This window comes from Phenylobacterium sp., from assembly GCF_035944335.1.
Classification (GTDB): Bacteria; Pseudomonadota; Alphaproteobacteria; order Caulobacterales; family Caulobacteraceae; genus Phenylobacterium.
In genome coordinates this window covers 1-53428 of sequence record NZ_DASZBG010000010.1, presented here as the reverse complement: position 1 = coordinate 53428, position 53428 = coordinate 1, and the positions used below count along the sequence as shown (strand labels likewise).

The 53428-nt window shown below is 70.1% G+C and carries 60 protein-coding genes (1 of these 60 cut by a window edge); 27 read left to right on the top strand and 33 right to left on the bottom strand.

What is annotated here, in order from left to right; all coding sequences use genetic code 11:
* The 11 genes from VGT80_RS01670 to VGT80_RS01620 all read right to left on the bottom strand — a co-directional run.
* Window positions 1-214, bottom strand: partial view of an A24 family peptidase gene (locus VGT80_RS01670; RefSeq protein ID WP_327452306.1) — the 5' portion only. Its footprint begins 281 nt before the window's first position; the window shows 214 of its 495 coding nt (coding positions 1-214); the start codon lies at window positions 212-214; the stop codon falls past the left edge of the window.
* 67 nt (window positions 215-281) lie between these two features.
* Window positions 282-446 (bottom strand): Flp family type IVb pilin, encoded by a 165-nt coding sequence (locus VGT80_RS01665; RefSeq protein ID WP_327452305.1) that lies wholly within the window; start codon window positions 444-446, stop codon window positions 282-284.
* A 70-nt stretch (window positions 447-516) separates the two neighbouring features.
* On the bottom strand, window positions 517-681 hold the full coding sequence (locus VGT80_RS01660; protein WP_327452304.1) for a Flp family type IVb pilin: 165 nt from the start codon (window positions 679-681) through the stop codon (window positions 517-519).
* A gap of 297 nt (window positions 682-978) precedes the next feature.
* The gene (locus tag VGT80_RS01655) at window positions 979-2262 is read right to left on the bottom strand and encodes a pilus assembly protein TadG-related protein (RefSeq protein WP_327452302.1); all 1284 of its coding nucleotides are present in this window, start codon (window positions 2260-2262) and stop codon (window positions 979-981) included.
* Between the two features lie 4 nt (window positions 2263-2266).
* The gene (locus tag VGT80_RS01650; RefSeq protein ID WP_327452300.1) at window positions 2267-2659 is read right to left on the bottom strand and encodes a TadE family protein; all 393 of its coding nucleotides are present in this window, start codon (window positions 2657-2659) and stop codon (window positions 2267-2269) included.
* Window positions 2659-3114: a TadE/TadG family type IV pilus assembly protein gene (locus VGT80_RS01645; RefSeq protein WP_327452298.1), complete on the bottom strand. Its 456-nt coding sequence runs from the start codon at window positions 3112-3114 to the stop codon at window positions 2659-2661. Before VGT80_RS01645 ends, VGT80_RS01650 begins: the two co-directional genes overlap by 1 nt.
* Before the next feature lie 184 nt (window positions 3115-3298).
* The gene (locus tag VGT80_RS01640; RefSeq protein WP_327452296.1) at window positions 3299-3502 is read right to left on the bottom strand and encodes a hypothetical protein; all 204 of its coding nucleotides are present in this window, start codon (window positions 3500-3502) and stop codon (window positions 3299-3301) included.
* A 121-nt stretch (window positions 3503-3623) separates the two neighbouring features.
* Complete coding sequence (locus VGT80_RS01635; RefSeq protein ID WP_327452294.1) at window positions 3624-4007, bottom strand: helix-turn-helix transcriptional regulator; 384 nt, start codon at window positions 4005-4007, stop codon at window positions 3624-3626.
* Between the two features lie 119 nt (window positions 4008-4126).
* Window positions 4127-4624, bottom strand: coding sequence for an NUDIX domain-containing protein (locus tag VGT80_RS01630; protein WP_327452292.1), 498 nt, complete (start codon window positions 4622-4624; stop codon window positions 4127-4129).
* A 17-nt stretch (window positions 4625-4641) separates the two neighbouring features.
* On the bottom strand, window positions 4642-5175 hold the full coding sequence (locus VGT80_RS01625; protein ID WP_327452290.1) for a DUF882 domain-containing protein: 534 nt from the start codon (window positions 5173-5175) through the stop codon (window positions 4642-4644).
* 90 nt (window positions 5176-5265) lie between these two features.
* Window positions 5266-5616, bottom strand: coding sequence for a DUF3147 family protein (locus VGT80_RS01620; protein WP_327452288.1), 351 nt, complete (start codon window positions 5614-5616; stop codon window positions 5266-5268).
* Window positions 5617-5695: 79 nt separating this feature from the next.
* Between VGT80_RS01620 and VGT80_RS01615 the strand changes: the two genes are divergently transcribed.
* The 5 genes from VGT80_RS01615 (at window position 5696) to VGT80_RS01595 (ending at window position 9032) form a co-directional block, all read left to right on the top strand.
* Entirely contained in the window at window positions 5696-6082 is a 387-nt protein-coding gene (locus tag VGT80_RS01615) for a DUF2946 family protein (RefSeq protein WP_327452286.1), read from the top strand.
* 82 nt (window positions 6083-6164) lie between these two features.
* Complete coding sequence (locus tag VGT80_RS01610) at window positions 6165-7064, top strand: hypothetical protein (RefSeq protein ID WP_327452285.1); 900 nt, start codon at window positions 6165-6167, stop codon at window positions 7062-7064.
* Window positions 7065-7073: 9 nt separating this feature from the next.
* Window positions 7074-7436, top strand: coding sequence for a copper resistance protein CopC (locus VGT80_RS01605; protein ID WP_327452284.1), 363 nt, complete (start codon window positions 7074-7076; stop codon window positions 7434-7436).
* Window positions 7437-7461: 25 nt separating this feature from the next.
* On the top strand, window positions 7462-8805 hold the full coding sequence (locus VGT80_RS01600) for a hypothetical protein (protein WP_327452283.1): 1344 nt from the start codon (window positions 7462-7464) through the stop codon (window positions 8803-8805).
* 68 nt (window positions 8806-8873) lie between these two features.
* The gene (locus VGT80_RS01595) at window positions 8874-9032 is read left to right on the top strand and encodes a hypothetical protein (RefSeq protein WP_327452282.1); all 159 of its coding nucleotides are present in this window, start codon (window positions 8874-8876) and stop codon (window positions 9030-9032) included.
* 17 nt (window positions 9033-9049) lie between these two features.
* On the opposite strand, the gene VGT80_RS01590 is transcribed toward VGT80_RS01595, so the two are convergent.
* The 5 genes from VGT80_RS01590 to VGT80_RS01570 form a co-directional block, all read right to left on the bottom strand.
* The gene (locus VGT80_RS01590) at window positions 9050-10489 is read right to left on the bottom strand and encodes an MFS transporter (RefSeq protein WP_327452280.1); all 1440 of its coding nucleotides are present in this window, start codon (window positions 10487-10489) and stop codon (window positions 9050-9052) included.
* Between the two features lie 36 nt (window positions 10490-10525).
* Complete coding sequence (locus VGT80_RS01585; protein WP_327452278.1) at window positions 10526-11140, bottom strand: glutathione S-transferase family protein; 615 nt, start codon at window positions 11138-11140, stop codon at window positions 10526-10528.
* A gap of 373 nt (window positions 11141-11513) precedes the next feature.
* On the bottom strand, window positions 11514-12797 hold the full coding sequence (glcF, locus tag VGT80_RS01580) for a glycolate oxidase subunit GlcF (RefSeq protein ID WP_327452276.1): 1284 nt from the start codon (window positions 12795-12797) through the stop codon (window positions 11514-11516).
* Window positions 12797-13981: a glycolate oxidase subunit GlcE gene (gene glcE / locus VGT80_RS01575; RefSeq protein WP_327452275.1), complete on the bottom strand. Its 1185-nt coding sequence runs from the start codon at window positions 13979-13981 to the stop codon at window positions 12797-12799. The genes glcF and glcE overlap by 1 nt, the downstream gene beginning before the upstream one ends.
* Window positions 13981-15462, bottom strand: coding sequence for an FAD-linked oxidase C-terminal domain-containing protein (locus tag VGT80_RS01570; RefSeq protein ID WP_327452274.1), 1482 nt, complete (start codon window positions 15460-15462; stop codon window positions 13981-13983). Before VGT80_RS01570 ends, glcE begins: the two co-directional genes overlap by 1 nt.
* A gap of 96 nt (window positions 15463-15558) precedes the next feature.
* Between VGT80_RS01570 and VGT80_RS01565 the strand changes: the two genes are divergently transcribed.
* On the top strand, window positions 15559-16380 hold the full coding sequence (locus tag VGT80_RS01565) for an enoyl-CoA hydratase-related protein (RefSeq protein ID WP_327452273.1): 822 nt from the start codon (window positions 15559-15561) through the stop codon (window positions 16378-16380).
* A gap of 16 nt (window positions 16381-16396) precedes the next feature.
* Here the strand turns inward: VGT80_RS01565 and VGT80_RS01560 are convergent, their stop codons facing one another.
* From VGT80_RS01560 to VGT80_RS01535, 6 genes are all read right to left on the bottom strand, one after another.
* The gene (locus VGT80_RS01560; RefSeq protein WP_327452272.1) at window positions 16397-17095 is read right to left on the bottom strand and encodes a Fe-Mn family superoxide dismutase; all 699 of its coding nucleotides are present in this window, start codon (window positions 17093-17095) and stop codon (window positions 16397-16399) included.
* Window positions 17088-18143, bottom strand: coding sequence for a Cj0069 family protein (locus tag VGT80_RS01555; protein ID WP_327452271.1), 1056 nt, complete (start codon window positions 18141-18143; stop codon window positions 17088-17090). Before VGT80_RS01555 ends, VGT80_RS01560 begins: the two co-directional genes overlap by 8 nt.
* Window positions 18144-18286: 143 nt before the next feature.
* Window positions 18287-19132 (bottom strand): phytanoyl-CoA dioxygenase family protein, encoded by an 846-nt coding sequence (locus VGT80_RS01550; protein WP_327452270.1) that lies wholly within the window; start codon window positions 19130-19132, stop codon window positions 18287-18289.
* A gap of 101 nt (window positions 19133-19233) precedes the next feature.
* Window positions 19234-19467 carry a hypothetical protein gene (locus VGT80_RS01545; RefSeq protein WP_327452269.1) on the bottom strand — a complete coding sequence of 78 codons (234 nt, stop codon included), beginning with the start codon at window positions 19465-19467 and terminating at the stop codon, window positions 19234-19236.
* Window positions 19468-19518: 51 nt separating this feature from the next.
* Entirely contained in the window at window positions 19519-20298 is a 780-nt protein-coding gene (locus VGT80_RS01540) for an enoyl-CoA hydratase/isomerase family protein (RefSeq protein WP_327452268.1), read from the bottom strand.
* A 180-nt stretch (window positions 20299-20478) separates the two neighbouring features.
* A complete protein-coding gene (locus VGT80_RS01535) occupies window positions 20479-21633 on the bottom strand; it encodes an acyl-CoA dehydrogenase family protein (protein ID WP_327452267.1) in 1155 nt (384 codons plus the stop codon).
* Window positions 21634-21715: 82 nt separating this feature from the next.
* Between VGT80_RS01535 and VGT80_RS01530 the strand changes: the two genes are divergently transcribed.
* The 5 genes from VGT80_RS01530 to VGT80_RS01510 all read left to right on the top strand — a co-directional run bounded on the left by VGT80_RS01530 (window position 21716) and on the right by VGT80_RS01510 (window position 28985).
* A complete protein-coding gene (locus tag VGT80_RS01530; protein WP_327452266.1) occupies window positions 21716-23404 on the top strand; it encodes an AMP-binding protein in 1689 nt (562 codons plus the stop codon).
* Between the two features lie 87 nt (window positions 23405-23491).
* On the top strand, window positions 23492-25084 hold the full coding sequence (locus tag VGT80_RS01525) for a carboxyl transferase domain-containing protein (protein ID WP_327452265.1): 1593 nt from the start codon (window positions 23492-23494) through the stop codon (window positions 25082-25084).
* A gap of 4 nt (window positions 25085-25088) precedes the next feature.
* Entirely contained in the window at window positions 25089-26015 is a 927-nt protein-coding gene (locus tag VGT80_RS01520) for a DUF3667 domain-containing protein (protein WP_327452263.1), read from the top strand.
* 10 nt (window positions 26016-26025) lie between these two features.
* Window positions 26026-27093 (top strand): DUF3667 domain-containing protein, encoded by a 1068-nt coding sequence (locus VGT80_RS01515; protein ID WP_327452262.1) that lies wholly within the window; start codon window positions 26026-26028, stop codon window positions 27091-27093.
* Between the two features lie 5 nt (window positions 27094-27098).
* Complete coding sequence (locus VGT80_RS01510) at window positions 27099-28985, top strand: acetyl/propionyl/methylcrotonyl-CoA carboxylase subunit alpha (protein WP_327452261.1); 1887 nt, start codon at window positions 27099-27101, stop codon at window positions 28983-28985.
* Window positions 28986-29203: 218 nt separating this feature from the next.
* On the opposite strand, the gene VGT80_RS01505 is transcribed toward VGT80_RS01510, so the two are convergent.
* The 3 genes from VGT80_RS01505 to VGT80_RS01495 form a co-directional block, all read right to left on the bottom strand.
* Window positions 29204-30172, bottom strand: coding sequence for a hypothetical protein (locus VGT80_RS01505; protein ID WP_327452260.1), 969 nt, complete (start codon window positions 30170-30172; stop codon window positions 29204-29206).
* A 74-nt stretch (window positions 30173-30246) separates the two neighbouring features.
* A complete protein-coding gene (locus VGT80_RS01500) occupies window positions 30247-31464 on the bottom strand; it encodes a CoA transferase (protein WP_327452259.1) in 1218 nt (405 codons plus the stop codon).
* A gap of 29 nt (window positions 31465-31493) precedes the next feature.
* Window positions 31494-32429 (bottom strand): aldo/keto reductase, encoded by a 936-nt coding sequence (locus VGT80_RS01495; RefSeq protein WP_327452257.1) that lies wholly within the window; start codon window positions 32427-32429, stop codon window positions 31494-31496.
* A gap of 163 nt (window positions 32430-32592) precedes the next feature.
* Here VGT80_RS01495 and cpaB point away from each other — a divergent pair, with 163 nt between their 5' ends.
* The 6 genes from cpaB to VGT80_RS01465 are packed head-to-tail and all read left to right on the top strand — an operon-like array spanning window position 32593 to window position 39437.
* On the top strand, window positions 32593-33531 hold the full coding sequence (cpaB, locus tag VGT80_RS01490; RefSeq protein WP_327452256.1) for a Flp pilus assembly protein CpaB: 939 nt from the start codon (window positions 32593-32595) through the stop codon (window positions 33529-33531).
* Window positions 33532-33553: 22 nt separating this feature from the next.
* Window positions 33554-34882 carry a type II and III secretion system protein family protein gene (locus VGT80_RS01485; protein WP_327452255.1) on the top strand — a complete coding sequence of 443 codons (1329 nt, stop codon included), beginning with the start codon at window positions 33554-33556 and terminating at the stop codon, window positions 34880-34882.
* A gap of 3 nt (window positions 34883-34885) precedes the next feature.
* Complete coding sequence (locus VGT80_RS01480) at window positions 34886-36082, top strand: AAA family ATPase (protein ID WP_327452254.1); 1197 nt, start codon at window positions 34886-34888, stop codon at window positions 36080-36082.
* Window positions 36082-37521 carry a CpaF family protein gene (locus tag VGT80_RS01475; protein ID WP_327452253.1) on the top strand — a complete coding sequence of 480 codons (1440 nt, stop codon included), beginning with the start codon at window positions 36082-36084 and terminating at the stop codon, window positions 37519-37521. Before VGT80_RS01480 ends, VGT80_RS01475 begins: the two co-directional genes overlap by 1 nt.
* 2 nt (window positions 37522-37523) lie before the next feature.
* On the top strand, window positions 37524-38480 hold the full coding sequence (locus VGT80_RS01470; protein ID WP_327452251.1) for a type II secretion system F family protein: 957 nt from the start codon (window positions 37524-37526) through the stop codon (window positions 38478-38480).
* Window positions 38481-38486: 6 nt separating this feature from the next.
* Window positions 38487-39437 (top strand): type II secretion system F family protein, encoded by a 951-nt coding sequence (locus VGT80_RS01465; protein WP_327452250.1) that lies wholly within the window; start codon window positions 38487-38489, stop codon window positions 39435-39437.
* Window positions 39438-39446: 9 nt separating this feature from the next.
* Here the strand turns inward: VGT80_RS01465 and VGT80_RS01460 are convergent, their stop codons facing one another.
* Entirely contained in the window at window positions 39447-40097 is a 651-nt protein-coding gene (locus VGT80_RS01460; RefSeq protein WP_327452249.1) for a Fe2+-dependent dioxygenase, read from the bottom strand.
* Window positions 40098-40254: 157 nt separating this feature from the next.
* Between VGT80_RS01460 and rpmH the strand changes: the two genes are divergently transcribed.
* The 5 genes from rpmH to VGT80_RS01435 all read left to right on the top strand — a co-directional run bounded on the left by rpmH (window position 40255) and on the right by VGT80_RS01435 (window position 44061).
* Window positions 40255-40389: a 50S ribosomal protein L34 gene (gene rpmH / locus VGT80_RS01455; protein WP_111457208.1), complete on the top strand. Its 135-nt coding sequence runs from the start codon at window positions 40255-40257 to the stop codon at window positions 40387-40389.
* Between the two features lie 25 nt (window positions 40390-40414).
* Window positions 40415-40843, top strand: a complete 429-nt coding sequence (rnpA, locus tag VGT80_RS01450; RefSeq protein ID WP_327452247.1) for a ribonuclease P protein component — start codon at window positions 40415-40417, stop codon at window positions 40841-40843.
* Between the two features lie 14 nt (window positions 40844-40857).
* Entirely contained in the window at window positions 40858-42660 is a 1803-nt protein-coding gene (yidC, locus tag VGT80_RS01445; protein WP_327452246.1) for a membrane protein insertase YidC, read from the top strand.
* An 83-nt stretch (window positions 42661-42743) separates the two neighbouring features.
* A complete protein-coding gene (gene yihA, locus VGT80_RS01440) occupies window positions 42744-43310 on the top strand; it encodes a ribosome biogenesis GTP-binding protein YihA/YsxC (protein WP_327452566.1) in 567 nt (188 codons plus the stop codon).
* A 64-nt stretch (window positions 43311-43374) separates the two neighbouring features.
* Entirely contained in the window at window positions 43375-44061 is a 687-nt protein-coding gene (locus VGT80_RS01435) for a polysaccharide deacetylase family protein (RefSeq protein ID WP_327452245.1), read from the top strand.
* On the opposite strand, the gene VGT80_RS01430 is transcribed toward VGT80_RS01435, so the two are convergent.
* The gene (locus VGT80_RS01430) at window positions 44058-45341 is read right to left on the bottom strand and encodes an amidohydrolase family protein (protein ID WP_327452244.1); all 1284 of its coding nucleotides are present in this window, start codon (window positions 45339-45341) and stop codon (window positions 44058-44060) included. The two genes, VGT80_RS01435 and VGT80_RS01430, sit on opposite strands and share 4 nt — an antisense overlap.
* A 109-nt stretch (window positions 45342-45450) precedes the next feature.
* Here VGT80_RS01430 and argB point away from each other — a divergent pair, with 109 nt between their 5' ends.
* From argB to dapD, 3 genes are read left to right on the top strand one after another with little or no spacing between them, the layout of a single operon-like run.
* Window positions 45451-46380 (top strand): acetylglutamate kinase, encoded by a 930-nt coding sequence (gene argB, locus VGT80_RS01425; RefSeq protein ID WP_327452243.1) that lies wholly within the window; start codon window positions 45451-45453, stop codon window positions 46378-46380.
* A complete protein-coding gene (locus VGT80_RS01420) occupies window positions 46377-47042 on the top strand; it encodes a pyrimidine 5'-nucleotidase (RefSeq protein ID WP_327452242.1) in 666 nt (221 codons plus the stop codon). Before argB ends, VGT80_RS01420 begins: the two co-directional genes overlap by 4 nt.
* 1 nt (window position 47043) lies before the next feature.
* Window positions 47044-47871, top strand: a complete 828-nt coding sequence (gene dapD / locus VGT80_RS01415) for a 2,3,4,5-tetrahydropyridine-2,6-dicarboxylate N-succinyltransferase (protein ID WP_327452241.1) — start codon at window positions 47044-47046, stop codon at window positions 47869-47871.
* Here the strand turns inward: dapD and VGT80_RS01410 are convergent.
* The 3 genes from VGT80_RS01410 to VGT80_RS01400 all read right to left on the bottom strand — a co-directional run bounded on the left by VGT80_RS01410 (window position 47868) and on the right by VGT80_RS01400 (window position 49176).
* The gene (locus tag VGT80_RS01410; RefSeq protein WP_327452240.1) at window positions 47868-48350 is read right to left on the bottom strand and encodes a cupin domain-containing protein; all 483 of its coding nucleotides are present in this window, start codon (window positions 48348-48350) and stop codon (window positions 47868-47870) included. The two genes, dapD and VGT80_RS01410, sit on opposite strands and share 4 nt — an antisense overlap.
* 3 nt (window positions 48351-48353) lie before the next feature.
* Window positions 48354-48818, bottom strand: coding sequence for a cupin domain-containing protein (locus tag VGT80_RS01405; protein ID WP_327452239.1), 465 nt, complete (start codon window positions 48816-48818; stop codon window positions 48354-48356).
* Window positions 48819-48906: 88 nt separating this feature from the next.
* Window positions 48907-49176 carry a hypothetical protein gene (locus VGT80_RS01400; protein WP_327452238.1) on the bottom strand — a complete coding sequence of 90 codons (270 nt, stop codon included), beginning with the start codon at window positions 49174-49176 and terminating at the stop codon, window positions 48907-48909.
* A 211-nt stretch (window positions 49177-49387) separates the two neighbouring features.
* Here VGT80_RS01400 and dapE point away from each other — a divergent pair, with 211 nt between their 5' ends.
* Window positions 49388-50536: a succinyl-diaminopimelate desuccinylase gene (dapE, locus tag VGT80_RS01395; protein WP_327452236.1), complete on the top strand. Its 1149-nt coding sequence runs from the start codon at window positions 49388-49390 to the stop codon at window positions 50534-50536.
* Between the two features lie 110 nt (window positions 50537-50646).
* Here the strand turns inward: dapE and truA are convergent, their stop codons facing one another.
* Together truA and fmt are read right to left on the bottom strand one after the other, a co-directional pair.
* Window positions 50647-51390 carry a tRNA pseudouridine(38-40) synthase TruA gene (gene truA, locus VGT80_RS01390; protein ID WP_327452235.1) on the bottom strand — a complete coding sequence of 248 codons (744 nt, stop codon included), beginning with the start codon at window positions 51388-51390 and terminating at the stop codon, window positions 50647-50649.
* A complete protein-coding gene (gene fmt / locus VGT80_RS01385; RefSeq protein ID WP_327452234.1) occupies window positions 51390-52316 on the bottom strand; it encodes a methionyl-tRNA formyltransferase in 927 nt (308 codons plus the stop codon). The genes truA and fmt overlap by 1 nt, the downstream gene beginning before the upstream one ends.
* 92 nt (window positions 52317-52408) lie before the next feature.
* Between fmt and VGT80_RS01380 the strand changes: the two genes are divergently transcribed.
* Window positions 52409-52813 carry a hypothetical protein gene (locus tag VGT80_RS01380; RefSeq protein WP_327452233.1) on the top strand — a complete coding sequence of 135 codons (405 nt, stop codon included), beginning with the start codon at window positions 52409-52411 and terminating at the stop codon, window positions 52811-52813.
* Between the two features lie 165 nt (window positions 52814-52978).
* On the opposite strand, the gene def is transcribed toward VGT80_RS01380, so the two are convergent.
* A partial coding sequence (gene def, locus VGT80_RS01375) for a peptide deformylase (protein WP_327452232.1) occupies window positions 52979-53428 on the bottom strand: 450 nt, incomplete at its 5' end.

Sequence of the window (53428 nt, the reverse complement as noted above, 5' to 3'; positions counted from 1 at the left end):
TGCCGAGCGCGAGAACCGCGCCACCGGTCGCCAGGCCCAGGAGCCAGGCGTTCATCGGCATGCCGGCCATGGCGATGAGATAGCCGCCGGCCACGAAGACGCAGATGCGGTTGGGGATCAGGAAGCGGCGGAAGTCGCTCACCGCGGCCCAGGCGAAGGCGGCGACCGTGATCGACAGTCCCAGGCCCATGGCCGTCTGGTTCAAGGTCATCATCGGTTCTTGGCCCCCAATGCCGAACATCCGCGGAGGCTCGGGATCGGCCCCGAGCCCCGCACGGGCCTTACTGCAGCGCGTTGCTGATCGTGTTGAACTTCGCCGACAGCGCGTCCCGGATGTTGGGAAGCGTCGCAACCATCGCGAGCGCGATGAAGGCGGCGATCAGGCCGTATTCGATGGCGGTGGCGCCCTTGCGGTCGGCCGCCAGCGCAAGCATGAGCTTCGTCATGTCTGGATCCTTCGAAGACTTCGGACGACGGAAGATCCGGGGCTGACCCCGGATCTTCCCACCCGCGCCGCTATTGCAGCGCGTTGCTGACCGCCTGGAACTTGGCGGCCAGGTTCGTCTTGATCACCGGCAGGGCGGCGACCATCGCGAGCGCGATGAAGGCCGCGATCAGGCCGTACTCGATCGCCGTGGCGCCCTTGCGGTCGCGGACGAGGTCGACAAACAACTTGGTCATTGCAATTGCCCCCTTCTGGCATGGCCGGGGGGCGCTGCGGCGTAGGCGCCACATCCCCCTCCGGATACGGCAACGCTAAATAATACGTTAACCAATCGCAATAGTTGTGGTCTGCGACATAAAAGCAGAGGTTGTTGATATTCTAGATTTCGGGATGAGTTTTCCCGCAGCGACAAGATCAAGCTTGGCTGTACGGGATAATATAACAATGTTCGCACATCAAGATTGGCCACGTTACAGCCAAGCTTGCCGCGATGACCTCCGACGTTCGCCCGTCCACGGACGCCAAAGGGACTCTTACTCAACTAGCTTTGTCGAATACCCTCCTATGGCGCGCACGCCCGCGCCGGCGCAATTGACCTCGAGCGTGGGCGTGCCGTTGAACAGGACCTTGTCGGCCAGCACCTGGGTGCAGCCGCCCTGGGTCGTGGCGTTGTTGCCGTTGAACGTCAGTTGCTGGTTCCGGAAATAGAGCGCGCCTCTGATGCTGGAGCTCGAATTGCCGTTGACGGTGTCGGTCCCGCCGGCGGAGGTCGCGCGGCGGTCCTGGAAGAACACCAGGCCGGCGGTCGGGCCGGTGATCGGGGCGCTGGCCGTGAAGTTGGTCGTCCCGTTCATGAGCACGGTCGCGTAGTTGGAGCCGGTGCTGCTGGTCAGCACGAAGGTCACATGCAGGGCCGTTACGGTCGCATTGCCGTTCATGAGAAACTGGCCGCGGTCCATCACGTAGATGCCCGGGTCGAAGTTCACCGTGACGTTGCCGTTGAGGGTGACGCCACCGCAGAAGACGACCGGCGTACCGTCCGGATGCGCGTGGATGGCGTAGGTCCCCGGTCCTGGACTCCAGTTGGTGTAGTCGCAGCCGCTGAAGGCGGGCACGTTCACGTCGGCATAGGGGTCGGCGATCGCCGCCTGGCCTGTGTGGATGCCGTGCGTCGTGGTGATGTGGACGGCGCCGTTGGTCGAGTAATTGCCCACCAGGTTGATGGCGTCGGCGTTGAGGCTGACCGAGCCGTTCAGCTCCATGGCCGAGGTGCTCGTCGAGTTGGCGTAGAGCGAGCAGCCCGCCAGGTTGACGCTGGGATTGCCGTTCAGCAGCACACTGCCCAGGGCCGCGGTGTCGAAGGCGATGACGCACCCGTTGCCGTTGACCCCGGCGACCGCCACGGCCCGGCCGCGCACCGTGCCGCCGCCCACCCCCAGGAAGCCCGCGAAGAACCGCGCCTGCGGCCGGGTCACGATCACCTCCACCGCCTGGGCGTTACTGGTGAAGCTGCCGGCCGTGGGCGGGGTGTTCACCGCCACCGCCACGCTGCCGGTCCCATCGGTGAATCCGTACTGGGCGGCCACGGCGCGGGCCTGGTCGGTGATGTTGGTCGCCCCGGCCATCTCGCCGTTGGCGGCGGAGAAGGCGGCTGAGTCCGCCGCGTTCTGGGCGGAGCGGTGGGCGCTGTAGGCCGCGCCCAGGTCGATCGCCGCGGCGGTGAATCCGAGGCCCAGCGTCAGCAGCAGCCCGGTCACCAGGGCGGTGACGCCGGAGCGGTCCTTGGCAAGCGCGGCGATGGGGCGACGGGGGGCCATGGCGTCAGTTCCGGCACACCCGCGCGGTCAGCGTCGGCGCGGCTGAGAAGATCGGGAACAGGATGAAGCTGTAGGGCACGCTCGCCGCCACCTGGGTGCCGCAAGCCGGCGTCGTGACGGCGAAGTCGGCGGCCGGGATCGAGAAGCCGGTCATCTTCGCGGCGGCGAAGGCCTGGGTCTGGGCCGTCGTGCCGCAGACGCCGGGCTGGACCACGGCGCAGCGGGCGGCCTCCTGCACCGCGAACTGCAGGGCCGAGCGCTCCCAGGCCAGGCGCGCGAACTCCATGCCGCCCAGCAGCAGGAGCAGCAGCACCGGCAGGATGAAGGCGCTCTCGACCGCGGCGCTCGCCTGCTCGCAATCGCGTAGCCGCCAGAAGATGGGGACGCCGCCGGCCATCAGTTGAGCCTCACGATCGCCTTGGCCGAGACGGTGGCCGGCTGGCTCAGGCCCGGCCACGGCATGATCGGGGCGAACGGCGCCTGGGCCGCCACCGTGATGAAGTTCCCCGGCGTCCCGCCGCCCGCGCAGGTGGGGCCCCCGGGAGCGATGGTCATGCCGGAGACGCAGTCCGCAGCCTGCACGGGCGCCGGGCTGGCGGTCACGGCGATCGAGGTGGCCGAGGTCACCGCGTTGGAAATCCCCGCGGTGTCCCAGCCGTTCTTGCGCGCATAGTCGGCGCCGGCCTGGGCGGCGGCCTTCACCTGCATGGTCTGGACGATCAACCGCGAGCCGTCGATCAGCCCGGCCACCAGCAGGCAAAGCACCGGGGCGATCAGGGCGAATTCCACGGCCGCGACGCCCCGCCGGTCGGCGGCGAGATCGAACGCTGGACAGGTGGAAAAGCGGGTCATGGGATCTGAGGACGCGTGACGCTACGGTTAAGCTTATGAAGACGTTTACAATCTTCAGCATGGGCGCGGACCCGCGGCGTCCGACTCAATGTCGCAGGCGCCGCGCCTCCTCGAAGCTCCAAGCTCCACTGCGGCCACACGCCACAGGTGCAGCCGGCCACGCACAACCGCGCCGGGCATCGGGTCAGTGGGGGGTTGGGCCCTCGTCGCGCAACAGCGCATCGACCTGGGCGATCAGGCTCAGGAGCTCGTCCTCGCTGGCGTGGTCCTGCAATTCGACGATGCGGCGCACCAGGGCGACGATCACCCGCGAGCCGAACGAGCCGGCCGCCGCCAGCCGGATCAGTTCCGCGATCGCCTCAGGCTCAGCTGCCGGCCCCTCGGTCATGCCCAAACCTGTAATGGATTCGAGGCTTCAGTACACTTGCTAGTTGCGACGCCGTTCAGCCGGCTGCGAACCCGCCGTTCAGGGGCGCGCGTCGGGTTCCAAAGGATGGATGGCGAGCGGCTCAGCTCTCGCGGGCGAGGCCGCGGGCCAGCTCCAGCACGGCGCGCCGCACGCCGGGCGAACGGATTTGCGCCAGGGCTTCCAGCAGGGGGGCGGCTTCGGGCTGGGTGAGCAGGTCGGGACTGTCGGCGTCGCGCTTGGCTCCGATGTCGAGCTGCTCCACCTCGGCCACCAGGTCGGAGACGTGGCATCCCAGCGCCTCGCAGATGCGCACCATGGTCGAGAAGCTCACGCGGTTGGAGCCGCGCTCGTACTTCTGGATCTGCTGGAACGAAACCCCGATCGCCTCGCCGAGCGCCGATTGGCTCAGCCCCCGCGCATGTCGCCGCAGGCGTATGGCCAGGCCCAGCGCCTGGTCCAGCCGATCGGGCCCTCCGTCGTCCATTACGCCTCCCCGCGCCGTACAAAATGTTTGAGTCGCGCGAAGCTCTAACCGAAAAGCCTGCACGACGCATCACGTCGGTTTTCGATCAGTGTTATCTGACGCAACCGCGCGTTGCTTCTTCAAGGACGCCCCCGAAGACCCCCAGCCTCAAGCCTGGCCACGGCCTCCTCCAGGACCGGTCGCTGCCCGCGATGGATCTTCCACCGAGCGTCGGCGATGGAGAGGTAGGCCGCCCGGTCGACTTCGGGGAAGGATCGAAGCCGGCCCGAGCCGCGCGGCCATTCCATCTCGAAGAGGTTGCTGCGCAGATCGCTGAGGTCGAGGTCGGCCTCGACCAGCCAGGCGAGGATCAGCTTTCCGCCCGGGGCCTTGCACGGCGTCAGCGGCTGCGGATCGCCGAACAGCCCCTGGCCGATCGGCTGGCCCAGCTCCTCGGCGAACTCGCGCGCGGCCGCCGCCCAGCTCTCCTCACCGGGTTCGACCAGGCCTTTCGGAATCGACCAGGCCGCCACATCCTTGCGGGCCCAGAAGGGACCGCCGGGGTGCACCAGGAGGAATTCGAAATCGTCGCCGGCCCGGCGATAGGCGAGCACGCCCGCGCTGGTCTCCCTGGCCATCGATCAGGCCTGGCGCGTCACCAGCGGCGGACGCGGCCCACGTCCACGTGCACGAAGTCCGAGGCCGGATAGTAGCCGACGCCGCCGCGCTGCAGATCGAGCGCGGCATTGCGCAGGTGGGCGAGATCGACGCCGGGGATGCGGATGTCCATGGCCTCGCCGACCATGTGCAGGCTGTGGTTGGCGACCCCTTCGCTGTGCTCATGTAGCATGGCGTTGGTGTGCGGCGAGCGGTAGCCGGAGATCACATGGACCGTCTGGTTGGTGTCCAGCCGCCCCCGCAGGGTGGCGACCAGGTCCAGCAGGCCCGGTGCGATCGGATGCACGTCGCCGGTGCGGAAGTCCCGCAGCACACGGTTCACGGCCTCCAGGGCCTCGGCCACATACTCGCCGCCCTCGAAATAGGTCGCAGTCAGCTTTTCGCCGGTGTGAAGGTTGAGCAGGGACAGGGTCCTGGGCGCGGTCGCCGCCGCACGGGCCGCGCCGCCCAGCAACGTGGCGCCGGTCAGTCCGATAGCGCCCCGCAACACATCGCGACGATGCGAACTCATCGGCATACCCGCTGACGACCCAAGCTAGGCCGATCCTAACCGGCAGAGGTTAACCGGCCAAGGCGGCAAAGCCGCGCGCCCCGCGAGGCGTCAGATACGCAGGCCGAAGCGCGGTCCGATCCAGGTCATCAGCAGGTAGAGGCCGATGGTCAAAAGGCAGCCCAGGCCCAGCGCCGGCCAGAAGGCGACGCCGCGCCGCAGCAGCAGCGGGATCGCCAGGAACATCGGCAGCGACGGCAGCACGAACCAGAAGGTCGCCTGGGCGTGTGAGGCCATCCGCACGGGGTCGCTGGTGTCCCGCCACAGCCACATCATCCCCATCACCGAGACCAGCGGCAGGGAAGCGATCAGCGCGCCGAACCCGGGGCTTCGCTTGGCGACCTCGGAGACCACCGCGATGATCACCCCGGAGATCGCCGCCTTGAGGATCATGTAGAGCATCGCCTGCCCCTTATTTCTTGGACGACGGACCGGTCCCAGCGTTTGACCGCCCGCGCCGTCGCTGGCAAGCAAGCGTGGCTTGAAACCGCCGCCTCATCCCATCCGGACCTCATCGCCGGGCCTCGGCTTGGCCGTGCTGCTGCTCGTGGCGATGCTGCTGCGCGCCGCCATTCCGACCGGCTGGATGCCCGACACTGCCCGCGGCCCCGCGGCGCTGGTCATCTGCACCGCCTCCGGCGCCCAGCACCTGCCGAACGACGGCGGCCTCCCGGGGTCGGCCCACACCCATCACGAGGTCTGCGCCTTCGCGGGCCTCGCCGCCGCCCCGCCGCCGCCCCCGGCCGCCCTGCCGGCGCCCATGGCCTGGGCCGACGCGCCCCTGACCGACGCGCGCCAGCGTCACCGCGCAGTCCTCCGCCGCCGCCACCGCGAGCAGGCGGCCAGAGCCCCGCCGCTCCTGGCCTGAACCGGACCGTCGAGCGCCGGCCGCCTGCGATCCCCGTATCGCCGGCTGGCGCATCCAATCCCTCGGACCTTCTGGAGCGCATATGCGCAAATCCCTCTTCATGGCCGCCTGCGCGGTCGCGGCGCTTGGCGCCCACGGCGCCTCGGCGCACGCCATCGTCGGCAACCGCTTCTTTCCCGCCACCCTGACCGTCGACGACCCCGGCGTGGCCGACGAGCTGTCGCTGCCCACCCTGTCGTCCTTCAAGACCGGCGACGATCCGGCCGCCCGCGAGCTCGATGTCTCCGGCGAATGGTCCAAGCGGCTCACGGACCGCCTGGCGATCTCGTTCGGCGAGACCTGGACGCGGGTGAAGGCGCCCGACGCCACCGCCGCCCACGGCTTCCAGAACCTGGAGACCACGCTGAAATACGAATTCCTGGCCAGCGCCGAGCACGAGACGATCCTGGCGGCCGGGGTGAGCTACGATTGGGGCGGCACGGGCGCGGGCCAGGTGGGCGCGGAGCGCCACTCCACGGTCACGCCCACCGTCTACTTCGGGAAGGGTGCGGGTGACCTGCCGGACGCGCTGGCCTGGGCGCGGCCCTTCGCGATCACCGGCCTGGTCGGTTACGCCGTCCCGACCCGCGACACGGCGGACGGGGATCGCATTCCACGGGTGCTGAAGTACGGGCTTGCCGTCGAGTACAGCCTTCCCTACCTCGCCGCCCACGTGGAGGATCTGGGCCTGCCCGACGTCATCAACCATCTGACGCCGCTCGTGGAAGCTTCGTTCGAAAGCCAGGTGCGGTTCGCGCAAGGCCGCCGGACCACCGGCACGGTGAACCCGGGGGTCATCTGGTCCGGCCGCCACATGCAGCTCGGCGCCGAGGCCATCGTGCCGATCAACCGCGACAGCGGCCACGGCGTGGGCTTCGTGGTGCAGGCCCACTGGTTCATCGACGACCTGATGCCCCGGTCGCTCGGCCGGCCGGTCTGGTAGGAGACGCCCATGCGGAAGACCTATCTCATCGCAGGCGTCGCCATCGCCCTGTGGGCCGGTCAGGCAAGTGCGCACGCCCGCCTGCTGCACGCCGCGCCGCGGGTCGGCGCCACGGTGGCCCAGTCGCCGTCGGAGCTTCGCCTGGCGTTCAGCGAATCCATCGATCCCGCCCAATCCAGCGTGAGCCTCTCAGGCCCCCACGGCCTCGTCGCGCTCGGCCGGTTGCGGCTGGACGCGGCGGACAAGCGGATCGCCGTCGCCACCGTGCCCGTGCGGCTCGCGCCTGGCGCCTACCGCGTCCAATGGAGCGTGATCTCCCTGGACACCCATCATACGGAGGGCGACTTCCGGTTTAAGGTTGCCCCCGACTGACCGGCCGCCTGGAGTCTGACGCCCGATGATCCGCTTCGCCTGCGCCGCCGCGATCCTGCTGGGCGGCGCAGGAAACGCCCTCGCAGAGCCGGCGGCCCCTGCCGCCCAGCCCATGCCCGATATGCCCGCAATGAGCCACGCCGCCCCGGCGGCTGCGGCGGCGCCCGTGGCGGCCATGCCCGGCATGGACATGCCCATGCACAAGATGACCGGGGCGCTGGGCGGCTATCCGATGACCCGCGAGGCCTCCGGCACCGCCTGGCAGCCGGACGCCTCGGAGCACGAGGGCCTGCACATCATGCGCGGCGACTGGATGGTCATGCTGCACGCCACCGTCAACGGCGTCTACGACTGGCAGCAAGGTCCGCGCGGAGACACCAAGGGCTTTGCCTCCGGAATGCTGATGGGCATGGCCAAGCGCACCTTCGCCAGCGGCGACATGGTCCAGTTCAAGGCCATGCTCAGCCCCGATCCGTTCATGGGTCCGGGCGGCTATCCGCTGCTGCTCGCCACCGGCGAGACCGCCGACGGCAAGACGCCGCTGATCGATCGCCAGCACCCGCACGACCTCTTCATGGAGCTGTCGACCAGCTACACCCACAAGCTCACCGACAGCGACAGCGTCTTCCTCTACGCCGGCCTGCCGGGCGAGCCGGCGTTCGGGCCGCCGGCCTTCATGCACCGGCAGTCGATCATGGACTCCCCCGAGGCGCCGATCAGCCATCACTGGTTGGACTCGACGCACATCACCATGGGCGTGCTGACGGCGGGCTATGTGCACGACAACTGGAAGGCGGAAGTCTCCCGCTATCGGGGCCGCGAGCCCGACCAGCACCGCTTCGACATCGAGGCGCCGAAGCTCGATTCCACCGCCCTGCGCCTGTCGTGGAACCCCACGCGCAACCTCTCCCTGCAGGCCTCCTGGGCCGACGAGAAAAGCCCCGAGCAGCTTGAGCCCGCCTTGAACCAGGAGAAGTGGTCGGCGAGCGCCATCTACACGACGCCCTTCGGCGCCGACGGCTGGTGGTCGACGACGGCCGCCTGGGGCCAGCGGACCAGCTCGCATGGGACCCTGCCGGCCTGGGTGCTCGAGAGCGCCATCAAGCCGGCGGCCCCCTGGACCGTGTTTGCCCGCGCCGAGCGCGTGGACAACGACGAGCTGGTGGCCGGCGGCCCGCTGGCCGGTCGCGTCTTCACGGTCGGCAAGGTCTCGATCGGCGCGATCCACGACTGGCCGGTGGCCGACCACCTGAGCTTCGGCCTGGGCGCGCTCTACGCCTGGAATTTCGTCCCCGAGGCGCTCGGTCCGCTCTTTGGCGGGACCGACCCGCACGGCGCCATGGGCTTCGTTCGGTTCAAGCTGCGCTGAATTTCTCGTGCAAGCGGAACCGTTCGCCAAGCGGCGCTGTTTGGCAGCGTCACATGGAGAGGAGAGCCATGACATCCCTTCACCGGAGCGTTCGCCAGAAGGCGCCGCCCATCGTCGTCCGGGTCCGGCGGATCAAGCACCGCGCGCCCTCCGCTATCGGCCCGCGCGTCCGGCGCGACCTCGGCCGGCAAGACCTGTCCGGCCTGATCTTCTACGGCCAGGGCTAGTCCCAAAGCGGCCGGCGCTAAGGCCCGGCCGCCACGTGGTCGACCCGGTCCAGCGGCTCCGGCCGCGGCCGCGGGGCGAGCTTCAGCCGTGACAGGCTGACCGCCGCCGCGAGCGCCGCCAGCCCTGCCGCCGTCGCCAGGGCCGTGGTCGTCGCATGGGTCCCGGCCAGGTGGAAAAACACCGCCGTGGTCACCGCGCCCGCGGTTTGTCCGAGCAGCCGCGCGGTCGCCAGCGCCCCGCCGGCCGCGCCGCTCCGGTGCAGGGGTGCGGCGGTGACCATGGCCCGGTTGTTGGGCGACTGGAAGAAGCCGAACCCCAGGCCGCAGACCGCCATCCGCCAGGCGATGTCGAGGTTCGTCGCGCCCGCCTGGATCGTCGACAGCAGATAGAGCCCCAGCGCGAACACCGCGAGCCCCGCGCCGCCCAGCGCGCCGGCCCGATAGCGGTCCGCCAGGCGTCCGGCGATCGGGGCGGCGACGCCGACGGCCAGCGGCCACGGCGTCATCAGCAGGCCGGTCTGCACGGCGCTGCGGCCAAGCACCGTCTGGAAATAGAAGGGCAGGCCGACATAGGCCATCATCTGCGCCCCGAAGGCGATGATCGAGGTCAGGATCGACAGGCCGAAGATCGGGATGCGCAGCAGGTCGAAGGGCACCAGCGGCGCCTCCAGCTTCAGCTCGCGGCGCACCAGCAGCGCCCCGGCGGCCAGGCCGAGGGCGAGCTGGGTCAGCCCCGAGGCGAGGCCGCTGCGCGCCATGCTCTCCGCCCCGGTGATCAGGAAGCCGAAGGTCGCCGCGTTGAGCCCGGCCGAGATCAGGTCGAAGCGCCGCCTCGAACCAACGGTCCTCGGCAGGGCCTTCAGGCCCATGGCGATGGCCACGACGCCGATCGGCACGTTGACGGCGAACAGCCACTCCCAGGAGGCCACCGACAGGATCGCCGAGGCCACCGTCGGCCCGATCGCCGCCGAGATCGAGATCACCAGGGCGTTCAGTCCGATGCCGCGGCCGAGCAGCTTCTTCGGATAGGTGAAGCGCACCAAGGCGGCGTTGATGCTCATGATGCCGCCCGCCCCGAGCCCCTGCAGCACGCGCGCGGCGGTGAGCGCGGTCAGGGAGTGCGACAGGGCGCAGGCCAGCGAGCCCACGGTGAACACCGCCAGGCCCGCAATATAGACCCGCCGATAGCCCAGCTTGTCCCCCAGCGCCGCCAGCGGCAGCAGGGTCACGGTGATGGCGAGCTGGTAGGCGTTGATGATCCAGATCGAGGCGGCGGGCAGGGCGTGCAGCTCGCGCGCGATGGTCGGCAGCGCCACATTGGCGATCGCCCCGTCCAGCACCGACATGGCCATGGCCAGCCAGATGGCGGCCATCGACCAGTAGCGCCGCGGGATCGGCAAGCCATCGGGCGTCCCCGCGGCGGCGTGGGCGTCGGTATCGGGGGCGGCAGGCGGCATGGGCGGCAAACCCATAATCCCGCCCTTCGATCCCCGCTAGGCGCTGGCCGCCACGCTCGGCCGCTTGCACACCCGCTCGGCCCAGGCGGTCAGCTTCTTGAAGCCCGGATCCAGCGGCTGGCCCACCTCGCCGCCGAACTCGATGAAGCCGAACAGCAGGATGTCGGCGAGCGTGAAGCGCTCGCCGCAGATCCACGGCCCCTTGAGCTGGCCCTCCAACCATTCCTCGCCGTTCCGGGCCATCGCCTTTAGGCCGGGCGAGGCCTCCGGCACGCAAAGCACCCGGTCCTTGAACAAGCCGAGCCCCTCGCCGAAGCGGAAGCCGTTGGCCATGGGTTCGCAGATCCGAAGGTCGACGCGGCGGGTCCACATGCGCGTCTCGGCGCGCTCTTCCGGCGTCGTCCCGATCAGCGGCGGCGTGGGATGGGTCTCCTCGAGGTACTCGCAGATGGCGGTGATCTCGGCGAGGTGGCGGCCGTCGTCCAGCTCCAGGCACGGCGTCTGGCCCGAGGGGTTGCGCGTCATGTGCGGCGGCTGGCGGTTTTCGCCGCCCAGCAAGTCGACGTCCACCCGCGGGATGTCGAGGCCCTTTTCGGCGATGAACATCTTAACGACACGTGGATTGGGGCCGATCGATTGATACAGTTTCATACGCAACCCTAAGCTTGACCGCAGGAACCGGAACCTTGGCCGCAGCCCAATTTTCGGTCAACGAATCAGTCGGCTGCTCAAAAAAATACGGTTAACGTTCTGTTAGCTGTGGCGTGATGTCGCGGAAAATGGCATAACACCGGCATGACTTACGGCCAGCTGAAACCAGACCTCGTCGGATCGAGCGAGACCCTCGACGACCTGCTCGGGCGCCTCCGGTCCTTTTCCAGGAAGCCTGTTCGGCCCAAGGGGTTCCCCCCGGGCTTCGGGCATTTCGTGAGTTCGCGCCGGCCTCCCGGCGGCATGGGCGGCGCCGAGGCGCCGATCCCGGCGGACAAGCCGCTCGCCGACGCCTGCGCCTACTGAGCAGGGCTTAGGCCTTACGAACCCTGAGCCGATCCAGCGCCTGCGGGCGCGGGCCGCCGGTCGCCCAGTCCAGCAGTTCCACCGGATGCACCACCGGCGTCTCCAGCGCCGGTGCGATCTGCGCCATGCAACCGACATTGCCGGCGGCGACAACCTGGGCCTGGGTGCGGGCGATATTGGCCGCCTTGCGGTCGCGTAGGCGCGCGGCCAACTCCGGCTGCAGGATGTTGTAGACCCCCGCCGAGCCGCAGCAGAGGTGGCCCTCCGGCACCGTCCGCACGTCGAAGCCGGCCTCGCGCAGCAGCCGCGCCGGCTCGGCCAGCACCTTCTGGCCATGCTGCAGCGAGCAGGGGGCGTGGTAGGCGACGCTGATCGGCTGCGGATTGGCGATGGGCGGCAGGCCGACCTCGCCCAGGAATTCCAGGATGTCGCGCGCCTTGGCCGCGGCGCCCGCGCGGGCCTCGCCCAGCAGGTGGTCGTAGGCCTTCAGCGTCGTGCCGCAGCCGGCCGCGGTGGTGACGATGGCGTCGACCTCGCCCGCCGCGGCCCAGGCCCGGACGTTGCGCCGCGCCATGCCGCGCGCCTCCTCCGCCCGGCCGAGATGTTCCGAGAGCGCTCCGCAGCACCCCTCGCCCGCCGCCAGCACCACGTCGAAGCCCGACCGGGCCAGCAACCGCACCGCCGCCTCACGGATCTGGGGCGCCATGGCGGGCTCGACGCAGCCCTGCAGCAGGATCACCCGGCCGCGCCGGTCCTCGACCGCCGGGTACAGGCCGACGCCGCGCGGCGCCTGGGCGGCTGCGGGCACGAGCCGCAGCAGGGCGGCCAGACCGCCCAGCCGCAGCCGCTCGAACCACGGCTCGAACCGCTGCACGGCGCGGCCCAGCGCCAGACCGGCCTTCAGATGCCGCGGCCTCGTGAGCACATGGGGGATCGCCCAGCGCAGCAGCCGCTCCGGCAGGGGCCGCCGGTAGTTCGCCTGCACATAGGCCCGCGCATGGCCGATCAGCTGGCCGTAGTCGACGCCGGACGGGCAGGTCGTGGCGCAGGCCAGGCACGAGAGGCAGCGGTCGATGTGGGTGACCTCGGCCCTGGTCGGCGCCTTGCCGCGCTCCAGCATGGCGCGGATCAGCTCGATCCGCCCGCGCGGGCTGTCGCGCTCGTCGCCCAGCAGCACATAGGTCGGACAGGTCGCCGTGCAGAAGCCGCAGTGCACGCACTTGCGGATCTCCGCATTGCTCGCGGCATAGTCCGGATCGGCGAGCTGGGCGGCTGTGAAATCGGTGCGCATCAGCCCAGCCGTCCCGGATTGAGGATGCCGTGCGGATCGAACGCCGCCTTCACCCGCGCCGTCAGCGCCGATAGCGCGCCCTCCAGCGGTTCGAAGGCGGCCAGCGCCGCCTCGCCTCGCCACAGCGCCGCGTGCCCGCCGGCCGCCCGCGCGGCGGCGCGCACCGCCTGGGCGTCGTCCGATTGCGCCCAGACCAGGCCGCCGGCCCAGTCGTAGAGCACCTCATGACCGCCCTCCTGGCCTTTCAGCGCCTCGCCGATCCGCCAGCCCGAGGCCGGCGGCGTGGAGACCCGCCACAGCGGCCGGGCGTCCTTCTGGAACACCTCGACCTCGCGCACCTGGGCCCAGAACCCGCGCGAGAGGGCCGCGTCCAGCCGCTCGACGCGGCCGAACGCCTTCAGCGCCTCGCGCAGCGTCTCGACCCGCGCCGCCACGGACTTGTCGAAGCCCTCCAGCCTGAGCGCCGTTACCGCCATCTCGGCCTTCAGGGGCGCGCGCGCCGCGATCGCCGGCGGCAGGTGCGCCGCGCCCGACACCTCGACCGGGGCGTTCAGGGCCTGCGCCATGGCCTGGGTCGCGCGGCGGTCGTCGAGGCCGAAGAGCAGCAGGCTGGCCTCGGTCTTGGGCTTGGGCAGCACCTTGATGGTCACCTCGGTCATCACCGCCAGCGTGCCCCACGACCCGGCCATCAGTTTCGACAGGTCGTAGCCGGTGACGTTCTTCACCACCTTGCCGCCGGCCTTGAACGATTCCGCCCGCCCGCTCACCGCCGCAAAGCCCAGCAGGTGGTCGCGCGCCGCGCCGGCCCGGATCCGCCGCGGTCCCGACAGGTTGGCCGCCAGCGCTCCGCCCAGGGTCGGCTCGCCCTTGGCGCCGAGCAGTTTCGCCAGCCGGGGCGGTTCGAAGGGCAGCATCTGCCCCTCGGAGGCGACCAGCTTCTCGAGGTCCTTCAGCTTCGCCCCCGGCCGCGCGGTCAGCACTAGTTCTTCCGGGGCGTAGTCGAGAACCGCGTCCAGGCCCGCCAGGCTCAACGTCAGCTCCGGCCGCTCGACCTTGCCGACGCTCCGCTTGGTGCCGCCCCCCACCACCTCGATGCGCCGCTGGGCCGCGGCCGCCTCGGCGAGGATCTCCAGCACCTCGTCGGGCGTGGCGGGCGTGAGCAGACGGGTCGCTTCGTCCAGCATCAGAACCTGGGCAGTTCGGGGAAGGCGACCTTCCCACGGTGGACGTGCACGCGGCCGAGCTCGGCGCAGCGGTGCAGCACCGGGAACACCTTGCCGGGATTGAGCAGGCCGTCAGGGTCGAAGGCGCACTTCACCCGCTGCTGGCAGGCCAGATCGGTCTCGTCGAACATCTCGCCCATCAGGTCGCGCTTCTCGACGCCAACCCCGTGCTCGCCGGTCAGCACCCCGCCGACCGCCACGCAGAGCTTCAGGATGTCGGCGCCGAACGCCTCGGCCCGCTCCAGCTCGCCCTCCTTGTCGGCGTCGTAGAGGATCAGGGGGTGCAGATTGCCGTCGCCGGCGTGGAACACGTTGGCCACCCCCAGCCCGTAGTCACGCGCCATCTCATAGATCCGCGTCAGGACCGGCGGCAGCTGGGCCCGGGGAATCGTGCCGTCCATGCAGTAGTAGTCCGGCGAGATGCGCCCGACCGCCGGGAAGGCCGCCTTGCGCCCCGCCCAGAACCGCAACCGCTCCGTCTCGTCGCGCGACACGCGGATGAAGTCGGCGCCGCGGGCCTGGGCCAGGGCCTTCACGTGGCCGGCGAGTTCGCCGCACTCCGCCTGCGGGCCGTCCAGCTCGACGATCAGCAGGGCCTGCGCCTCGGTCGGATAGCCGGCGGCGACGAAAGCTTCCGCCGCCTGGATCGCCGGCTTGTCCATCATCTCCAACCCCGCCGGGATGATGCCGGCGGCGATGATGTCGCCCACCGTGGCGCCCGCCGCCTCCACCGAGGGGAAGCCCAGCAAGAGCGCCCGCGCCGTCTGCGGGGTCGGCAACAGGCGCACCGTGACCTCGGTCACCACCGCCAGCAGCCCCTCCGAGCCGGTGACCAGGCCCAGCAGGTCATAGCCCGCGGCGTCGTAGCCGCGCCCGCCGAGGCGGACCACCTGGCCGTCCATCAGCACGATCTCGCAGCCCAGCAGATTGTTGGTGGTCAGCCCGTACTTCAGGCAGTGCACCCCGCCCGAATTCTCCGCCACATTGCCGCCGATGGTGCAGGCGATCTGGCTCGACGGATCGGGCGCATAGTAGAAGCCGTCGGCCTGCACCGCTTCGGTGATGGCCAGATTGGTCACCCCGGGCTGGACCACCGCGCAGCGGTTCTCGTAGTCGACCTCGAGGATGCGGTTGAACTTCGCCATCCCCAGGACGATCCCATCGGTCAGCGGCAGGGCGCCGCCCGACAGGGAGGTCCCCGCCCCGCGCGGCACGACCTTGACCCCATGGGCCTGGCACCAGGCCAGCACCGCCGAGACCTGCCCGACGGTCTCCGGCAGCACCACCGCCAGGGGCCGCTGCCGATAGGCCGACAGGCCGTCGGACTCGTAGGGGACCAGGGCGCTGTCCTCGCCGATCACCCCTTCGCCAGGGACCAGCTTCCTCAAGGCGCGCACGATCTCGGCCTTGTTGGCGATCGTGGCCGCGTCGGGCTGAGGCATCTTCATCGCCGCCAGCAGTACCCCGATTGGTCGCCTGGGCTCCAGCGCTTCCCTGCCGCCGCGACATGGGCGCAAGCTCACCGCCGGAGGGACCCCATGGCCGACATCCTGCTGATCGACGACCCTGCGCCGCACGTGCGCCGCCTGACGCTCAACCGGCCGGAGAAGCGCAACGCGCTCTCCAACGACCTGCGCGGCGCCGTGCTTGAGGCCCTGGAGGCCGCCGACCGCGATCCCGACGTGCGGGTGACCATCCTGCGCGGCGCGGGCTCGTGCTTCTCCGCGGGCTATGACCTCGGCGGCGGGGCGGCGCAGCCTTATCCGTACGAGACGGCCGCCGGCGCCGGCCAGTGGGCGCGCCATGTGGTCGAGGGCTGTTTCAAGGTCTGGGACCTGGCCAAGCCGGTCATCGCCCAGGTGCACGGCTGGTGCCTGGCCGGCGGCTCGGAACTCGCGACCGCCTGCGACCTGGTCTATGTCGCGCAGGACGCCCAGATCGGCTACCCCCCGGTGCGCATGATGAGCCCGCCGGACAACCAGTTCCACGCCTGGCTCTGCGGCCTGCGCCCCGCCATGGAGATGATGCTGACAGGCGACGCCATCGATGGCCACGAGGCGGTCCGCGTCGGCTTCGCCAACCGCGCCTTCCCCGCCGAGCGGCTGGAGGCCGAGGTGCTGGCGATGGCTGAGCGCGTCGCCAAGATCCCGACCGACGTGCAGCAGATGAACAAGCGATCCGTCCACCGCGCCATGGAGATCATGGGCCTGCGCGCCGCCATCCGCGCCGGAACCGAGATCCAGGCGCTTGCGCTCACCACGACCTCCAGCCGCGAGACCTTCGCCCGCTTCAGGGACGGCGTGCGCGAGGCCCTGGACGCCCGCGACGGCGTCTTCGGCGACTACCGCACCAAGAGCTGAGCCGGCGCCCCTGGCCTCAGGAGACCGCCGCGCGGCGGAAGGCCTCGTTGGCGTGGCGCCAGGAGACGGCTTTCATGAAGGCGTCGACGTAGGCGGCGGCCTTGGCGCCATAGTCCATGTGGTAGGCGTGTTCGTACATGTCGAGCGCCAGGAGCGGCGCGCCATCGGCCATCGTCTGCGTGTGGTCGGAGGCCCAGGCGTTCACCAGCCGGCCGTCGTGGCGGCTGTAGGTGAGGACCACCCAGCCGGACCCGCCGCCCAGCGCCTTGCCCATGGCCGCGAACTCCATGGCCCAGCGCGCGTGGCTCCCGAAGTCCCGTTCGAGAGCCTGGGCCAGGGGCGGGCTTGGGGGCGCCGCGGGGGTAAGCCCCGCGAAATAGACCTCGTGCAGGATCATCGAATTCCAGGCGATCAGCTCCTCGCGCTTGAGCCCGTTGATCTCGAAGACCGGCGCGGTGGCGGGATCGAGCTTTCCGAACGCCGCGCGGATCGCGCCCAGCCGCTTCACCGCGCCCACGTAGTTGTTGTCGTGGTGGCTGACCAGGAGCGTCTCCGAGAGGCCGGGCACAGCCTTGGAATCGAACGGCAGCGGTTGCGGCGTGAAGCCGCCGGTCGCGGCCGGTGCGGGTTGGGCGGACGCGGGCGCGCCGGCGGCAGCTCCGGCCAGGGCGAGACCGCCCAGCAGCAGGCGGCGGTCGAGGTTGAGGTCAGTCATGGCGTTCTCCAGGGCTTGAGGGGATTTGGCGGCGGACAGCGGAGAGCCGGCGCAGGAGTGTCTTGGCCAGAGCCTCGGGCGCTTCGTCCGGGATCGGGAAGACCGAGTTCGCATTGATCTCGCAGAGCACGTAGCTGTCCTCGCCGGCCGCCGTCTTCGGCCCGAGCAGGAAGTCGGCGTCCCAGATCACCGGCAGGGCCTCGGGGTCGATCTCCAGGCGCCGCGCCAGGCCCGGCGCCCAGTCGCGCTCCATGAGGGTCCGCAGGCTCTGGAAACGGGCGTCGTCCGGTCCGGAGTAGAGCCTGGGCTCCGCCGGGCCGTCCTTGGGATCGGCCAGGGCGCGGACCATCTGGCGGCCGAAGCCGGCCACCTCGCCGCCCACCATGTAGCAGCGGATCATCCCTTCCAGATGGCGCGGCTGGAACGCCTGATCGACGAGGGGTTCGCCGCCTGAGAAGTCCTCGGCGCGTTCGGCGATGAAGTCCGCCAGCCGCAGGTTGCGGAATTCGCCATCCCCCCGGGCTTCCTTCGCTCGGACGTTGGCCTCGTCGAGCGTCTCGACCCGCCACACACCGATGCCGCCGTTGCCGCGGTTCTGCTTCAGCACCCGGGCGCCGCGGGCCAGGCGCGCGGGGAACTCGCGCGCGAAGTCGTCGTGCGTCTCATAGAGGTGCGTATCGCTACCCCAGCCGAGGTCGCGTGTCCGGTAGAGCACCGCCTTGACGCCCATCTTCGCGGCGACGTCGGGATGGGCGCTGACGAAGACGCCGGTCTCCGCCACCTCGCGCAGCAGCTCGTCCAGCGCGCCGCGCCGATCGCCGGTCGCGGCGGAGATCGGATCCACCCAGACCAGCACGCCGTCCATGCGAAGGAGCTGCGCGCGGACCTCGGCCGTCAGCGCTTCTGACCAGACCGCGGGCTCCGCAGCGACTGCGTGCCGGTTCAGCGCCTCGAAGATGGCCTTGAGGCGACCCGGCTGCGCCTCGGCGCGGGCCTGCGCGTCGCCACGCCAGACGATCGCCACCTTGAAGGGATCCGGTTGTGTCATTTTCACGCTCCTGCCTGACCTCGCGGTCAAGCCGACAGGAGCGGGTCTTGGACGGCGAACCGTCTGGTCGGGCGCCCGCGTCAGCCCGGAAGCACGGACACTAGCGCCTTCGCCTGGCGGTTCAAGCCTTCGCCGACCCCGCCTCACCCGTCGTAGAAGAACGGCGGGTGCAGGCCGATGACGCGGCGCTCGCGCTCGGTGGAGGCCCGCGCGATGGCTTCCGGCGACAGCTGGTTGGCCTGGGCGGTCGGCAGGATCCGCTGGGCGATGTCGCGGCGGCCGTAGTGGACCTGCAGGAAGAACCGCCCGTGGTCGCCGTCCCGCGTCGGCATCCGCCGGTGCCAGATGTCGGAGACGAACAGGCCCGCGTCGCCCGCCTTGGCGATCAGCGGCTCGACCCGGCGGCCGTCATAGTCGAGGTCGTCGTCCAGCAGCCGGTCATGCGGCGGCGGCCGGCCGGACAGGTGGCTGCCGGGCAGGACGCCGGTCGGGCCATCCTCCATCGCGCAGTCCTGCAGATAGAGGTGCACGCCCAGCGCGAACACCGGGTGTGGGATATCGGCCGGCCAGCGCACGCCCTGTGGCAGGGGCACATGCGGCCCGGCGTCGATGTGCCAGTTCTGGCCGCCGTGCGAGCCGGGCTGGCCGGCCGGGTTGCGCCAGGCGGTGTTGGCGATCACGTGGCAGTCCTCGCCCAGCAACGGCTCGATCACCGACAGCAGGCGCGGATGGGCCACGGCCGCCTGCGCCGCGGCGCTGCGGTTCAGCATGGCGTAGCGGAACATGTCGCGGTCTTCCGGCGGCAGCTGGTTGCGCTCGTCGGGCGGATCGCGGGCGAACACCTCGCCGATCTCGGCCCGCAGCTCGGCCACCTCGGCGTCGCTCAGCAGGCCGCGGATGATCGTATAGCCCTCGCGCTCCAGCTGTTCGCTCTCGGCGCTGGCGGGGGCGTCACGGGGTTCGAGATAGGCGCGGCCGCGTCGGATCATGGCAAGGCTCCTCGGCTAGCCAAGCCTAGGCCCGCCGGGGAGCGCCCGGCAATGGCCCGCTGGGTCCGCTCGACCAGGGCGGCGAGGGGCGGCGGGACCGCCTAGCGCTTGGCGGGCGGGGCGGCCGGCGCAGGGGCCGCAGCCGCCTTGGCCTTCTTGGTCGCCTGGTGGTGGCCGATGGCGCAGCCGACGGCGGCCCCGGCAACGGCATGGTGGCCCACGAAATGGCCCGCCACCCCGCCCACGGCGGCGCCCTTCAGGCACCCCTTGGCGTCGGCGGCGGAGGCGGACAGCGCGAGGACCGCGCAGGCCGCGGCGGCGACGAGCATCTTCATTGGCATATCTCCCACTCTTGGCAGCCCTTACGCATGAGGCCGCCGGATGGTTCATTCGCCGCGGAATTGCGGCCTGCGCTTTTCGTTGAAGCTGGCGACGCCCTCGCGCCGGTCGGCGGTCTTGAACAGGCGGTTGTAGTGGGCGAGCTCCAGCGCCATGGCCGCCGCCAGGTCGAGCGAATCGCCCTCGTGGACCACATGCTTCAGCGCCTTCACAGACAGCGGCGCGTTGGCGGCGATCCGCGTCGCGGTCTCCAGCACTGCGGGCATCAGCTGGTCGACGGGGACCACCCGGTTGACGATGCCGGCCTCCAGCGCCTCGGCGGCGCTCAACGGCCGTCCGCTCACCAGGATCTCCACCGCGCGGCGCTCGCCCACCGAGCGGGTCAGCAACTGCGTCCCGCCGAGCCCCGGCATGATCCCCAGCGTCACCTCCGGCAGGCCGAACCGCGCGCCTTCGGCCGCATAGGCGAAGTCGCAGGCCAGCGTCATCTCGCAGCCGCCGCCCATGGCCGCGCCGTTCACCGCGGCGATCACCGGCACGGGCACGGCGAGCTGGGCCCGCACCATGGCCTCGAACACCTTGTGCTGCTCGGCCCAGGCCGCATCGGTCATGCCGTTGCGCTCCTTGAGGTCGGCGCCGGCCTGGAAGTGCCGCCCCTCGCCGGTGAGGATCACGCAGCGGACGTCAGCGCGTCCTCCCAGCGCCGTCCAGGCCTCCAGCAGCTCCATCCCCATCTGGGTCGAGAGCGCATTGGCGACCTCGGGCCGGTTGAAGGCCACGACGGCGACGCCGGGGGCGGGCTCACGGATCAGGATCGTCTCAGGCATGTCCGTCCTCGCGCCCCTCCCCCTTGCGGGGAGGGGTTGGGGTGGGGGTGCTGGCTGTGAACATGCCGGCGATGCCTCGCTGTGGTTCGAAATCAGAAGCGCCGCGCCGACACCCCCACACCCTACCCTCTCCCCGCAAGGGGGAGAGGATCGCCAAGTCCTGCAGCACCCCGCACATCCTCAAAACGACTTCGGCAGGTCCAGCACGTGGGTGGCCACGTGGGAGAGGATCAGGTTCGTGGAGATCGGCGCCACCTGGTAGAGCCGCGTCTCGCGGAACTTGCGCTCGATGTCGAACTCCTCGGCGAAGCCGAAGCCGCCGTGGGTCTGCAGGCACATGTCGGCCGCGAACCAGCTGGCCTCCGAGGCCGCGAGCTTGGCCATGTTGGCCTCGGTCCCGCAGGGTTGGCCCGCCTCGAACAGGGCCGCGGCGTGGCCCACCATGTGCTCGGCCGCCGTCATCTGGACGTAGGCCCGGGCGATCGGGAACTGCACGCCCTGGTTCGCCCCGATCGGGCGGCCGAACACCTCGCGGTCCTTTGCGTAGGCGCCCGCGCGGTCGATGAAGAACTTCGCGTCGCCGATGCACTCCGCCGCGATCAGGATCCGCTCGGCGTTCATGCCGTCGAGGATGTAGCGGAAGCCCTGGCCCTCCGCGCCGATCAGGTTCGCCGCCGGGACCTCCAGATCCTCGAAGGCGAGCTCGGTCGTGGCGTGGTTCAGCATGGTGCGGACCGGGGTGATGGTCAGGCCGTTCCCCACCGCGTCGCGCAGGTCGACCAGCAACACGCTCATCCCGTCGGAGGGCTTGGCGGCCTCATCGCGCGGCGTGGTCCGGCAGAGCAGCACCATCAGGTCGGAATGCTCCGCCCGGCTGATCCACAGCTTGCGGCCGTTGACGACATAACTTCCGCCGACCTTCTTGGCGAAGGTGGTGATCCGGGTGGTGTCGGTGCCGGCGTCCGGCTCGGTGACGCCGAACGCCTGCAGCCGCAGCTCGCCCGAGGCGATCTTCGGCAGATAGGCCGCCTTCTGCGCGGGGCTGCCGTGCCTGAGCACCACGCCCATGGTGTACATCTGGGCGTGGCAGGCGCCGCCGTTGCCGCCCGAGCGGTGGATCTCCTCCAGCACCGCGGCGCCCGCGCTCAGACCCAGCCCCGAGCCGCCATAGTCCTCCGGGATCAGCACCGAGAGGAATCCCGCCTCGGTCAGGGCGCGGACGAATTCCGTCGGATAGGCGCGCTCGCGATCCAGGGCCCGCCAGTAGGGGCCGGGGAACCGCGCGCAGAGCCGACGCACGGCCTCGCGGATTTCGGGGAAGGATTCGTTGGCCACGGGCGCATCAATGGCGCCTCGTCTTGGGCGCGCCAACCCGAATGGGCTAGGCTGCCGCCAAACAGGGTTCGGGGAGGAGCTCATGGCAGAGCCCAGCTACGTCAGCGGGACCGGCGACAAGCCGTTGATCGGACGCACCATCGGCGCCGAGTTCGACCGTGTCTGCGCGGAATACCCGGACACCCTGGCGCTGATCTCACGCCACCAGCAGATCCGCTGGACCTACGCCGAGCTCAAGGACCGCGTCGACGCCCTGGCGGCCGGCCTGCTCGCGCAGGGCCTCGCCCGCGGCGACCGGGTCGGCATCTGGGCGCCCAACTGTGCAGAGTGGGCGATCACCCAGTTCGCCACGGCCAAGGCCGGCATGATCCTGGTCAACATCAACCCGGCCTACCGCCCGGCCGAGGCCGAGTACGCGCTCAACAAGGTGGGCTGCAAGGCCCTGGTCACGGCCGTGCGCCACAAGACCAGCGACTATGTCGCCATGCTGCGCGAGCTCGCCCCGGAGCTTGCGGGCGCCACGCCCGGCAAGCTCGCCGCGGCGCGCCTGCCGCACCTGAAGCTGGTCATCACCATCGGCGAGGATCAGCACCCCGGCTGCGTGGCCTTCCCCCGAGCGCTGGAGGCGGGCCGCCCCCGGGACCTGAAGGCGCTCGAGGCCTTGGCGCCTGAGCTGCAGTTCGACGATCCGATCAATATCCAGTTCACATCCGGCACCACCGGCTCGCCGAAGGGCGCGACGCTCTCGCACCACAACATCCTCAACAACGGCTTTTTCTGCGGCCAGATCATGCGCTTCGCCCCGGGCGAGCGCGTCTGTATCCCGGTGCCTCTCTACCACTGCGCCGGCATGGTGATCGGCAACCTCGCCTGCCTGACCCACGCCGCCACCATGGTCTATCCGTCGGAGGGCTTCGACCCCGGGGCTGCGATGGAGGCGGTGCAGGCCGAGCGCTGTGAGGTGCTCTACAGCGTGCCCACCATGTTCATCGCCATGCTGGGCCATCCGGAGTTCGACCGCTTCGACCTCACCACCCTGCGCACCGGCATCATCGGCGGCGCGCCCTGCCCCGTGGAGGTGATGCGTCAGATCATCGAGCGGATGCACATGCCGGAGGTCTCCATCGTCTATGGCATGACCGAGACCTCGCCCGTCTCCTTCCAGACCAGCCCCGACGACACCCTCGAGCGTCGCGTCGGCACCGTCGGCCGCGTCCACCCGCACGTCGAGGTGAAGATCGTCGATCCCCAGGGCCGCATCACACCCCGCGGCGAACCGGGCGAGCTTTGCACCCGCGGCTATTCGGTGATGCTGGGCTACTGGGACGATCCGCAGCGCACCGCCGAGGCGCTGGACGCCGCCGGCTGGATGCACACCGGCGACCTGGCGACCATCGATGACGCCGGCTATTGCAACATCGTCGGGCGCATCAAGGACATGGTCATCCGCGGCGGCGAGAACATCTATCCCCGCGAGATCGAGGAGTTCCTCTACCGCCACCCGGCCATCCAGGACGTGCAGGTGATCGGCGTCCCCGACCGCAAGTTCGGCGAGGAGCTGGCCGCCTGGATCGTCGTGAAGTCCGGCGCGAGCCTGGCGGAAGACGAGGTGCGGGCCTACTGCCAGGGTCAGATCGCCCACTACAAGATTCCACGCTACGTCCGCTTCGTGGACGGATTTCCCACCACCGTCACCGGCAAGGTGCAAAAGTTCGCCATGCGCGCGGCGATGATTGCGGAACTCGACCTTGTGCTGGAAAAGACAGCATGAACTGTCATCCCGGCCAACGAAGCAGCGAAGCTGCGTAGGCCGAGCCGGGACCCAGGGGGCGTGCGCGGTGTCATCTAAGGTAGGTTCATGACAAAACTCGCCACGACCGTCGATCCGCGCTCCGACGCGTTCGCGGCCAATGCGAAGATCAACCGGGGGCTGGTGGACGAGCTGCGCCAGCGGGCCGGCGAGGCGGCGCTGGGCGGGCCCAAGGCCTCGCGCGAACGGCATGAGGCGCGCGGCAAGCTGCTGCCCCGCGACCGCGTCATGCGGCTCATCGATCCCGGCGCGCCGTTCCTGGAAATGGGCCAGCTGGCCGGCAATGGGATGTACGACGACGAGGCGCCGGGCGCGGGCCTGATCACAGGCGTCGGCCGCGTATCCGGGCGCGAGGTGATGATCCTCGCCAACGACGCCACGGTGAAGGGCGGGGCCTATTTCCCGATCACCGTGAAGAAGCATCTCCGCGCCCAGGAGATCGCGATGCAGAACCGCCTGCCCTGCGTCTACCTGGTGGATTCCGGCGGCGCGAACCTGCCGCACCAGGCCGAGGTCTTCCCCGACCGCGAGCACTTCGGCCGCATCTTCTACAACCAGGCCCGGATGAGCGCCGAGGGCATCAGCCAGATCGCCTGCGTCATGGGCTCCTGCACGGCCGGCGGCGCCTACGTCCCGGCGATGAGCGACGAGACGATCATCGTGAAGGGCCAGGGGACTATATTTCTGGGCGGCCCGCCGCTGGTCAAGGCGGCCACCGGCGAGGTGATATCGGCCGAGGAGCTGGGCGGCGCCGACACCCATGGCCGCAAGTCCGGCGTCGTCGACCACGTGGCCAACGACGACGAGCATGCGCTGGCCATCGTCCGCTCGATCGTGGCCAACCTGAACACCGTCAAGCGCGTGGACCTCGATCTCGCCGAGCCGCGCCCGCCGGCCTATGACGCCGAGGAGCTCTACGGCATCGTGCCCACCGACGTGCGCGCGCCCTACGAGGTGCGCGAGGTGATCGCCCGCGTCGTCGACGGCTCGGAATTCCACGAGTTCAAGCCGCTCTACGGGTCGACCCTGGTGACCGGCTTCGCGCGCATCTGGGGCTATCCGGTGGCGATCCTGGCCAACAACGGCGTGCTGTTCTCCGAGAGCGCGCTGAAGGGCGCCCATTTCATCGAGCTCGCCTGCCAGCGGAAGATCCCGCTGATCTTCCTGCAGAACATCTCGGGCTTCATGGTCGGCGGCAAGTACGAGGCCGGCGGCATCGCCAAGGACGGCGCCAAGCTGGTCACCGCCGTCGCCAGCGCCAATGTGCCGAAGTTCACCGTCCTGATCGGCGGCTCCTTCGGGGCCGGCAACTACGGCATGTGCGGCCGCGCCTATTCCCCGCGGTTCCTGTGGACCTGGCCCAACAGCCGCATCTCGGTGATGGGCGGCGAACAGGCGGCCAGCGTGCTGGCCACCGTCCATCGCGACGCCGACAAGTGGACGGCCAAGCAGGAGGAGGCCTTCAAGGCGCCGGTCCGCCAGAAGTACGAGGACGAGGGCAACCCCTATTTCGCCACCGCCCGCCTGTGGGACGACGGCATCATCGACCCGGCGCAGACCCGCGACGTTCTCGGCCTCTCCATCTCCGCGGCGCTGAACGCCCCGATCCCCGAGACGCGCTTCGGCGTCTTCAGGATGTGAGCCGATGAGCGCTGCGACCCCCGACGTCGACGCCGCCACCGCCGCCGCCATCGCCGGCGAGGCCGGCCGCGCCTCGAAACACGCCCTGCCGGTCGGCGCGCCCTGCCCCAATTGCGCCAAGCCCCTGCAGGGCCCCTGGTGCTACGCCTGCGGCCAGAAGGGCGAGGACTACCACCGCTCGATCTGGCGGCTGGCGGCCGAGGCGGTCGAGGGCCTCGCCGACTTCGATGGCCGGTTCTGGAAGACCCTGCCGCGGCTGATCTACCGCCCGGGCCAGCTCACCCGCGACTACCTGGACGGTCATCGCGCGGCGCAGGTGCCGCCGTTCCGGATGTACCTGGTGACGGTGATCCTGCTGCTGTTCGCCTGGGGCGCGAACCAGAACGGCGCGCGCCCGCACTATCACCTGGCCGCGCCGACCCTGGCTGTGGCCACGGCGGCCCGCGCGAAGGTCGAGGCGGCCCGCGCCCGCGCCACCGGCGGCGTGGTGCGCGAAAACTCGATGCAAACCTGGATTCGCGCCCGCCAGGGCAAGGCGATGGCCCATCCCGAGGCTTTCTTCGGTGTGATGGAGCGCCTGGCGGAGACCTCGGGCGTGCTCATGCTGCCCATGACCGCCCTGCTGCTCAGCCTGCTGTTCGCCTTCAGCCGCGGCGTCTATGTCTTCGACCACCTGATCTTCTCCATGCACGCCCTGTCCTTCCTGGCCCTGCTGCTGAGCGCGGTGCTGCTGGGCGGCGTGCTGATCGGCCAGGCCGCCTGGCTGCTGCTGGCCGCGCCCGTGCACCTCTTCGTCCACCTGCGCGGAGCCTATCGGACCAGCGTCGTCGGGACCTTGCTGCGCATGGTGTTGCTGATCGTGGGGCTCGGACTGTCGTTCATCCTGGTGCTGGCCGGCCTGGTGCTGGTCGCCCTCGCCCTGACGCCTTAGGAGCCGGCGAATGTTCGCGCGGGAACTCGAGATCATCGGCGCCGGCGCCCTGGGCGGACTGCTCAAGCGCAAGGCCAGGCACGCGCCGGCCCCGGGCACGCCCTGCGCGAACTGCGCAACGCCGCTCGAGGGCCCTTACTGCCATGCCTGCGGCCAGCCCGCCGACGACCACCACCGCTCCCTGCCGCACCTGGCCTGGGAAGGGATCGAGGGTCTGACCCACCTGGACGGCCGCCTCGCCCAGACCCTGCCGGCCCTGTTCTTCCACCCCGGCAAGCTGGCGCGTGACCAGTTCGAGGGCCGCCGCCAGCGCCACGTTCCGCCCTTTCGCCTGTTCCTGGTGGCCCTGCTGGTCTTCATGTTCGTGCTGGAGGGCCTGTTCCACGGGGGGATCAAGCAAGCCGAGACCCACGGCCAGACGGTCACGCTGAAGGACGGCAAGGGCGGCGCCACCAACTTCGTCGTAATGACCCCCGAGCAGGCGAAGTCGCTGCACGTCACGACCACGACCGCCGACCCCTCGAAGCCGGTGGTCGTGACGGTCAACGGAAAGCCCGTCAGCCTCTCGGACCAGCAGGCCGTGGACGCCGCCTTCGACATGGATACCGGCGACAAGGTGAAGGACCCCAAGCGCAACGCCGCCGTCAGGGGATGGCTGAAGCCCCGCCTGCGACGCGCCGTCGCCAACAAGGACTACTACCTGATGGTGCTGTTCACCTGGGCGCACCGCCTGGCCTTCCTGCTGCTGCCGATCCTGGCCGGCCTCCTGGCCCTGGGCTACCTCAGCCGCCGGAAGAAGTTCTACATCTACGACCACCTGATCGTGGCGATGCAGTTCCTGTCCTTCGTGTTCCTGATCTCGGCGCTCGCCTGGATCCTGCCCGAGCCGGCCCGCGGCTGGGCCGTCCTGGTCGCCTCGATCTGGGCGCCGATCAACCTCTACCAGACCTTGCGCGGCGGCTACGGCTCCGGCCGGCTGGGCGCGGTGGTCAAGACCGGCCTCCTGTGGACCTCGACCCTCTTCCTGTTCGGCGTGCTGATGGTCGGCCTTATGACGCTGGCCCTGGCGCAGATGTGAGCCCGATGAAATCCCTCCTGGTCGCCAACCGCGGCGAGATCGCCGTGCGCGTCTTCGCCACCGCCCGCCGCATGGGCCTGCGCACCATCGCGGTCTATTCCGAGGCGGACGCCGAGGCCCTGCACGTCCGCCAGGCCGACGAAGCCGTGCCGATCGGCCCCGCCGCCGCGCGTGAGAGCTATCTGGTGGGCGAGAAGATCATCGCCGCGGCGCGTGAAACCGGCGCCGACGCCATCCATCCCGGCTACGGCTTCCTCTCGGAAAACGCCGACTTCGCCGAGGCGGTGATGGCCGCCGGCCTCACCTGGGTCGGGCCGCCGCCCGCCGCCATCCGCGCCATGGGCCTGAAGGACGCCGCCAAGGCGCTGATGGAAAAGGCCGGCGTGCCGGTGACCCCCGGCTACCTCGGGGCGGACCAGGACGAGAAGACGCTCGCCAAGGAGGCCGCCCGTATCGGCTATCCGGTGCTGATCAAGGCGGTGGCCGGCGGCGGCGGCAAGGGCATGCGCCGCGTCGATGCGGCCGCCGACTTCTCAGCCGCCCTGACCAGCGCCCGCCGCGAAGCCAAGGCCGCGTTCGGCGACGACCGGGTGCTGCTGGAGACCTACGTCACCCGCCCGCGCCACATCGAGGTGCAGGTGTTTGCCGACGCCCACGGGGCCGCCGTTCACCTGTTCGAGCGCGACTGCTCCCTGCAGCGGCGCCACCAGAAGGTCATCGAGGAGGCGCCCGCCCCAGGCATGGACGCCGCGACCCGCGCGGCGGTCGCCTCGGCGGCCGTCAAGGCGGCGCTGGCCGTCGGCTACCGCGGCGCTGGCACCGTCGAGTTCATCGCCGACGCCTCGGAGGGCCTGCGCGCCGACCGCATCTGGTTCATGGAGATGAACACCCGCCTGCAGGTGGAGCACCCCGTCACCGAGATGGTCACCGGCCTCGACCTCGTGGAGTGGCAGCTGCGCGTCGCCGCCGGCGAGCCCCTGCCGCTGACGCAACACCAGATCAAGCTCACCGGCCACGCCGTCGAGGCCCGGCTCTATGCCGAGAACACCGCCGAGGGGCGCTTCCTGCCCTCCACGGGTCGCCTCAAGCACTTCCGCCTGCCCTCGAGCCTGCGCGTCGACTCCGGCGTCGACGAGGACGGCGAGGTGACCGCCTTCTACGATCCGATGATCGCCAAGCTGGTCGCCTATGCGCCGACCCGCGAGGCGGCGCTGATGGAGCTGGCGCAGGCCTGCGAGGACGTCGAGGTCTGGCCGGTGAAGACCAACGCCGGCTTCCTCGGCCGCTGCCTGGAGGCGCCCGACTTCATCGCCGGCGACGTGGACACCGGCTTCATCGAGCGCAATCTCGCCGCGCTGACCGACGACGCCGAGCCGTCGGCCGCCGCCCTCTCCGCCGCCGCGGCGGGTGCGATCCTCGCCGCCGAGGATGACTTCATCGAGCCCGAGCCCTCGCCCTGGCGCGAGTTGGTGGGCTTCCGCCTGAACGCGGAGCCCTCGTCCTCCGTACGCCTGTTCCGCCATGGCCAGGCCATCGTGGCCGAGGTCGTCGACGACGTGCAGCCCCGCTCGGTGCTGGTTACCGACGACGACGAGATCGTGGTCTTCGAGGCCGGCGAGGCCTTCGCCTTCGCCACCCATCCGCCCAGCGCCGCGGCGGCCGAGGGCGCCGCCAGCGACGGCCAGGTGCGCGCCCCCATGCCCGGCAAGGTCACCGCCGTCTCGGTCAAGGCCGGCGACGCCGTAACCAAGGGCCAGACCCTGCTCACCCTCGAAGCCATGAAGATGGAATACGCCCTGACCGCCCCCTTCGACGGCAAGCTGGCGAGCCTCTCCGCCAAGGTCGGAGACCAGGTGGTGGAGGGTCAGGTCCTGGCGGTGCTCGAAGCCTGAATTCCCGGAGAACGCGGTTCATCCATTGTTCAGCCGCGGGGCGCGATCAAGCTTGGCCGTAGCAACACCCAAAGGGGGGTCCCGCCATGTCCAAGCTTCGTCCCATCGTCCTGCTCGCGATCGCCGCCATCGCCCTGTCCGGCTGCCTTGTCATCCAGACAGAGCGGCGCCACACCGACACCGTCCAGGCGCCACGGCCCTGAGATCGGCGCGGCGGCCTATTTCCGCGCCGCCGCCTTCTCGCGCTCGATCGCCCGGGCGCCGGCCAGGATGTCGGGCAAGGCGTAGTTGCCCTCGTGGCAGGCGAATTCGAGGATCGGCTGCTTGGTCCGGTAGAGAGAATATTCGGCCAGCCAGGGGCCCGTGTAGATCGCCGGGTCCTTCACCGTGTACTGGTAGAGGAGCTCCTTGTCCGACACCCGCCGATAGCGCTCCTCCACGACCGCGCTCGGCGGCACCAGCAGGGTGGGCAGCGGCCGCACGGTGTCCGCGGCCGGCAGGCGGATGGTCTCGATCACCAGGGTCTCGCCCTCCCAGCGGGCGATGGAGTCGCCGAGCGGTCCGTCGAACGTCTTCGGCCCGTGCTTGTCGGTGAGCGGGATGACCCGCAGGTCCGGCCCGTACTCGCTCAGCACCACCACCGCGTCCTTCGTCTGCAGGATCTCGCGGGGGTTGATGTCGTTGGTGACCATGATCGGCGGCTGGCCCTGGCCCACCAGGCAGCGCTCCCAGTTGCGCCGCCCCTCGGGACCATCGGTGGGGATCGGCGGGTCCTCGCTGTTGCGGATGAAGGTTTCGATGGCGCGCACCTGGCCGCGCGCGCGGGCCGTCATCGGGATGATCCCATCGAGCGGCAGCACCACCTGGCGCGTCCGCCGCTGGCCTTGGACGACGCCCAGTCCGGACCTGGCGTTGTGCTCGGCGAGGTCTTGCACCTCGCCGTCGATCTTGAACGCCGCGTAGCCATGCACGGCGTCGGCGAGCTGGCGGGCGAAGGCCTTGGCGGCGGCCTCGTCCAGCACCAGCGGCACGCCGGGGGTCGCCTCCAGCGGCATGGCGTAGTCGGAGGTCCAGACCCCGCCAAGGTCCGGCTGGCCGACGGCGTTGCGCGGCGGGTGGTACGGCGCGGCCGCGGCGCTTGCGGCCGAGAGGCCCAGAATGGCGATCAGCAGGCCGATGCGGCGCATCTCAAATCCCCCGCCGCCCAGGCTCCGGGACGGCCCGCGCCGAGGCAAGCGAAAAAGTCGCACATGACCTGTGCCTAGGACGCCCCCGCCACCACGCCCGCATCGTGCAGCCGCGCGATCTCGGCCTGGCTCATCTGGAGCACCTCGCTGAGCACCTCGTCGGTATGCTGCCCCAGCTTGGGCGCGGGCGCCACCGGCCGCCGTTCGTCCTGCGGGATGGTTCCCATGGCGCCGGGCGCCGCGTAGGTCAGGCCGCTGGGATGCTGGATCGCCTGGAACAGCGGATTGTCCTTGTAAAGTCGAGGATCCTTGAGCGCGGCCTCCAGCGGCTGGTAGGCGCCCCAGGTGACGCCGCCGGCATCGAAGGCGGGCGCAAGCTCCGCGGCGGTGCGGCCCGCGAAGGCCCGCTCGAACAGCGGATAGAGCCGCGCGCGGTGGGCGAACCTCAGACCCTCGTCGGTGGCGAACGAGACCCCGAGCTCGCCCTCCAGCGCCGCCACCTCGCCGCTGAGGCCCAGGGCCTCGACCGCCTTCGACCACTGCTTGGGCGTGATCGCCAGGATCATCAGCTTGACGCCGTCGCGCGTCGTGAAGTCGCGCCCGAAGGCGCCATAGACGTCGTTGCCCATCCGCGGCCGCTGCTGGCCCGCGAACAGCGTCTCGGCCATGAAGCCCATGTTGGCCATGGTCGCCGCCGCAATGTCCGACAGGGGCGCGCGGATCTCGCGGCCCTGCCCGTCGCGCTGCCGGGCCATCAGGGCCGACACCAGGGCGAAGGCGCCCCAGGCGCCGGTGAGCAAATCCCAGGCGGCCAGCACATGGTTCACCGGCCGATCGTCGTCGGCCGGGCCGGTCATCTGCGGCAGGCCAAGGGCGGCGTTGATCGTGTAGTCCATGCCTTGCGAGCCGTCGGCCCAGCCCATCACCCGCAGGCAGATCAGGTCGGCCCTGAGCGCCTTGAGCGTCTCGTAGGACAGGAAGCCGTCCACCGGGAAGTTGGTGACGAAGAGCCCGCCCGCGTCGCCCGGCGCGGTCGCCAGCCGCTGCGCGATCTCGCGGCCTTCCGGCCGGCCAAGGTCGAGCGCCACGGACTTCTTGGCCTTGTTCAGCCCCTCCCAGTAGAGGCTCGATCCGTTGTCGGCGAGCGGCCAGCGACGGAAGTCCGGCCCGCCGCCGATGTTGTCGAAGCGGATCACCTCGGCCCCGAACTGCGCCAGATAGAGCCCACAGGTCGGCGCGGCCACGAAGGCCGACCCCTCGACCACGCGCAGGCCCTTCAGCAGATCGTACATGCCTCCCCCGTAAGCCCGCGGACCCTAGGTCACGCCACCAGCTTCGACACCTCGGCCACCTCCGCCGGGCTCAGCGCCCAGTCGGCGGTCGCCGCATTGGCGTGGACCTGTTCGGGGCTGGTCGCCCCGGCGATCACCGAGGACACCACCGGATGGCCCAAGAGCCAGGCGAAGGCCAGCTCCAGGATCGTGCGGTCGCGTTCCGCCGCCCAGGCGGTCAGCTTTTCGACCTTGTCGAAGTTCTTGTCGCTCAGCGCCTGCGCGCCGCGCGGGCCCCACGCGGCCAGCCGCGTGCCCTCCGGCGGCGCCTCGCCGCGCTTGTACTTGCCCGACAACAGCCCCGAGGCCAGAGGGAAGAACGGCAGGAAACCTAGGCCGAACCGCTCGCAGGCCGGCAGCACCTCGTGCTCCACGCGGCGCTCCAGCAGGGAGAACTGGTTCTGGGCCGAGACGAACGGGCTCGAGCCCGCGTTTTTCGCTTGCCAATGAGCGTCGGCGATCTGCCAGCCGGCGAAGTTGGAGTTGCCGATGTAGAGCACCTTGCCCTGGCTCACGAGATCATCCAGCGCCCGCAGCGTCTCCTCGATCGGCGTGTCCGGGTCGGGGCTGTGGAACTGGTAGAGGTCGATGTGGTCGGTCTTCAGCCGCTCCAGGCTGTCTTCCACCGCCCGCATGATCCAGCGCCGGGAGCCGCCCTTCTTGGCCTCGTTGTCGCCGTGGCGCATGCCGAACTTGGTGGCCAGCACGATCTTGTTGCGCTTCTTGCCCAGCGCCTTGCCGAGGAACTCCTCCGACTTCGTCGCGCCATAGATGTCGGCCGTGTCGAACAGGGTGACGCCCGCGTCGATCGCCGCATCCACCACCGCCTGGGTCTGCTTCTCGTCGATGCGCATCCCGAAGTTGTTGCAGCCCAGGCCCACCTCGCTGACCTTCAGGCCCGAGGCCCCCAAACGGCGCAGCTTCATGGTCGTCCCCTCGTTCTTGGTTGAGCGGGCCGGACCCTAATCCATCGCCCCGGCCCCGGCCATTCGGAATGGTTTCCCGGCGTTCACTGCGTTTGTTGGCGATATCGCAAGGCGGGGCCGCTAACCCTATGAACGATCTCATGGTTTCGGCGGGCTTTGGCATATGCGCATGATCACCATCGTCAGTCTTGGCGCCTCGGCGGCGCTGGGCCTGGCCGCTCTCTTCGTCGCCAAGACCGTGCTGCCCAACACCGCGGTGGCCAAGCCGGTCGCCGCCAGCGTCGCGGTCGGCGCGCCGGTGGTCGTGGCCGCCAAGGACATCAAGTACGGCGACAAGCTCGACGCCGGCATGCTGACCCTCGTGCGGATGCCCGCCAACGCCGCGCCGCAGGGCGCCTTTTCCACCGTCGAGCAGGTGCTGAGCCAGGATCACGGCGGCGCGCCCGTGGCGCTGCAGCCGATCGCCGCCCATGAGGCGCTGCTGCCCATCAAGCTCTCGGGCCCCGGCGCGCGCCCCTCAGTGGCCGCCGAGATCGCAGAGGGCATGCGCGCCTACACCATCAAGGTGAACGACGTGGCCGGCGTCGGCGGCCACGCCCTGCCCGGCGACCGGGTGGACGTGGTGCTGATGCGCGACCTGACGCCCACCGCCCAGAACCGCACCTATGTCTCCGACGTGGTGCTGCAGAATGTTCGCGTCCTGGGCGTCGACCTCAACGCCGACCTCAGCTCCAACAAGCCGGCCGAGCCGAAGAACGCCACCCTCGAGGTGTCGGTCGAAGACGCCCAGAAGCTGTCGATCGCCGCCACCCTCGGCGCCCTGTCGCTGGCCCTGCGCCGGACCGGCGCGGCCGATGCGGAGCCGGTGCGCATGCTGGCCACCCGTGACTTCGTCGCCGGCGGCGGGAGCCCGCACGAGGGCCATCGTGGGCACGCCTCCGTGCGCAGCGGTTCCGGTCTGATCACCATCGTCGAATACTCCGGCGGCGGCCACGGCCACGCCACGCCGGCGGCGGCCGCACCGGCGGCCCTGGCCGCGCCTTCGGCTTCGGCTTCGGCTTCGGCGTCCGCCGCCTCGTTCACCGGCAAGTCGCCGGCCTGACCCCATGCAAAGTAACCCGCTCATGATGCGTCCCCTGCTCGGCGCGCTCGCCGCGGCCCTGGCCTTCGCCGCGGTCGCCTCGACCCCGGCCCATGCCGCCCAGCCGATGTCCAGCGAACCGGCGGTGGACCGCCGGATCACCGTGCCCAAGGACAAGACCCTGGCCTTCCGGCTCAACGAGGCGGCGAGCAAGATCGTGGTCGCCCAGACCGACATCGCCCAGGTGGTCGCCACCTCCGACCGCACCTTCTATGTGCGCGGCAAGGACATCGGCTCGACCAACGCCCTGGTCTACGGCCCCGGCGGCCGCCTCGCCGAGGTGATCGACATCGACGTCGCCTATGACGCGGCGGGCATGCAGGACGCCATGGCCGTCGCCTTCCCGGGCCAGCACATCCAGGTGCGCAACGCCGGCCAGGGCCTGTTGCTCACCGGCCAGGTCTCCGACACCGGCGTCGCGGCCCGCGCCCAGAAGATGGCCGAGAAATACGCGCCTGACTTCGTCACCAACAGCCTGACCGTCCGCGCCTCGCAGGAGGTGATCCTGGAGGTCCGCGTGCTGGAGGCCTCGCGCTCCCTGCTGCACGACGTGGGCGTCAGCGCCTCCGTGCAGAACAACTCGTTCCAGTTCCTCACCGGCCGCGGCCTGGTGGGCTCGGATTCGCCCAACGCCCTGCTGTCGCTCACCGGCGGGGCCGGTCACACCTCCATCGACGTCCAGCTGGCGGCGCTGGAGAACAAGGGCCTGATCCACACCCTCGCCCGGCCCAACCTGGTGGCCCTCTCCGGCGAAAAGGCCAGCTTCCTGGCCGGCGGCGAGTTCCCCTATCCCGTGCCGCAGTCGAGCAGCAGCGGCCAGGTGGTCATCACCCTCGACTTCCGCCAGTACGGCGTGAAGCTCGACTTCAAGCCGGTGGTCCAGGACAACGGCCTGATCCGGCTGGAGGTCGCCCCCGAAGTCAGCCAGCTCGATCCGTCCAACGCCCTGCGGGTCAACGGCTTCACCGTGCCCGGCCTGATTACCCGCAAGACCTCGACCGTGGTCGAGCTGCGCGACGGCGCCTCGCTCGCCATCGGCGGCCTCTTCCAGCGCAACTACCAGAACACCGTCAGCCAGGTGCCCGGGCTGGGCGAGATTCCGGTGCTGAGCGCCCTCTTCCGCTCCACCCGCTGGCAGAACAATGAGACCGAGCTGGTGATCATTGTCACCCCGCGCATGGTGGGGCCGAGCGACCTGGCCGACGCCGCCGCACAGCAGGCCGCGATCGCCGGCCACGAGCCAAGCCCCGCGGACCTGATCCTCAAGGGCGTGGCCCTCGACAAGCCGCTGGCCGGCCCGGGCGGGCGCTAGCCCATGGCCCCGTTCCCCGACAAGGCGCCGGCCCTGTCCGCAGCCGGCCTGCAGGGCCGCCGCGTGCTGGCGATCGGCGAGAGCCTCGCGGCGCTCACCGACGGTCCGCTGGCCGGCGCCCAGGTCGCCTCCGGCGCCATCGCGCAGCTGGAGGGCCTGAAGCTTGCCGACTGCGACCTGGTGCTCATCGACGCCGACGCGTGCGAGGCGCCGGCGCTGGCCGCCGCGGTCAAGGCCCTGGCGCTGGCCAAGTCGCCGCCGCCGGTGCTGATGACCGGCGCCAACCTGCCCGCCGGCCTGGTGCGCAACCTGCTCCGCCTGGAGCATGCCGACATCCTCGAATCACCCTTCTCGCCGGAACAGCTGACGGCGGCCATGGCCGGCCTCCTGGCGGGGATGGCCGCGCCTCCGCCGTCGCCGGCCGGCGCCTCGCGCTGCTGGGCCGTGACCGGCGCGGTCGGCGGCTCCGGCGCCACCACCGTCGCGGTGGAGATCGCCCACGCGCTCTCCGTGCAGGAGGGCAAGGAACGGGTTTGCCTGATCGACCTGAATTTCGCCGACGGCGCGGCGGCGGCCTATTTCGGGGCCACGCCGGGCATGCGGCTCGCCGACTTCGGCGCCTCGGCCGAACGCATCGATCAGGCCATGCTGCGGGCCTTTGCCACCCCGGTGAGCGAGCGGCTCGATCTGCTGGCCCACCCGCGCGAGCCGCAGGCCTTCGACGCCGCCTCGCGCGAGACGGTGCTGCGCGTGCTGGAGATCGCCTGCGAGAGCTACGACTGGGTGATCCTCGATATGCCTCGCCATCGCCGCGACTGGACGCTGGAGGCGCTCGCCGGCTCCGACGAGGTGCTGGTGATCTCCGAGTTGACGGTGCCGGCCCTGCTCGCCGCCCGGGCGCTCTCCGACGAGATCGAGACGGCCCTGGGCACGGGCCTCAAGCCGCGCATCGTCCTCAACCGCCTGGCCAGCCGCATGTTCGGTCCCGCGCCCTCCATGGCCGAGGCCGAGCGGGCCCTGCAGCGCAAGGCGCTGGGCGGGGTCAGCTCCGACTGGGAAGCCGCCGCCGCCTCGGTGAACCTGGGCGGCCCCATCGCCCAGCACCGGCCCAAGTCGAAGATCGTCAAGGACGTGCTGGCCCTGGTGGAGACGCTGGCCGCCGAGTCCGCGCGGCGTGACGCCACGACGAGGGCCGCCTGATGGGCCGCTTCAGCCTGAGCCGCGCGGCGCCCGCCGCGGCCCCGCCCGAGGCGGAGAAGCCCAAGGCCGCCCGGCCGGTCGCCGCGCCCGCGCCGGTCGCCGTCAAGGTCGCGCCGGCCCCGAAGCCCGCGGCCAAGTCCGCGCCCGCCGGCGCCCCGGCCGGCAAGCCGCAGCACATCGACATGCGGCTGAAGCTGCACGCCCGGCTGATCGACGAGCTCGACCTCTCCAAGCTGGAGCAGCTCGAGGAGGCGGAGCTTCGCCGGCAGGTCAACAACCTGGTCGCCGACTTCGCCCGCGCCGAGCGGCTGGCGCTCAACACCGCCGAGCTCGAGGAGCTGGGCGCATCGATCTACGACGAGATGGTGGGCCTGGGTCCGATCGAGCCCCTGCTCAAGGACGACACCATCAACGACATCCTGATCAACGGGCCGTTCCAGGTCTATGTGGAGCGGCGTGGCGAGCTGGAGCTCACCGGCGTCCACTTCCGCGACAACGACCACCTGCTGCGCATCGTCAACCGCATCGTCGCCGGCGTCGGCCGCCGCATCGACGAGAGCCAGCCCATGGTCGACGCCCGCCTGCCGGACGGCAGCCGGGTGAACGCCGCCATCAATCCCGTCACCATCGACGGCGCGGCGGTCTCCATCCGCAAGTTCTCCAAGAAGCCGCTCAGCCTGGAGCGGCTGGTGGAATTCGGCGCCATGACCCAGTCCATGGCCGACTTCCTCCACGGGGCGGTGAAGGCGCGGGTCTCCACCGTCATTTCCGGCGGCACCGGCTCGGGCAAGACCACCCTGCTCAACGCGCTGTCGGCCGCCATCAGTCCGGGTGAGCGCCTGATCACCATCGAGGACGCCGCCGAGCTGCAGCTGCAGCAGCCGCACGTCGTCCGCATGGAGACCCGCCCGCCGAACATCGAGGGCAAGGGCGAGATCCGTCAGCGCGAGCTGGTGAAGAACGCCCTGCGCATGCGTCCCGACCGGGTGATCCTGGGCGAGGTCCGTTCGGAGGAAGCCTTCGACATGCTGCAGGCCATGAACACCGGCCACGAAGGCTCCATGGCCACCATCCACGCCAACAATCCGCGCGAAGCCATCGGCCGCCTCGAGCAGATGATCGCCATGGGGGGCCTGAGCCTCAGCCCCGACGCCATGCGCGCCCAGATCGCCTCGGCCGTCGGCATGGTGGTGCAGGTCAACCGCCTGTCGGACGGCAAGCGCAAGGTCACCCACGTGACCGAGATCGTCGGCATGGAGGGCCAGGTGGTGCAGATGCAGGACATCTTCACCTTCAACCGCACCCACACAGATCCGGACGGCGCGGTGCACGGCGAGTTCCGCGCCTCGGGCCTGCGCCCCCGCTGCCTCGACGAGATGATCCGCCGCGGCATCCCCTACGACGTGACCAACTTCGACCCCTCCAAGCCGCTGGGCTGACCATGGGCGGCGACAAGACCATCTTCATGATCCTGGTGTTCGCCGCGGTGTTCACCGCGGGCCAGGCGGCGATCGGCCTGATGACCACCGCGAAGGAGCGGCGCAAGCTGACCCAGCGGTTGAAGGTCGCCGACAAGGTCGACGGCATCTCGGCCCTGGTGATCGAGCTGCGCAAGCAGCGTGGCCTCACCGCCAGCGGCGAACGCGCCGGGCGCCTGCAGTGGCTGTCCAATCTGATCGTGGCCTCCGGCCTGCCCTACGATCAGAAGAAGTGGCTGACCTATGTCGGGGCGGTCGCCCTGATCGCCGGCATCGGGGCCTTCGCCTTGACCCATGCCCTGCTGGCCGTGCCGGTCGGCGCGCTGCTGGGCGGCGCGGCCCTGCCGGTCTTCTATCTGAAATTCGCGGCCGGTCGGCGCGGCAAGGCGCTGGGCTTCCAGCTGCCGCAGGCCCTGGAGATCATCGTCCGCAGCCTGGAGGCCGGCCACCCGGTGCCCACCGCCATCGCCCTGGTGGGCCGCGAGATGAGCGACCCCGTAGGTTCGGAGTTCGGCATGGCCGCCGACGAGATCGCCTATGGGGCGACGCTGGCCCAGGCCGTTGAGCGCATGTCCGAGCGCTGCCAGCATCCCGACATCGATCTGTTCGCCGCCACCGTGCGCCTGCAGGAGCGGGCCGGCGGCAATCTGACCGGCCTCCTGAAACTCAACGCCGCCACGGTGCGCGAGCGGCACAAGATGCGCCTGAAGATCAAGGCGGCCTCCGCCGAGGGCCGCGCCTCGGCGATGATCCTCACCTCGGCGCCCTTCGTGGCATTCGGCCTGATCAACGTCACCAATCCCCACTTCTACGGCGACGTCTGGCACGTGGGGATGGTGCGCTATGGCCTGATCGGCCTCCTGGGCTGGCTCGGCGTGGGCAACCTGGTGATGCGCAAGATGATCGACATGAGGCTGTAGGCGACCATGGCGTTTACCCTCGACACCCTGATCTATGGCGCGGGCCTCCTGCTCCTGACCGGCGCGCTGGCCGGCGGCGGCTGGCTGGCGGCGACGGAGCTTCGGCTGCGCACCGTGCGGCGCTCGCGCCTGGCCACGGCGACGGCCGGCGGCGCGGGCGGCCCCAAGGCCGTCCCCGGCGGGGCGATCGCCGGCCAGGTGCTGGCCGGCGTGCGCCGGCTCGGCCAGCAGAGCGCCGTGCGCGACCCGGCCAAGCTGTCCCTGCTGCGCACCCGGCTGATGCAGGCCGGCTTCTACAGCCGCGAGGCGCCGGTGATCTATCTGGGCGTCCGGGCCGCGGCCCTGGTGCTGGCGACGCTCGGCGTGGTGCTCACCCTGCCGATGATCGCCGGCGGCAAGGGCATGGGCGGCCTGATGGTGGCCTTCGCCTTCGCCGGCGCCGCCATCCTCGGCCCCGACCAGGTCCTGAACCTGCGCCGTTCGGGCCGCGAGCGGGAATACCTCGACGGCTTCCCCGATCTCCTGGACCTGCTGGTCGCCTCCGTCGAGGCGGGCCTCAGCCTCGACGCCGCGGTCAGCCGGGTCACCGACGAACTTGCCCGCCGCTATCCGAACCTGACCATCCACCTGCGCGCGCTGACCCTCGAGCTGCGCGCCGGCCGCGCCCGCAAGGACGCCTGGCAGAGCTTTGCCGAGCGCCTCGGCATCGAGGACGCCCGCACGCTGGCCACCATGCTGCGCCAGTCGGAGGAGATGGGCACCAGCCTCGGCGAGACCTTGGCCGTCTTTTCCCAGGACATGCGCTCCAAGCGGATGCTGAAGGCCGAGGAGAAGGCCCTCGCGCTCTCGGCCAAGCTGACCGTGCCGCTGATCCTGTTCATCTTCCCCTGCCTGCTGGGCGCCCTGATGCTGCCCGCGGCGGCCCGCCTGGCCCACGTCTTCGGCAACGGCCAGTAGGCCGGGGGTTCAGCCCCACATCTTCATCAGGTTGGCGAACACCGCGGTGAGCCGCCGGCGGTTGGCGTCGTGCGGCAGGGCGGCCACGCCCAGTTCCAGCTCGTGCAGCAACAGCCGCTGTTCGGCGTCGCGGATGCGGCTCTCGATCCAGCCCACCGCCGCGCGGCGCGCGCCCGAGCGGACCGGGGCCACCGCATGCAGCACCGAGGTCGGGTAGAGGATCGCATCCCCGGCCGCCAGCTTGATCGGCTGCGGCCGCCGCTGGCTGTCCAGCACCAGCTCGCCGCCCTCGTAGGACGCCGGATCGTCCAGGAACAGGGTGAACGACAGATCTGCCCGCATCTCGGCCCCGTCGTCCGCGCGCATGAACGGCGCGTCCACGTGCTCGCCGTAGGCGTCGCCCGGGCCATAGCGCGAGAAGATCAAGGGCGCCCAGCGCACCGGCCGCGCATAGCCCGACACCTTGCCGTTCGCGCCCAGGGTCTGCTTCACGAACCGCCGCAGCTCCGCCAGCGAGGCGTCGGCGGCCTCGGCGTTGCGCTTCACCTCACGGGCCGAGCCCATGGCGCTCACCTTGCCGTCGGTGAAGGCGGCGCCGTCGAGCGCCGATCTGACGCGCGCCAGATCCTCGCCGTGCAGCACCTGTTCTACGATCAGCACCTGGACATCCACAGCTGTTAGGGGCCGCGAGTGAAGCCGAGCGGACCGGTTGAGGCAATGGCGCGGGCGTGCGACACCGCCGGGCCGGGCGCGTGGTTGACTTCCGCAGCGCATGAAGATATCCACCGCCGCTCGATTTTCGACCCGGAGCCCTCTCGTGAAGCGCACCTTTCAGCCGTCTCGCCTCGTGCGCGCGCGCCGTCACGGTTTCCGCCTGCGCATGTCCACCAAGAATGGACAGAAGGTGCTCGCCCGCCGCCGCGCCAAGGGCCGCAAGCGCCTGAGCGCCTAGGCAAGGCTTACTATATGGTGTCGGCATGGCCGACGCCGTCTTCACCATCGAACGCCTGAAGAAGCGCGCCGACTTCCTGGCCTGCGCCCGCGCGCCCTCCTGCGCCCGCGGCGCGATCGTGGTGCAGGCGCGAATCCGCCCGGAAAATGGCGAGGGGGCGGACCGGCTGGTCCGGGCCGGCTTCACCGCCACCAAACGGGTCGGCGGCGCCGTCGTGCGCAACCGCGCCAAGCGCCGGATGCGCGAGGCCGCCCGCCTGCTGCTGCCCGCCCTGGCGCGGCCCGGAGTCGACTATGTGTTCATCGCCCGCGGCGGTGTGACCACCCGGCCGTGGGAGCGTCTGCTTGACGATGTGAAAAGCGCGCTGATAAGGCTCGCCGCTGACCGCGACAGCTCGGCGCCCGATCTCAGCCGTTCCGCCCGACCCTCCGCCCCTTCCTCAAAAGACGATTGAGCGTCCGCCCGCCGATGCAAGACGAGTCCCGCAACACGATCATCTTCCTCGTGTGCGCCCTGGCGCTGTTCGTTCTCTATAACTTCTTCGTCCTGGCGCCCGCCTCGAAACGGCACCAGGTCGAGGCGGCCCATGCCGCCGCGGTGGCCCAGGCCCAGGCGGTCGCCGCCACGCCGCCCGGCGGCGCGAACCTCGCCCCCCCGGTCATCACCCGCCAGACGGCGCTCGCCGCCAGCCCCCGCGTCGTCGTCGACACGCCCTCGCTGAAGGGCTCGATCGCGCTGCGCGGCGGCCGCATCGACGACATTTCCCTCAAGCAGTACCGCGAGACGGTCGACAAGAACTCCCCACCGGTGGAGTTGCTGCGCCCCGAGGGCCTGCCCCGCGCCTGGTTCGCCGACCTCGGCTGGACCGGTCAGAACGTGCCGGGCCTGCCGGCCTACAACACCGTCTGGACGCTGAGCCAGGGCTCGACGCTCACGCCCGCCTCGCCGATCACGCTCACCTACGCCAGCGGCCAGGGCCTGACCTTCACGCGCCAGATCTCGGTCGACGACAAGTTCATGTTCACGGTCACCGACACGGTGGCCAACAGCGGCCCCGCCCCGGTGACGCTCGCCCCCTATGGCTCGATCCAGCGCCAGGGCCTGCCCGACAAGCCCGCCAACAGCCAGATCGTCCACGAGGGCGCGGTGGGCGCGCTCGGCCTCGACAAGCCCATCCTGCAGCTCATCGACTACAAGAAGTGGGCGAAGAACGGCGGTTCGGAGACCGACTCCAAGGGCGGCTGGGTCGGCATCACCGACAAATACTGGCTGGCCGCCGTGGCGCCCGCCCAGACCGAGCGCGTGCACGGCCGCTTCGACCACAAGAAGGAGGGCGCGGTCGATCTGTTCGACGCGGACTTCACCGCCGCCCCGCGCGCCGTCGCGCCCGGCCAGTCGGCGACCGCCGTCACCCACGTCTTCGCCGGCGCCAAGACCGTGCCGGTGCTGCGCGCCTATGAGCAGAACCTGGGCATCCCGCGCTTCGACGACGCCGTCGACTGGGGCCGGTTCTTCTTCTGGCTGACCCGGCCGATCTTTTCGCTGCTCATGTACATCTTCCAGCACGTGGGGACCTTCGGGATCGCCATCCTGCTGCTCACCGTGGTGGTCCGCGGCCTGTTCTTCCCGCTCGCGAACAAGTCCTACGAGTCGATGAGCAAGATGAAGAAGGTCCAGCCGCTCGTGGAGGAGCTGCGGAAAAAATACAAGGACGACCCGGCCAAGCAGCAGCAGGAGATGCTCGCTCTCTACAGCCGCGAGAAGGTCAACCCGCTGGCCGGCTGCCTTCCCATCCTGCTGCAGATCCCGGTGTTCTATTCGCTCTACAAGGTGCTGACCGTCACCATCGAGATGCGTCACGCGCCCTTCCTCGGCTGGATTCAGGACCTCTCGGCGCGCGATCCGACCACCGTGTGGAACCTGTTCGGCCTGGTCCCCTGGAACCCGGCGCACGCGCCGCTGCTGGGCGGCATCCTCGACACCACCCTGCACATCGGCGTCATGCCGCTGATCTACGGCGTGACCATGTGGCTCTCGACCTCGATGAACCCCCCGGCGCCGGATCCGGCCCAGCAGAAGATCTTCCAGCTGATGCCGATCATCTTCACCTTCATCATGGCGCCGTTCGCCGTGGGCCTGCTGATCTACTGGACCTGGTCGAACATCCTGACGACGCTCCAGCAGTACGTGATCATGCGCCGCTTCAAGGTGGACAACCCGATCGACCGGATCATCAACCGGCTGACGGGGCGTCCCGGCGCCCACGCGTGAGCGAGGCCCGGACGGACGAGATCTTTGACACCGAGGCGCTGGAGCGGGCGCGCAAGTTCTTCGCCGGCGAGGTGCGTTTCCTGATGGGCTGCGTCCAGATGGAGGGCCTGCCGGACGCCGATCTGCCGGAGGTGGCCTTCGCCGGCCGCTCCAACGTCGGCAAGTCCTCGCTGATCAACGCGGTCACCGGCCGGCTGAAACTGGCGCGCGCCTCCAACGAGCCCGGCCGCACGCGTGAGGTGAATTTCTTCGTCGCCGACGAGGCCCTGCGCCTGGTCGACCTGCCCGGCTACGGCTTCGCCAAGGTCAGCCGCGGCGCCGCCAACCGGTTCCAGAACCTCGGCCGGAACTACCTGCGCGGCCGCCCGAACCTCAAGCGCGCCTACCTGCTGATCGACGCCCGCCACGGCCTGAAGTCGGTCGACACCGAGGCCCTCGACGCGCTCGACGAGGCGGCCGTCTCCTACCAGATCGTGCTCACCAAGGCCGACAAGCTGAAGCCCGCCGAGGTCGAGGCGGTCACCGCCAAGACGCTGCAACAGATCTCCCGCCGCGCCGCCGCCTTCCCGCGCGTGCTGGCGACCTCGGCGGCCAAGGGCGCCGGCATCCCCGAGCTGCGCGCCGAGATTCTCGCCGCCTGCGGGCTCTAGCCGGTCGCCGGCTCACCGCGCTATTCCTGGCTCGGGGGTGCGCATGCGGGGTCGAACAATCGCCTTGGCGGCTGCCGTCGGCCTCGCCGTCGTGGCTGGCGCAGCCCTCGGCCTCTATCAGCTCAGCCGCGCCCGCTGTTTCGCCCTGGGACTCGCACCGATCTGCCGTGTCGCGACGAGCCGGCCCGAGGTCGCCCTCACCTTCGACGACGGCCCCACCGCCGACGGGCTCGCGGCCATCCTCCCCGAGCTGGAGCGGCGGCAGGCGCACGCGACCTTCTTCCTGATCGGCGCGGACGTCGCCAAGCACCCGGCGATGGTCGCGACGCTGCTGGCCGCGGGCCAGGAGGTGGGCGACCACAGCTTCAGCCATGTGCGGATGGTGGGCCGCTCAGCGCGCTTCTACGACCAGGAGATCGAGCGGACCCAGGCCGCCTTGAAAGCGGCGGGCGCAGAGGCGCGGTTCTTCCGTCCGCCCTACGGCAAGAAACTCATGGGCCTGCCGCTCGCCGTGAAGCGGCACGGCCTCGCCATGATCATCTGGGACGTCGAGGACCCGGCGACGACGGACCCCCGGGCCTTCGCCGATGAGATCGTCCGCCAGGCGCATCCTGGCGCCATAATCCTCGTTCACGCCATGTACCCGACCAACCGGACCGCCCGCGCGGCCTTGCCGATGATCCTGGACGGACTGACGGCCAAGGGCCTGCGGATCGTGACGGTCGGCGATCTGATCGCCGACGCGCGTTAGGGCCGGCGCAGCACGGTCTCGCCGCCCTTCATCACGAACACCGGATGTTCCAGAACGGTGACGTCGCTGAGCGGATCGCCCTTCACCCCCACTAGGTCGCCGAAGCGGCCCGGGGCGATCTGGCCCACGTCGTGGGTCCAGTTCCCGCCTAGCGCCTGGGCCGCGTTCACCGTCGCCGTCTGGATCGCCTGCAGGGGCGTCGCCCCATAGCGGACCATCACCGCGAACTGCTTGGCGTTCAGACCGTGCGGATAGACCCCGGCGTCGGTGGAGAAGATCATCTTCACCCCCGCCTTCAACGCCTTGCGGAAGTTCTGCCGCTGGATCTCGCCGATGTCGCGGTCCTTCTGCAGGCTCTCCTCGGGGATGCCGTTCTGCTTGCCGAAGGCCTGGGTGTAGTCGGTGTTGTAGATGTCCATGCCGAACCAGGCGCCGTGCTGCAAGGCCAGCCGGATCCCCTCGTCGTCCACCAGGCTGGCGTGCTCGATGGTGTCGACCCCGGCGAGGATCGCAGCCCTGATGCCGGCCGCCCCGTGGGCGTGGGCGGCGACCCGGAGGCCCAGCGCATGGGCTTCGTCGACGATCGCCTTCATTTCCTCGTAGCTGAGCTGCTGGGCGCCGGGCGTATCGCCATGGCTGAACACCCCGCCGGTGGCGCAGATCTTGATCACCTTGGCGCCGTACTTGTGCAGCAGGCGGACCATGCGCCGCCCCGCGTCGGGGCTGTCGATCACCGACGGCTCGGAGGCGTTGAACGAGGGGGGCAGATAGGTCTCGTCGCAATGGCCGCCGGTCGCCCCGATCAGGTTGGTCGCCGGAATGATCCGCGGGCCCGGATTGAAGCCCTCGTCGATCGACTGCATCAGGGCGACGTCGCCGTAGAACTCCGCGCCGACGTTGCGCACCGTCGTGAAGCCGGCGTCGAGGGTGTCCTTGGCCTGCCGCACGCCGATGGCGATCCAGAAACCGTCGGTGAACTCGAAGCGCCGATAGCCGCCGTACTGGTGCGTCGACGTCAGGTGAACGTGCATGTCGATCAGGCCCGGAACCAGCGTCACGCCCGGCAGGTCGACCCGCTCCGCGCCCGCCGGGACCGCGTCGCCCTGGCGCTCGACCGCCGCGATCCGCCCATCGACGATCACCACCAGCGGCCGCTCGACATAGCGCCCGCTCACCACGTCCAGCGCCCGGTCGGCCGAGACCGCCACGGTCCTGGCGCTCGCGCCTGCCGCGATCGCCCACAGGGCCGCGGCCGCGGCCGCCAGCTTCAGCCATTTCATCGAGAACCCCCATCACGCGACTTGCAGCCAAGGCTTAGCATGCGGCCGCAAAGGTGACAGGGGGCGGCGCGTCCGCTATCGGAGCGCTCCGACGACCGGAGCAGGCCCGTTGAGCGACGACACCCAAGGCCAGACCAAGGAAGGCGAGGGCTGGGCGACCGCCAGGACGCTGGCCGAGGCCCTGCCCTATATCCAGACCTATGACCGCTCGACCGTGGTCATCAAGTACGGCGGCCACGCCATGGGCGAGGAACAGGTGGCCAAGCTGTTCGCCGCCGACGCCGTGCTGCTCAAGATGCTGGGCGTCCACCCGGTGATCGTCCACGGCGGCGGCCCGCAGATCTCCGCCTGGCTCGCCAAGGCCGGGGTGAAGTCGACCTTCGTCGACGGCCTGCGCGTCACCGACGAAGCCACCATGGAGGTGGCCGAGATGGTCCTCTCCGGGGCGATCAACAAGGAGATCGCCAGCTGGATCACCCAGGCCGGCGCCGAGGCCGACGTGCGCGGCGTGGGGCTGTCGGGCAAGGACGCCCGCCTGATCGTCGTCGAGAAGGTCACCCGCACGGCCAAGGACCCGGATTCCGAGGTCGAGCGCATGGTCGACCTGGGCTTCGTGGGCGAACCGAAGACCGTCGATCCCAAGATCCTGCAGGCCCTGATCTATGCCGAGGAGGACTACATCCCCGTGGTCGCCCCGATCGGCGTCTCGGCCAGTGGCGAGACCTACAATATCAATGCCGACACCGTGGCCGGGGCGCTGGCCGGCGCGCTGGGCGCCAAGCGCATGCTGCTGCTCACCGACGTGGCCGGCGTGCTGGATGCGAAGGGCGAGCTGATGCGCCAGCTCACCGTCAAACAGGCCCGCAAGGCCATCGCCGACGGCGTCGCCACCGGCGGCATGATCCCCAAGCTGGAAACCGCCATCGCTGCGGTCGAGGCCGGCGTCGAGGCCGTGGTCATCCTCGACGGGCGGCGGCCGCACGCCATGCTCGTCGAGCTGTTCACCGAGCACGGGGCGGGCACGCTGGTCTGCAAATGAGCGGCGCGGACCTACGTCACATCGACACCTGGCTGTTCGACCTGGACAACACCCTCTATCCGGTCGAGAGCGGCTTCATGGGCGAGATCGAGCGCCGCATCACCGCCTTCGTCATGAAGGTCACCGGCCTGGAGCGTGACGAGGCCTTCAAGCTGCAGAAGGTCTACCTCAAGGATCACGGCCTCAGCCTCACCGGCCTCACCCTGCACCACGGCGTCGACCCGGCGGAATTCCACGCCGCCTTCCACGACCTGTCGCTGGAGGGCCTGTCGCGCGACCCCGAGCTGACCACCGCGCTTGAGCGCCTACCAGGCCGGCGGTTGATCTTCACCAACGCCGACGACGTCCATGCGCGCCGGGTGCTCGAGCGCCTGGGCCTCGGCGACCTCTTCGACGAGGTCTTCCACATCGGCTCGTTCGGCTACGTGCCCAAGCCCGATCCCCGGGTCTTTGAGCGGATGAACGCCGCCCACCACATCGACCCCGCCACCACCGCCTTCTTCGAGGATTCCGAGCGCAACCTGGCGCCGGCCGCGGCGCTTGGCATGACCACCGTCCTGGTCGGCCCGCACGCGCCGGCCTCCACCGCGCCCTTCGTGCAGTACAAGACCGCGACGCTCGCGCCCTTCCTGAGGGACGCCCAGCTCAAGGACGCCGCCTGATATGGACGAGCTGAAGACCATCATCGAACAGGGCTGGGCGGATCGCGAGGCGATCACCCCGGACACCAAAGGACCCCTCCGCGAGGCGGTGCTGGAGACCCTCGAACGCCTGGACGCCGGGACCCTGCGCGTCGCCGAGCGGGGCGCCGACGGGATCTGGACCACCCACCAGTGGGCCAAGCAGGCGATCCTGCTGTTCTTCCGCCTGACCGCCAACCAGATCGTCGAGGCCGACGCGCCCGGCCCCTACTGGGACAAGGTCCCCCTGAAGTTCACCGGCTGGGACGCCGCCCGCTTCGCCGCCGCCGGCTTCCGCTGCCTGCCGGGGACCGTCGTGCGCAAGGGGTCCTTCATCGCCAAGGGCGTGGTCATGACGCCCTGCTTCATCAACATCGGGGCCTATGTCGACGAGGGAACCATGGTCGACACCTGGGCGACCATCGGCTCCTGCGCCCAGATCGGGAAGCACTGCCACATCTCCGGCGGCGCCGGGATCGGCGGGGTGCTTGAGCCCCTGCAGGCCAATCCGACGATCATCGAGGACAACTGTTTCATCGGCGCCCGCTCCGAGGTGGCCGAGGGCGTCGTCGTGCGCGAGGGCTGCGTGATCTCCATGGGCGTCTACCTGACCTCCACGACGCCCATCGTGGACCGCCGCACGGGCGAGACGATCACCGGCGAGGTGCCGCCCTATTCGGTGATCATGTCCGGCTCGCGCCCGAACGCCGTCGACCCGTCCCTGCCCTCCACCTACTGCGCGGTGATCATGAAGACGGTGGACGAACGCACGCGTTCGAAGACCAGCATCAACGAACTGCTGCGCGACTAGCGGCTGCGCGCCGTCTTCGTATCCTCATAAGGCCGCCCGTCGCGGTGGCGGTACTCGGTCGCGCCCTCGTCCAGCACCAAATCGATATCCGGGTAGTCGCAGCCGTCGGTGTCGGGCGCGCGCGAGCCGACCTCCAACAGCACCGCCTCGCCGTCCGATCGGTTCTGGATATGGTGGCCGTTGGCGACGCCTGCCGGAAAGCCCGCGCAGTCGCCGGCGCGCAGCACCTGCTCGCCCTCGTCGGTGACCAGCACCACCTCGCCCTCGACCACCCAGACGAACTCGTCCTCGGCGGTGTGCCAGTGCCGCTGGCTGGTCCAGGACCCCGGCGGCAGGCGCATCAGGTTGACCCCGAACTGGGTCAGGCCGGCCGCGTCGCCCAGCTTCCAGCGGCGCCGCGCCTTGCACGGCTCGTCGTAGGGTGGCGGATAGCCCGTGCCGAAACGGGTGGGGGCGGCGTCGATATCGATCTTCGGCATTCGTCAGTCCTGCGGATAAGGCGTGCCGTCGTGGTGGCGGTAGTGCGCGCCCTGCGGGTGGGACACCATGTCGATGTCGGGATAGTCGCAGCCGTCGGTCTGCGGCCGCCGCGAGCCTACCTCCAGATAGACGGCGTCGCGGTCGGCGCGGTTCTGCACGTGGTGCCCGTTGGCGACGCCGGCCTTCCAGCCGCAGGCGTCGCCGGGCCGCAGCACCTGCTCGCCGTCGTCCTCCACCAGCACCACCTCGCCCTCCAGCATCCAGAGGAACTCGTCCTCTTCGGAGTGCCAGTGCCGCTGGCTCGACCATTTGCCAGGCGGCAGGCGCACGAGGTTGACGCCGAAATCGGTCAGGCCGGCGGCGTCCCCCAGCTTGCGCCAATCGGCGCCCAGGCAGATTTCGGCGAACGGCGCCGGATAGTTGCAGCCCGTGCTGGGCGCGATGGCGGCCAGATCCAGCTTCGGCATGGACAGTCCGTCTCCTATGAGCCAACCACGAGATAGCAAAAGGCGCCCGGCGGACCTACCGGGCGTCTTCTCCTGAAATCGCTGGCATTCACAAAGTGAAGCGGCCCCTCTTGGTAAGGCCCCGACGGAATCGGCCGCGGGCTTCCTCCACGCCCGCCTCGATGGCATCGAAAATCTTCTCGACCTCAGAATCTTCAAATTCGTAGTTGGCCGAGGAAAGATTGGAGAGTTTCCGAAGCGCTTCCAAAACTTGATCCGTGCGGCCGACCGCAAGGCGACGGAAGTTCGCGTGTTTTTCGGACCTCGGCGGCATCTGCCTATCGATTCGACGCGAATGGGTTGAATGAATATTGAGCATGGGTCATGATACCTTTCTATCGCGAGGATGGCGGTAGGGTCAACATGCCGCCGCCTGAATGCTTGGTATTATGATCATATCTACCGAGTATGCAAGATATTTACCGATTCTCCGGCATATTTCTGGTAAACGCTGGGAATCGTTCTGCAATTGCCGCCCCTTGCCGCGTGCAGGAGATGACGGTGCGAGCGACGGCGGGTAGGACAGGTCGATGTCCGCCATAGACGCCGTCGAACTGACCCGCGAACTGATCCGCAAGCCCTCCGTCACCCCGGCGGACGCCGGCGCCATGGATGTGGTGGAGCGGACCCTGGCCGGACTCGGCTTCGTCTGCCGCCGCATGAGGTTCGGCGAGATCGAGAACCTCTACGCCCGCTACGGGACGACGCGGCCGAACCTGTGCTTCGCCGGCCATACCGACGTGGTGCCCGTTGGCGATGTCGCCGCCTGGTCGAAGGACGCCTTCGCCGCCGAGGTCGTGGGCGGCGTCCTGATCGGGCGCGGCGCGGTCGACATGAAGAGCGCCATCGCCGCCTTCGCCGCCGCCGCCGCCAGGGCTATCGCGGCCGGCCAGGTCCCGGGCTCGATCTCCTTCCTGATCACTGGCGATGAGGAAGGCGTGGCGCTCGACGGCACCAAGCGCGTCGTGGAGGCCCTGGCGGCCGAAGGCGAGGCCATCGATCACTGCGTGGTGGGCGAGCCCACCTCTTCGGAAATCTTCGGCGATATGGTCAAGGTGGGCCGGCGCGGCTCGATCAACGCCGAGATCGAGGTCACCGGCGTCCAGGGCCACGTGGCCTATCCGCACCGCGCGGCCAATCCGGTTCCGGTGCTGATCCGAGCGCTCGCCGCCCTGCAGGCCCGGGTGCTCGACGAGGGCTATCCCGAGTTCCAGCCGTCGAACCTGGAAGTGACGAAGATCGATGTGCCCAACACCGCCACCAACGTCATCCCGGGCGTCGCGCGGGCGCGGCTGAACATCCGCTTCAATCCCACCCACACGGGCGCTGAACTCGCCGCCTGGATCGCCGCCGAGGCGGACAAGGCCGCTGAAGGCACGCCCTGCAAGGCCGCGGTCACGCCGCAGATCAGCGGCGAGGCCTTCCTCACCGAACCCGGACCCTTCACCGAGCTGGTCGCCGCCGCGGTGGCCGACGTCGCCGGCCGCGCGCCGGAGCTTTCCACCACCGGCGGCACCTCCGACGCCCGCTTCATCCGCGCGCTCTGCCCGGTCGTCGAGGTCGGCCTCGTAGGCCAGACCATGCACCAGGTCGACGAACGCGCGCCCGTCGCCGAGATCCGCATGCTGCAGGCCGTCTACGAACGCCTGATCGCGCGCTATTTCGAGGCGTTCAAATAGATCGTCATCCCCGGTCAGCCGCAGGCTGATCCGGGGACCCAAGCTGATCGTCAGATTGCAAGGCCACTTGGGTCCCCCGGATCGCGCTGACGCGCGCCCGTGGATGACGGTCAAGATCGGTAGCTGACTCCCGTCAGATACAGCCCGTCGGCCGGGGCCACCGGCCCGCAGGCCTTGCGGTCGCGCGCCTGCAGCGCCGCCGTCACATCCGCCGCCGTCCAGCGCCCGACGCCGACCTCCGCCAGCGTCCCCGTCATCGAACGGACCTGGCGATGCAGGAAGGAGCGCGAGGCGAACTCCAGCACCACCGCCTCGCCTTCGCGGCGCACGCGGGCCAGGTCCAGGGTCTTCATCGGCGACTTCGCCTGGCAGGCGAGGTCGCGGAAGGTGGTGAAGTCGTGGTGGCCAACCAGCGCCTGGGCGGCGGCATGCATGGCCTGCGCATCCAGCGGCTTCTTCACATGCCAGACGCGGCCCTGGTCCAGCGCCGGCGGGCTCGCCCGGTTGAGGATGCGGTAGAGGTAGCGCCGCTCGGTCGCCGAGAACCGCGCATGCCAGCCCTCGGGCGCGACGCTGGCCTCCAGCACCGCGATCGGCTCGGGGACCAGGTGGGCGTTCAGCGCATTGCGCACCACCTCGGGCTTCCAGTCCTTTGCGAGGTCGACGTGGACCACCTGGCCGGTGGCGTGGACGCCGGCATCCGTGCGCCCCGCCGTCTGCACCCGCGGGGTCTCGCCGCAGAAGCCCTTCACAGCCCGCTCGAGGGAGGCCTGCACGGAGGGCAGCGCGCCCTGCGCCTGGAAGCCGTGATAGGGCCGGCCGTCGTATTCGATGAGGAGCCGGTAGCGGGGCATCAGCCGAGCTTCGTCCCGGGCGCTACGGGCGCCCCGCGCAGGAAGACCTCGGCGTCCTGCGCCGCGCGGCCTTCGCGCTGCACGCGCAGCAGCCGCACCGCGCCCTCGCCGGCCGCCACCAGCAGCCGGTCATCGAGCACCTCGCCCGGCGCGCCGTCGCCTTCCTCCAGGCTCGACAGCATTGCCTTCACCCGCACCGGCCCCTTGTCGCCGGGCAGCTGGAACCACGCGCCGGGGAAGGGCGACAGGCCGCGGATCTTGCGGTCCACCTCGGCGGCGGGCTTCGTCCAGTCGATGCGCGCCTCCCTGGGCCGGATCTTCTTCGCGTAGGTGACGCCGTCGTCGGCCTGCGGGGTCTCGCGCGCTTGGCCCGACGCGATCAGGGGCAGGGTGCGGGCCAGCAGATCGGCGCCGGCCTCAGCCATCCGGTCGTGCAAGGTGGCGGCGGTGTCCAGCGCGCCGATGCGCAGGGTCTGGGAGGCCAGGATCGGGCCCTCGTCGAGGCCCTCGGTCATGCGCATGACCTGGACCCCGGTCACCGGATCGCCAGCCATGATCGCCCGCTGGATGGGCGCCGCGCCGCGCCAGCGCGGCAACAGCGAGCCGTGCAGGTTGAAGGCGCCGAGCCGCGGCGCCTCCAACACCTCGCGCGGCAGGATCTGGCCAAAGGCCACCACCACCGCGGCCTCCAGCTCCAGGGCGCGGAAGGCGGCGATCTCGGCGGCGTCGCGCATCGAGGCCGGCGTGCGGACCGGCAATCCGTGCTCCAGGGCGAAGGCGTGGGTCGGCGAGGGCTTCAGCTCCTGGCCGCGGCCGCGCGGGGCCGGCGGCTGGGAATAGACGGCCGCAATCTCGTGCCCCGCCTCGACGAGGCGTTTCAGCGAGGCGACCGCGAAGTCGGGGGTTCCCAGGAAGGCCAGGCGCATGGGCGTCCTGTAGCGGCCGCCGCGCTTGTGTGCAAAATCCGGAACCCGGGTCCAAGCTTGGCAGTTAGAGGCCCGACCCCAGGAGCGCGACCATGCCGACCCCGAACCGGACCCTGATCACCGCCGCCCTGATGGGCTTCACCTTCGCGGTGGCCGGCTGCAGCAAGTCCGATCAGGCCAAGACCCAGGCCGACGCCAACGCCACGGCGGCGGACGTGAAGACCAGCACAGACAAGGCCGGCGCCGAGGTCAGCGCCGACGCCAAGAAGCTCGGCGAGGACGTCAAGACCAGCGCCAAGGGCGCGGGCGAGGATATCAAGGCGATCTCCAAGGACCCGGAGGTGAAAAAGGCCGCCGGCGAGCTGAAGGGGTCGCTGAAGGACCTGGGCTCGGCGCTGAAGGACGCCTCCAAGAAGCACCACGCCGAGGGCGACGACGCGACCACGACCACCACCACCGTCACCACCACGACGGAAAAGACGACCGAGAAGAAGTAAGGAGACAGCCCTTCTCCCCTTGCGGGAGAAGGTGTCAGCCGCAGGCTGACGGATGAGGGGTTGAAGATCGGATCAGCGGCGACCGGCGGGCGTGAGGTCCGCGCGACCCCTCTTCCGACCTGCTTCGCAGGCCACCTTCTCCCGCAAGGGGAGAAGGTAAATGGTCTACGCCGCCTTCACCATCTTCTTGACCTTCTTGATCGCCTGCTCGCGCTTCAGACGCGACAGGTGGTCGATGAACAGCACGCCGTCCAGATGGTCCATCTCGTGCTGGATGCAGACGGCGAACAGACCCTCGGCGTCCTCGACGATCTCCTCGCCCTGGTAGTTCAGGTACTTGAGCTTCACCTGCGACGGCCGTTCGACCTCGTCATAGATCTCCGGCACCGAGAGGCAGCCTTCCTCGTAGGGCGCGGTCTCCTCCGAGACCCAGAGGATCTGCGGATTGACGTAGTAGCGCGGCTGCTTGGGCTCGTCCTCGCGGGCCAGGTCCATGACGATCACCCGCTGGGGCACGCCCACCTGGATCGCCGCCAGGCCGATGCCGGGCGCGGCGTACATGGTCTCCAGCATGTCGTCCATCAGCGCGCGCAGCTCGTCGGTCACCGCGGCCAC

What these genes read in the sequence shown, in the direction of transcription:
- VGT80_RS01655 (WP_327452302.1), bottom strand. Translation starts at nt 2,262, where the DNA reads ATGGCCCCCCGTCGCCCCATCGCCGCGCTTGCCAAGGACCGCTCCGGC.
- VGT80_RS01665 (WP_327452305.1), bottom strand. Translation starts at nt 446, where the DNA reads ATGACGAAGCTCATGCTTGCGCTGGCGGCCGACCGCAAGGGCGCCACC.
- rnpA (WP_327452247.1), top strand. Translation starts at nt 40,415, where the DNA reads ATGGCCGACGCCGTCTTCACCATCGAACGCCTGAAGAAGCGCGCCGAC.
- VGT80_RS01635 (WP_327452294.1), bottom strand. Translation starts at nt 4,007, where the DNA reads ATGGACGACGGAGGGCCCGATCGGCTGGACCAGGCGCTGGGCCTGGCC.
- VGT80_RS01410 (WP_327452240.1), bottom strand. Translation starts at nt 48,350, where the DNA reads ATGCCGAAGATCGATATCGACGCCGCCCCCACCCGTTTCGGCACGGGC.
- VGT80_RS01420 (WP_327452242.1), top strand. Translation starts at nt 46,377, where the DNA reads ATGAGCGGCGCGGACCTACGTCACATCGACACCTGGCTGTTCGACCTG.
- VGT80_RS01595 (WP_327452282.1), top strand. Translation starts at nt 8,874, where the DNA reads ATGACATCCCTTCACCGGAGCGTTCGCCAGAAGGCGCCGCCCATCGTC.
- VGT80_RS01405 (WP_327452239.1), bottom strand. Translation starts at nt 48,818, where the DNA reads ATGCCGAAGCTGGATCTGGCCGCCATCGCGCCCAGCACGGGCTGCAAC.
- VGT80_RS01610 (WP_327452285.1), top strand. Translation starts at nt 6,165, where the DNA reads ATGCGCAAATCCCTCTTCATGGCCGCCTGCGCGGTCGCGGCGCTTGGC.
- yidC (WP_327452246.1), top strand. Translation starts at nt 40,858, where the DNA reads ATGCAAGACGAGTCCCGCAACACGATCATCTTCCTCGTGTGCGCCCTG.
- VGT80_RS01555 (WP_327452271.1), bottom strand. Translation starts at nt 18,143, where the DNA reads ATGACACAACCGGATCCCTTCAAGGTGGCGATCGTCTGGCGTGGCGAC.
- VGT80_RS01590 (WP_327452280.1), bottom strand. Translation starts at nt 10,489, where the DNA reads ATGCCGCCTGCCGCCCCCGATACCGACGCCCACGCCGCCGCGGGGACG.
- dapE (WP_327452236.1), top strand. Translation starts at nt 49,388, where the DNA reads ATGTCCGCCATAGACGCCGTCGAACTGACCCGCGAACTGATCCGCAAG.
- VGT80_RS01510 (WP_327452261.1), top strand. Translation starts at nt 27,099, where the DNA reads ATGAAATCCCTCCTGGTCGCCAACCGCGGCGAGATCGCCGTGCGCGTC.
- VGT80_RS01500 (WP_327452259.1), bottom strand. Translation starts at nt 31,464, where the DNA reads ATGTACGATCTGCTGAAGGGCCTGCGCGTGGTCGAGGGGTCGGCCTTC.
- VGT80_RS01550 (WP_327452270.1), bottom strand. Translation starts at nt 19,132, where the DNA reads ATGATCCGACGCGGCCGCGCCTATCTCGAACCCCGTGACGCCCCCGCC.
- VGT80_RS01400 (WP_327452238.1), bottom strand. Translation starts at nt 49,176, where the DNA reads ATGCTCAATATTCATTCAACCCATTCGCGTCGAATCGATAGGCAGATG.
- VGT80_RS01620 (WP_327452288.1), bottom strand. Translation starts at nt 5,616, where the DNA reads ATGCTCTACATGATCCTCAAGGCGGCGATCTCCGGGGTGATCATCGCG.
- glcF (WP_327452276.1), bottom strand. Translation starts at nt 12,797, where the DNA reads ATGCGCACCGATTTCACAGCCGCCCAGCTCGCCGATCCGGACTATGCC.
- VGT80_RS01380 (WP_327452233.1), top strand. Translation starts at nt 52,409, where the DNA reads ATGCCGACCCCGAACCGGACCCTGATCACCGCCGCCCTGATGGGCTTC.
- yihA (WP_327452566.1), top strand. Translation starts at nt 42,744, where the DNA reads ATGGGCTGCGTCCAGATGGAGGGCCTGCCGGACGCCGATCTGCCGGAG.
- VGT80_RS01630 (WP_327452292.1), bottom strand. Translation starts at nt 4,624, where the DNA reads ATGGCCAGGGAGACCAGCGCGGGCGTGCTCGCCTATCGCCGGGCCGGC.
- VGT80_RS01605 (WP_327452284.1), top strand. Translation starts at nt 7,074, where the DNA reads ATGCGGAAGACCTATCTCATCGCAGGCGTCGCCATCGCCCTGTGGGCC.
- VGT80_RS01515 (WP_327452262.1), top strand. Translation starts at nt 26,026, where the DNA reads ATGTTCGCGCGGGAACTCGAGATCATCGGCGCCGGCGCCCTGGGCGGA.
- fmt (WP_327452234.1), bottom strand. Translation starts at nt 52,316, where the DNA reads ATGCGCCTGGCCTTCCTGGGAACCCCCGACTTCGCGGTCGCCTCGCTG.
- VGT80_RS01475 (WP_327452253.1), top strand. Translation starts at nt 36,082, where the DNA reads ATGGGCCGCTTCAGCCTGAGCCGCGCGGCGCCCGCCGCGGCCCCGCCC.
- glcE (WP_327452275.1), bottom strand. Translation starts at nt 13,981, where the DNA reads ATGCTGGACGAAGCGACCCGTCTGCTCACGCCCGCCACGCCCGACGAG.
- VGT80_RS01465 (WP_327452250.1), top strand. Translation starts at nt 38,487, where the DNA reads ATGGCGTTTACCCTCGACACCCTGATCTATGGCGCGGGCCTCCTGCTC.
- cpaB (WP_327452256.1), top strand. Translation starts at nt 32,593, where the DNA reads ATGCGCATGATCACCATCGTCAGTCTTGGCGCCTCGGCGGCGCTGGGC.
- VGT80_RS01540 (WP_327452268.1), bottom strand. Translation starts at nt 20,298, where the DNA reads ATGCCTGAGACGATCCTGATCCGTGAGCCCGCCCCCGGCGTCGCCGTC.
- VGT80_RS01480 (WP_327452254.1), top strand. Translation starts at nt 34,886, where the DNA reads ATGGCCCCGTTCCCCGACAAGGCGCCGGCCCTGTCCGCAGCCGGCCTG.
- VGT80_RS01520 (WP_327452263.1), top strand. Translation starts at nt 25,089, where the DNA reads ATGAGCGCTGCGACCCCCGACGTCGACGCCGCCACCGCCGCCGCCATC.
- VGT80_RS01470 (WP_327452251.1), top strand. Translation starts at nt 37,524, where the DNA reads ATGGGCGGCGACAAGACCATCTTCATGATCCTGGTGTTCGCCGCGGTG.
- dapD (WP_327452241.1), top strand. Translation starts at nt 47,044, where the DNA reads ATGGACGAGCTGAAGACCATCATCGAACAGGGCTGGGCGGATCGCGAG.
- VGT80_RS01485 (WP_327452255.1), top strand. Translation starts at nt 33,554, where the DNA reads ATGATGCGTCCCCTGCTCGGCGCGCTCGCCGCGGCCCTGGCCTTCGCC.
- VGT80_RS01565 (WP_327452273.1), top strand. Translation starts at nt 15,559, where the DNA reads ATGGCCGACATCCTGCTGATCGACGACCCTGCGCCGCACGTGCGCCGC.
- VGT80_RS01545 (WP_327452269.1), bottom strand. Translation starts at nt 19,467, where the DNA reads ATGAAGATGCTCGTCGCCGCCGCGGCCTGCGCGGTCCTCGCGCTGTCC.
- VGT80_RS01495 (WP_327452257.1), bottom strand. Translation starts at nt 32,429, where the DNA reads ATGAAGCTGCGCCGTTTGGGGGCCTCGGGCCTGAAGGTCAGCGAGGTG.
- truA (WP_327452235.1), bottom strand. Translation starts at nt 51,390, where the DNA reads ATGCCCCGCTACCGGCTCCTCATCGAATACGACGGCCGGCCCTATCAC.
- VGT80_RS01585 (WP_327452278.1), bottom strand. Translation starts at nt 11,140, where the DNA reads ATGAAACTGTATCAATCGATCGGCCCCAATCCACGTGTCGTTAAGATG.
- VGT80_RS01660 (WP_327452304.1), bottom strand. Translation starts at nt 681, where the DNA reads ATGACCAAGTTGTTTGTCGACCTCGTCCGCGACCGCAAGGGCGCCACG.
- VGT80_RS01650 (WP_327452300.1), bottom strand. Translation starts at nt 2,659, where the DNA reads ATGGCCGGCGGCGTCCCCATCTTCTGGCGGCTACGCGATTGCGAGCAG.
- VGT80_RS01570 (WP_327452274.1), bottom strand. Translation starts at nt 15,462, where the DNA reads ATGCCTCAGCCCGACGCGGCCACGATCGCCAACAAGGCCGAGATCGTG.
- VGT80_RS01600 (WP_327452283.1), top strand. Translation starts at nt 7,462, where the DNA reads ATGATCCGCTTCGCCTGCGCCGCCGCGATCCTGCTGGGCGGCGCAGGA.
- VGT80_RS01560 (WP_327452272.1), bottom strand. Translation starts at nt 17,095, where the DNA reads ATGACTGACCTCAACCTCGACCGCCGCCTGCTGCTGGGCGGTCTCGCC.
- VGT80_RS01525 (WP_327452265.1), top strand. Translation starts at nt 23,492, where the DNA reads ATGACAAAACTCGCCACGACCGTCGATCCGCGCTCCGACGCGTTCGCG.
- VGT80_RS01625 (WP_327452290.1), bottom strand. Translation starts at nt 5,175, where the DNA reads ATGAGTTCGCATCGTCGCGATGTGTTGCGGGGCGCTATCGGACTGACC.
- VGT80_RS01430 (WP_327452244.1), bottom strand. Translation starts at nt 45,341, where the DNA reads ATGAAATGGCTGAAGCTGGCGGCCGCGGCCGCGGCCCTGTGGGCGATC.
- VGT80_RS01645 (WP_327452298.1), bottom strand. Translation starts at nt 3,114, where the DNA reads ATGACCCGCTTTTCCACCTGTCCAGCGTTCGATCTCGCCGCCGACCGG.
- VGT80_RS01505 (WP_327452260.1), bottom strand. Translation starts at nt 30,172, where the DNA reads ATGCGCCGCATCGGCCTGCTGATCGCCATTCTGGGCCTCTCGGCCGCA.
- VGT80_RS01640 (WP_327452296.1), bottom strand. Translation starts at nt 3,502, where the DNA reads ATGACCGAGGGGCCGGCAGCTGAGCCTGAGGCGATCGCGGAACTGATC.
- VGT80_RS01530 (WP_327452266.1), top strand. Translation starts at nt 21,716, where the DNA reads ATGGCAGAGCCCAGCTACGTCAGCGGGACCGGCGACAAGCCGTTGATC.